Annotated in this window: 60 protein-coding genes, 1 tRNA gene, 4 pseudogenes and 1 CRISPR repeat array (2 of these 66 only partly in view); of the genes and pseudogenes, 35 read left to right on the forward strand and 30 right to left on the reverse strand. The window is 33.4% G+C overall.

The window, feature by feature from the left end; translation table 11 throughout:
* The 8 genes from METIN_RS04415 to METIN_RS04450 all read right to left on the reverse strand — a co-directional run.
* On the reverse strand, positions 1 to 962 hold the 5' portion of the coding sequence (locus tag METIN_RS04415; protein ID WP_013100295.1) for an FprA family A-type flavoprotein. The gene continues 199 nt to the left of window position 1, outside the view; only the first 962 of its 1,161 coding nucleotides appear in the window; the start codon lies at positions 960 to 962; its stop codon lies beyond the left edge, outside the window.
* 18 nt (positions 963 to 980) lie between these two features.
* Positions 981 to 1,331, reverse strand: coding sequence for a DsrE family protein (locus METIN_RS04420; protein WP_013100296.1), 351 nt, complete (start codon positions 1,329 to 1,331; stop codon positions 981 to 983).
* 9 nt (positions 1,332 to 1,340) lie between these two features.
* Positions 1,341 to 1,565: a rubredoxin gene (locus METIN_RS04425; RefSeq protein ID WP_013100297.1), complete on the reverse strand. Its 225-nt coding sequence runs from the start codon at positions 1,563 to 1,565 to the stop codon at positions 1,341 to 1,343.
* A 54-nt stretch (positions 1,566 to 1,619) separates the two neighbouring features.
* On the reverse strand, positions 1,620 to 2,297 hold the full coding sequence (locus tag METIN_RS04430; RefSeq protein ID WP_013100298.1) for a peroxiredoxin: 678 nt from the start codon (positions 2,295 to 2,297) through the stop codon (positions 1,620 to 1,622).
* A 1-nt stretch (position 2,298) separates the two neighbouring features.
* Positions 2,299 to 2,580, reverse strand: a complete 282-nt coding sequence (locus METIN_RS04435) for an MTH865 family protein (protein ID WP_013100299.1) — start codon at positions 2,578 to 2,580, stop codon at positions 2,299 to 2,301.
* 4 nt (positions 2,581 to 2,584) lie between these two features.
* Complete coding sequence (locus METIN_RS04440; RefSeq protein WP_013100300.1) at positions 2,585 to 2,746, reverse strand: rubredoxin; 162 nt, start codon at positions 2,744 to 2,746, stop codon at positions 2,585 to 2,587.
* 13 nt (positions 2,747 to 2,759) lie between these two features.
* Positions 2,760 to 3,074 carry a carboxymuconolactone decarboxylase family protein gene (locus tag METIN_RS04445; protein ID WP_013100301.1) on the reverse strand — a complete coding sequence of 105 codons (315 nt, stop codon included), beginning with the start codon at positions 3,072 to 3,074 and terminating at the stop codon, positions 2,760 to 2,762.
* 123 nt (positions 3,075 to 3,197) lie between these two features.
* The gene (locus METIN_RS04450) at positions 3,198 to 4,475 is read right to left on the reverse strand and encodes a cation:proton antiporter (RefSeq protein WP_013100302.1); all 1,278 of its coding nucleotides are present in this window, start codon (positions 4,473 to 4,475) and stop codon (positions 3,198 to 3,200) included.
* 84 nt (positions 4,476 to 4,559) lie between these two features.
* Between METIN_RS04450 and METIN_RS04455 the strand changes: the two genes are divergently transcribed.
* From METIN_RS04455 to cyaB, 5 genes are all read left to right on the forward strand, one after another.
* The gene (locus METIN_RS04455; RefSeq protein WP_013100303.1) at positions 4,560 to 4,850 is read left to right on the forward strand and encodes a chorismate mutase; all 291 of its coding nucleotides are present in this window, start codon (positions 4,560 to 4,562) and stop codon (positions 4,848 to 4,850) included.
* A 15-nt stretch (positions 4,851 to 4,865) separates the two neighbouring features.
* Entirely contained in the window at positions 4,866 to 5,060 is a 195-nt protein-coding gene (locus METIN_RS04460) for a 30S ribosomal protein S17e (protein ID WP_013100304.1), read from the forward strand.
* 12 nt (positions 5,061 to 5,072) lie between these two features.
* The gene (gene dapA / locus METIN_RS04465; protein ID WP_013100305.1) at positions 5,073 to 5,942 is read left to right on the forward strand and encodes a 4-hydroxy-tetrahydrodipicolinate synthase; all 870 of its coding nucleotides are present in this window, start codon (positions 5,073 to 5,075) and stop codon (positions 5,940 to 5,942) included.
* A gap of 5 nt (positions 5,943 to 5,947) precedes the next feature.
* Positions 5,948 to 6,175, forward strand: coding sequence for an Asp-tRNA(Asn) amidotransferase subunit GatC (gene gatC, locus METIN_RS04470; RefSeq protein ID WP_013100306.1), 228 nt, complete (start codon positions 5,948 to 5,950; stop codon positions 6,173 to 6,175).
* A 198-nt stretch (positions 6,176 to 6,373) separates the two neighbouring features.
* On the forward strand, positions 6,374 to 6,889 hold the full coding sequence (cyaB, locus tag METIN_RS04475; RefSeq protein ID WP_013100307.1) for a class IV adenylate cyclase: 516 nt from the start codon (positions 6,374 to 6,376) through the stop codon (positions 6,887 to 6,889).
* Positions 6,890 to 6,985: 96 nt separating this feature from the next.
* Here cyaB and METIN_RS04480 read toward each other — a convergent pair whose 3' ends face one another.
* Both METIN_RS04480 and METIN_RS04485 read right to left on the reverse strand, forming a co-directional pair.
* Entirely contained in the window at positions 6,986 to 8,095 is a 1,110-nt protein-coding gene (locus METIN_RS04480) for an AAA family ATPase (protein WP_013100309.1), read from the reverse strand.
* Positions 8,096 to 8,427: 332 nt separating this feature from the next.
* Positions 8,428 to 9,132, reverse strand: a complete 705-nt coding sequence (locus METIN_RS04485) for a tetratricopeptide repeat protein (RefSeq protein ID WP_013100311.1) — start codon at positions 9,130 to 9,132, stop codon at positions 8,428 to 8,430.
* 110 nt (positions 9,133 to 9,242) lie between these two features.
* On the opposite strand from METIN_RS04485, the gene galU reads away from it, so the two are divergent.
* Positions 9,243 to 10,088 (forward strand): UTP--glucose-1-phosphate uridylyltransferase GalU, encoded by an 846-nt coding sequence (gene galU / locus METIN_RS04490; protein WP_013100312.1) that lies wholly within the window; start codon positions 9,243 to 9,245, stop codon positions 10,086 to 10,088.
* Positions 10,089 to 10,099: 11 nt separating this feature from the next.
* Complete coding sequence (locus METIN_RS04495; RefSeq protein WP_013100313.1) at positions 10,100 to 10,510, forward strand: EamA family transporter; 411 nt, start codon at positions 10,100 to 10,102, stop codon at positions 10,508 to 10,510.
* On the opposite strand, the gene METIN_RS04500 is transcribed toward METIN_RS04495, so the two are convergent.
* Positions 10,500 to 10,709 carry a hypothetical protein gene (locus METIN_RS04500; protein ID WP_048203553.1) on the reverse strand — a complete coding sequence of 70 codons (210 nt, stop codon included), beginning with the start codon at positions 10,707 to 10,709 and terminating at the stop codon, positions 10,500 to 10,502. The two genes, METIN_RS04495 and METIN_RS04500, sit on opposite strands and share 11 nt — an antisense overlap.
* Positions 10,710 to 10,825: 116 nt before the next feature.
* On the opposite strand from METIN_RS04500, the gene metG reads away from it, so the two are divergent.
* Positions 10,826 to 12,745 (forward strand): methionine--tRNA ligase, encoded by a 1,920-nt coding sequence (gene metG, locus METIN_RS04505; protein ID WP_013100315.1) that lies wholly within the window; start codon positions 10,826 to 10,828, stop codon positions 12,743 to 12,745.
* 1 nt (position 12,746) lies between these two features.
* Here metG and leuC read toward each other — a convergent pair whose 3' ends face one another.
* Positions 12,747 to 14,021, reverse strand: coding sequence for an isopropylmalate/citramalate isomerase large subunit (gene leuC, locus METIN_RS04510; protein WP_013100316.1), 1,275 nt, complete (start codon positions 14,019 to 14,021; stop codon positions 12,747 to 12,749).
* A gap of 56 nt (positions 14,022 to 14,077) precedes the next feature.
* The gene (locus METIN_RS04515; RefSeq protein ID WP_013100317.1) at positions 14,078 to 15,838 is read right to left on the reverse strand and encodes a beta-propeller domain-containing protein; all 1,761 of its coding nucleotides are present in this window, start codon (positions 15,836 to 15,838) and stop codon (positions 14,078 to 14,080) included.
* Positions 15,839 to 15,925: 87 nt separating this feature from the next.
* Between METIN_RS04515 and mch the strand changes: the two genes are divergently transcribed.
* Positions 15,926 to 16,900 carry a methenyltetrahydromethanopterin cyclohydrolase gene (gene mch / locus METIN_RS04520; RefSeq protein WP_013100318.1) on the forward strand — a complete coding sequence of 325 codons (975 nt, stop codon included), beginning with the start codon at positions 15,926 to 15,928 and terminating at the stop codon, positions 16,898 to 16,900.
* Here mch and METIN_RS04525 read toward each other — a convergent pair.
* The 3 genes from METIN_RS04525 to METIN_RS04535 are packed head-to-tail and all read right to left on the reverse strand — an operon-like array spanning position 16,892 to position 20,482.
* Complete coding sequence (locus tag METIN_RS04525; protein ID WP_013100319.1) at positions 16,892 to 17,401, reverse strand: adenylate kinase family protein; 510 nt, start codon at positions 17,399 to 17,401, stop codon at positions 16,892 to 16,894. The two genes, mch and METIN_RS04525, sit on opposite strands and share 9 nt — an antisense overlap.
* A gap of 2 nt (positions 17,402 to 17,403) precedes the next feature.
* Positions 17,404 to 18,696 (reverse strand): glycoside hydrolase family 57 protein, encoded by a 1,293-nt coding sequence (locus tag METIN_RS04530; protein WP_013100320.1) that lies wholly within the window; start codon positions 18,694 to 18,696, stop codon positions 17,404 to 17,406.
* Positions 18,697 to 18,715: 19 nt separating this feature from the next.
* On the reverse strand, positions 18,716 to 20,482 hold the full coding sequence (locus METIN_RS04535) for a glycoside hydrolase family 15 protein (RefSeq protein WP_013100321.1): 1,767 nt from the start codon (positions 20,480 to 20,482) through the stop codon (positions 18,716 to 18,718).
* Positions 20,483 to 20,519: 37 nt separating this feature from the next.
* On the opposite strand from METIN_RS04535, the gene dcd reads away from it, so the two are divergent.
* The 4 genes and pseudogenes from dcd to METIN_RS04555 all read left to right on the forward strand — a co-directional run.
* On the forward strand, positions 20,520 to 21,116 hold the full coding sequence (gene dcd / locus METIN_RS04540; protein WP_013100322.1) for a dCTP deaminase: 597 nt from the start codon (positions 20,520 to 20,522) through the stop codon (positions 21,114 to 21,116).
* 6 nt (positions 21,117 to 21,122) lie between these two features.
* Positions 21,123 to 21,986, forward strand: coding sequence for a hydroxymethylbilane synthase (gene hemC, locus METIN_RS04545; RefSeq protein WP_013100323.1), 864 nt, complete (start codon positions 21,123 to 21,125; stop codon positions 21,984 to 21,986).
* Positions 21,968 to 22,885: a methanogenesis marker protein 11 gene (mmp11, locus tag METIN_RS04550; protein ID WP_013100324.1), complete on the forward strand. Its 918-nt coding sequence runs from the start codon at positions 21,968 to 21,970 to the stop codon at positions 22,883 to 22,885. The genes hemC and mmp11 overlap by 19 nt, the downstream gene beginning before the upstream one ends.
* Positions 22,886 to 22,896: 11 nt before the next feature.
* Positions 22,897 to 23,316 (forward strand): annotated as a pseudogene (locus tag METIN_RS04555) (ATP-binding protein); the annotation flags it as partial.
* A gap of 1 nt (position 23,317) precedes the next feature.
* On the opposite strand, the gene METIN_RS04560 reads toward METIN_RS04555, so the two are convergent.
* Together METIN_RS04560 and METIN_RS07835 are read right to left on the reverse strand one after the other, a co-directional pair.
* Positions 23,318 to 23,785, reverse strand: coding sequence for an IS1 family transposase (locus METIN_RS04560; protein WP_157198820.1), 468 nt, complete (start codon positions 23,783 to 23,785; stop codon positions 23,318 to 23,320).
* Positions 23,748 to 24,059, reverse strand: a complete 312-nt coding sequence (locus METIN_RS07835; protein WP_449288507.1) for an IS1/IS1595 family N-terminal zinc-binding domain-containing protein — start codon at positions 24,057 to 24,059, stop codon at positions 23,748 to 23,750. The genes METIN_RS04560 and METIN_RS07835 overlap by 38 nt, the downstream gene beginning before the upstream one ends.
* 32 nt (positions 24,060 to 24,091) lie before the next feature.
* Between METIN_RS07835 and METIN_RS04570 the strand changes: the two are divergent.
* Positions 24,092 to 24,682: pseudogene (locus METIN_RS04570) on the forward strand (ATP-binding protein); the annotation flags it as partial.
* Between the two features lie 5 nt (positions 24,683 to 24,687).
* On the opposite strand, the gene METIN_RS04575 reads toward METIN_RS04570, so the two are convergent.
* Complete coding sequence (locus tag METIN_RS04575) at positions 24,688 to 25,512, reverse strand: F420-dependent methylenetetrahydromethanopterin dehydrogenase (RefSeq protein WP_013100325.1); 825 nt, start codon at positions 25,510 to 25,512, stop codon at positions 24,688 to 24,690.
* 88 nt (positions 25,513 to 25,600) lie between these two features.
* On the opposite strand from METIN_RS04575, the gene METIN_RS04580 reads away from it, so the two are divergent.
* The 10 genes and pseudogenes from METIN_RS04580 to cas1b all read left to right on the forward strand — a co-directional run bounded on the left by METIN_RS04580 (position 25,601) and on the right by cas1b (position 36,539).
* Positions 25,601 to 26,464 carry a ribose-phosphate diphosphokinase gene (locus tag METIN_RS04580; protein WP_013100326.1) on the forward strand — a complete coding sequence of 288 codons (864 nt, stop codon included), beginning with the start codon at positions 25,601 to 25,603 and terminating at the stop codon, positions 26,462 to 26,464.
* 2 nt (positions 26,465 to 26,466) lie between these two features.
* Positions 26,467 to 26,838: a ribosome assembly RNA-binding protein YhbY gene (yhbY, locus tag METIN_RS04585; protein ID WP_013100327.1), complete on the forward strand. Its 372-nt coding sequence runs from the start codon at positions 26,467 to 26,469 to the stop codon at positions 26,836 to 26,838.
* 5 nt (positions 26,839 to 26,843) lie between these two features.
* The gene (sppA, locus tag METIN_RS04590; protein ID WP_013100328.1) at positions 26,844 to 27,746 is read left to right on the forward strand and encodes a signal peptide peptidase SppA; all 903 of its coding nucleotides are present in this window, start codon (positions 26,844 to 26,846) and stop codon (positions 27,744 to 27,746) included.
* 2 nt (positions 27,747 to 27,748) lie between these two features.
* The gene (locus tag METIN_RS04595) at positions 27,749 to 28,339 is read left to right on the forward strand and encodes a DJ-1/PfpI/YhbO family deglycase/protease (protein ID WP_013100329.1); all 591 of its coding nucleotides are present in this window, start codon (positions 27,749 to 27,751) and stop codon (positions 28,337 to 28,339) included.
* A gap of 202 nt (positions 28,340 to 28,541) precedes the next feature.
* Positions 28,542 to 29,327: direct repeats of the CRISPR family, unit length 30 nt; unit sequence GTTTCCATCCCCTTAGGGGCGTTATTTTAC.
* Between the two features lie 427 nt (positions 29,328 to 29,754).
* Positions 29,755 to 31,110, forward strand: coding sequence for a type I-B CRISPR-associated protein Cas8b1/Cst1 (gene cas8a1 / locus METIN_RS04600; RefSeq protein WP_013100330.1), 1,356 nt, complete (start codon positions 29,755 to 29,757; stop codon positions 31,108 to 31,110).
* Positions 31,107 to 32,204, forward strand: a complete 1,098-nt coding sequence (cas7i, locus tag METIN_RS04605; protein ID WP_013100331.1) for a type I-B CRISPR-associated protein Cas7/Cst2/DevR — start codon at positions 31,107 to 31,109, stop codon at positions 32,202 to 32,204. The genes cas8a1 and cas7i overlap by 4 nt, the downstream gene beginning before the upstream one ends.
* Complete coding sequence (gene cas5b / locus METIN_RS04610; RefSeq protein ID WP_013100332.1) at positions 32,191 to 32,838, forward strand: type I-B CRISPR-associated protein Cas5b; 648 nt, start codon at positions 32,191 to 32,193, stop codon at positions 32,836 to 32,838. Before cas7i ends, cas5b begins: the two co-directional genes overlap by 14 nt.
* Entirely contained in the window at positions 32,816 to 35,041 is a 2,226-nt protein-coding gene (locus tag METIN_RS04615; protein WP_013100333.1) for a CRISPR-associated helicase/endonuclease Cas3, read from the forward strand. The genes cas5b and METIN_RS04615 overlap by 23 nt, the downstream gene beginning before the upstream one ends.
* A 13-nt stretch (positions 35,042 to 35,054) precedes the next feature.
* A pseudogene (cas4, locus tag METIN_RS04620) lies at positions 35,055 to 35,558 on the forward strand (CRISPR-associated protein Cas4).
* Between the two features lie 12 nt (positions 35,559 to 35,570).
* Positions 35,571 to 36,539, forward strand: coding sequence for a type I-B CRISPR-associated endonuclease Cas1b (gene cas1b, locus METIN_RS04625; protein WP_013100334.1), 969 nt, complete (start codon positions 35,571 to 35,573; stop codon positions 36,537 to 36,539).
* Here cas1b and cas2 read toward each other — a convergent pair.
* Positions 36,536 to 36,793 (reverse strand): CRISPR-associated endonuclease Cas2, encoded by a 258-nt coding sequence (cas2, locus tag METIN_RS04630; protein WP_013100335.1) that lies wholly within the window; start codon positions 36,791 to 36,793, stop codon positions 36,536 to 36,538. The two genes, cas1b and cas2, sit on opposite strands and share 4 nt — an antisense overlap.
* 938 nt (positions 36,794 to 37,731) lie before the next feature.
* Between cas2 and METIN_RS04635 the strand changes: the two genes are divergently transcribed.
* Positions 37,732 to 38,820 carry a 3-dehydroquinate synthase II gene (locus tag METIN_RS04635; protein WP_013100336.1) on the forward strand — a complete coding sequence of 363 codons (1,089 nt, stop codon included), beginning with the start codon at positions 37,732 to 37,734 and terminating at the stop codon, positions 38,818 to 38,820.
* A 2-nt stretch (positions 38,821 to 38,822) separates the two neighbouring features.
* On the opposite strand, the gene METIN_RS04640 is transcribed toward METIN_RS04635, so the two are convergent.
* Positions 38,823 to 39,110: a UPF0058 family protein gene (locus tag METIN_RS04640; protein ID WP_013100337.1), complete on the reverse strand. Its 288-nt coding sequence runs from the start codon at positions 39,108 to 39,110 to the stop codon at positions 38,823 to 38,825.
* Between the two features lie 110 nt (positions 39,111 to 39,220).
* On the opposite strand from METIN_RS04640, the gene hypE reads away from it, so the two are divergent.
* Positions 39,221 to 40,177, forward strand: a complete 957-nt coding sequence (gene hypE / locus METIN_RS04645) for a hydrogenase expression/formation protein HypE (RefSeq protein ID WP_048203561.1) — start codon at positions 39,221 to 39,223, stop codon at positions 40,175 to 40,177.
* Here the strand turns inward: hypE and METIN_RS04650 are convergent.
* The 5 genes and pseudogenes from METIN_RS04650 to METIN_RS04670 all read right to left on the reverse strand — a co-directional run bounded on the left by METIN_RS04650 (position 40,158) and on the right by METIN_RS04670 (position 44,996).
* Entirely contained in the window at positions 40,158 to 41,021 is an 864-nt protein-coding gene (locus METIN_RS04650) for an MEMO1 family protein (protein ID WP_013100339.1), read from the reverse strand. The genes hypE and METIN_RS04650 overlap by 20 nt on opposite strands.
* Positions 41,022 to 41,034: 13 nt before the next feature.
* A complete protein-coding gene (locus tag METIN_RS04655; protein ID WP_013100340.1) occupies positions 41,035 to 42,201 on the reverse strand; it encodes a TraB family protein in 1,167 nt (388 codons plus the stop codon).
* On the reverse strand, positions 42,198 to 42,782 hold the full coding sequence (locus METIN_RS04660; protein WP_013100341.1) for a hypothetical protein: 585 nt from the start codon (positions 42,780 to 42,782) through the stop codon (positions 42,198 to 42,200). The genes METIN_RS04655 and METIN_RS04660 overlap by 4 nt, the downstream gene beginning before the upstream one ends.
* Positions 42,772 to 43,893 carry an AAA family ATPase gene (locus METIN_RS04665; protein WP_013100342.1) on the reverse strand — a complete coding sequence of 374 codons (1,122 nt, stop codon included), beginning with the start codon at positions 43,891 to 43,893 and terminating at the stop codon, positions 42,772 to 42,774. The genes METIN_RS04660 and METIN_RS04665 overlap by 11 nt, the downstream gene beginning before the upstream one ends.
* A gap of 15 nt (positions 43,894 to 43,908) precedes the next feature.
* Positions 43,909 to 44,996: pseudogene (locus METIN_RS04670) on the reverse strand (ATP-binding protein).
* Positions 44,997 to 45,084: 88 nt separating this feature from the next.
* On the opposite strand from METIN_RS04670, the gene METIN_RS04675 reads away from it, so the two are divergent.
* Both METIN_RS04675 and METIN_RS04680 read left to right on the forward strand, forming a co-directional pair.
* Positions 45,085 to 47,088 carry an acetate--CoA ligase family protein gene (locus tag METIN_RS04675; protein WP_013100343.1) on the forward strand — a complete coding sequence of 668 codons (2,004 nt, stop codon included), beginning with the start codon at positions 45,085 to 45,087 and terminating at the stop codon, positions 47,086 to 47,088.
* Positions 47,089 to 48,258 carry a hypothetical protein gene (locus METIN_RS04680; protein ID WP_013100344.1) on the forward strand — a complete coding sequence of 390 codons (1,170 nt, stop codon included), beginning with the start codon at positions 47,089 to 47,091 and terminating at the stop codon, positions 48,256 to 48,258.
* Here the strand turns inward: METIN_RS04680 and cbiB are convergent.
* From cbiB to METIN_RS04700, 4 genes are read right to left on the reverse strand one after another with little or no spacing between them, the layout of a single operon-like run.
* A complete protein-coding gene (cbiB, locus tag METIN_RS04685; protein WP_013100345.1) occupies positions 48,212 to 49,150 on the reverse strand; it encodes an adenosylcobinamide-phosphate synthase CbiB in 939 nt (312 codons plus the stop codon). The two genes, METIN_RS04680 and cbiB, sit on opposite strands and share 47 nt — an antisense overlap.
* Positions 49,150 to 50,130, reverse strand: coding sequence for a THUMP domain-containing protein (locus tag METIN_RS04690; protein ID WP_013100346.1), 981 nt, complete (start codon positions 50,128 to 50,130; stop codon positions 49,150 to 49,152). The genes cbiB and METIN_RS04690 overlap by 1 nt, the downstream gene beginning before the upstream one ends.
* Entirely contained in the window at positions 50,127 to 51,089 is a 963-nt protein-coding gene (locus tag METIN_RS04695; protein ID WP_013100347.1) for a transcription initiation factor IIB, read from the reverse strand. The genes METIN_RS04690 and METIN_RS04695 overlap by 4 nt, the downstream gene beginning before the upstream one ends.
* Complete coding sequence (locus tag METIN_RS04700; RefSeq protein ID WP_013100348.1) at positions 51,089 to 51,307, reverse strand: hypothetical protein; 219 nt, start codon at positions 51,305 to 51,307, stop codon at positions 51,089 to 51,091. The genes METIN_RS04695 and METIN_RS04700 overlap by 1 nt, the downstream gene beginning before the upstream one ends.
* A 133-nt stretch (positions 51,308 to 51,440) precedes the next feature.
* Here METIN_RS04700 and METIN_RS04705 point away from each other — a divergent pair.
* The 7 genes from METIN_RS04705 to METIN_RS04735 form a co-directional block, all read left to right on the forward strand.
* Positions 51,441 to 51,553: transfer RNA gene (locus METIN_RS04705), tRNA-Met, on the forward strand.
* 62 nt (positions 51,554 to 51,615) lie between these two features.
* Complete coding sequence (surE, locus tag METIN_RS04710; RefSeq protein WP_013100349.1) at positions 51,616 to 52,416, forward strand: 5'/3'-nucleotidase SurE; 801 nt, start codon at positions 51,616 to 51,618, stop codon at positions 52,414 to 52,416.
* 51 nt (positions 52,417 to 52,467) lie between these two features.
* Positions 52,468 to 53,466, forward strand: coding sequence for a TRC40/GET3/ArsA family transport-energizing ATPase (locus tag METIN_RS04715; RefSeq protein WP_013100350.1), 999 nt, complete (start codon positions 52,468 to 52,470; stop codon positions 53,464 to 53,466).
* The gene (gene npdG / locus METIN_RS04720; RefSeq protein ID WP_013100351.1) at positions 53,467 to 54,135 is read left to right on the forward strand and encodes an NADPH-dependent F420 reductase; all 669 of its coding nucleotides are present in this window, start codon (positions 53,467 to 53,469) and stop codon (positions 54,133 to 54,135) included.
* Between the two features lie 39 nt (positions 54,136 to 54,174).
* The gene (guaA, locus tag METIN_RS04725) at positions 54,175 to 55,107 is read left to right on the forward strand and encodes a glutamine-hydrolyzing GMP synthase (RefSeq protein WP_013100352.1); all 933 of its coding nucleotides are present in this window, start codon (positions 54,175 to 54,177) and stop codon (positions 55,105 to 55,107) included.
* A 4-nt stretch (positions 55,108 to 55,111) separates the two neighbouring features.
* Entirely contained in the window at positions 55,112 to 55,654 is a 543-nt protein-coding gene (locus METIN_RS04730) for a FumA C-terminus/TtdB family hydratase beta subunit (RefSeq protein ID WP_013100353.1), read from the forward strand.
* On the forward strand, positions 55,651 to 56,201 hold the 5' portion of the coding sequence (locus METIN_RS04735) for a carbohydrate kinase family protein (RefSeq protein ID WP_013100354.1). 349 nt of this gene lie beyond the right edge of the window; only the first 551 of its 900 coding nucleotides appear in the window; it begins with the start codon at positions 55,651 to 55,653; its stop codon lies beyond the right edge, outside the window. The genes METIN_RS04730 and METIN_RS04735 overlap by 4 nt, the downstream gene beginning before the upstream one ends.

Here is a 56,201-nt window from a genome sequence, read left to right on the forward strand (position 1 = left end):
AACCCTTTCATGTAGTTTAAAAACTTAGCTATGGTTGGTAGGCAACCTTGATTTAATGTAGATGAGCCAACTAAAACATACTTAGCATCTAAGATCTCTCTCATTATTACATTTATAGGAGTTTCTGAAACTTTATATATTAGAGTTTTAACTCCAGTATCTATTAAACCATCAGCAAGAGCATAGGCCATACTTTTGGTTGAGTTATACATGGTGTCATAAACAATAACTGCCTTATTCTCAACCTTATCATTGGCCCAATCAAGATACTTCTTTATAATCTCTTCTTTCTTTTCCTTCCAAATAACACCATGTGAAGGGCAAATAAGCTCTATCTCTAAGTCTTTTATATTCTCTATAGCACTTGGAATTAGCTTTCTATATGGCATAAGTATATTTGCAAAGTATTCCTTTGCATATTCAATAACTTCATCTATTTCATAATCATATCTCTCAGAGCTTGCTAAGTGCTGGCCAAAGGCATCATTTGAGAATAATATCTTTTCCTCTTTATAATAAACAATCATATTGTCAGGCCAGTGGAGCATTGGAGTTTTTATAAACTTTAAAGTACTTTCTCCAATTGAAAGCTCTTCTCCATTATCTACAATAAGGAAATCCCAATCCTTTACATTATAGTGTAAGGATAAATGCTCCTTTCCTTTATCATTGGTTATTATTGTAGCTCCACTAATCTCTATGAGCTTCTCTAAGCTTCCACTGTGATCTTTTTCAACATGATTTACTACTATGTAATCAATGTCTTTAGGATCAATAATTCTATTAATCCCATTTATTAGCTGAGCAAATAAATACTCTTTAGCAGTATCAATTAAGATATTTTCTTTCCCTTTAATTAAGTAGGAGTTATATGTTGATCCAGAGAGTGTAGTATAACCATGAAAATCTCTAATATCCCAATCTATAACTCCTACCCAATAAACATTATTTTTTATTTTCATGTTATTTCCCTAAAATTATTATAATTCAATAACTCTATAACCTTCATCTAAGTATTTCTTTAAACTTATATGGCCAAATAAGTCATTCTCTAACTCTAATTTTCCTTTTATTTCATCCTTTATCTTAAACATGTCAGAGCAAGCTTCACAAACTACAAAGTTCTCTTTTAGCTTCTCAAAATGATTTTTTAATGGATGGTTTTCACTTAATAAATCTTTTGCCCAATTTACAGCCTCACCTTCTAATAAGATTTTTACTTCATCTCCTTTCTCTTTCATCTCATTGGCAAAGAGTAAGGTGTGGAACATTATAGGCATATTTGGCTTACCTTCCTTCTGATAGCTAAATATTAAAAAAGCTACTTTCATCTTACCACCTTAAAACTCAACATATTCATCTAATGGCTCAAATGATTCTTTTCCAACTTTTCCTCTACATATTGGGCAAATCCAATCCTCTGGAAGCTCTTCAAATGGTGTCTTTGGAGGAATATTTTGGCTTGGATCACCCTTTAGAGGATCATAAACCCAGCCACAAACTCTACACTTATATTTTCTATATTTTTTCTTCCCCTCCTTACCAACTAATTTAATTTCTACCATATTCGCACCTATAACTATTTGGATATTAAAAAATATAAAAAAATATAATTAGGATTATTCTAACTTCTTGTAGCAGAGCCACCAATCTAAGCACTTGATCTCTCCTTTCTCACAGGCTTTCTTTCTCTCTTCAATCTCTTTTATTGAAGATGCTGGTGGGATGATAACAGCTCCTTCTTCTGGGAAGTCATTCTCAGGCCAATTTGCTGGAGTAGCCACTCCATACTTGTCAGAAGTTTGTAAAGCTTTAACTAACCTTACTATTTCATCTAAGTTTCTACCAACCTCTTGAGGATAGTAGATGATAGCTCTAATAATTCCCTTGTCATCAACAACAAATACAGCTCTAACTGTATTGCTTCCCTTGAATGGGCTAATCATTCCTAACATTTCAGCTAATTCTCCTCTGTCATCAGCAATAACTGGGAATTCTATCTTAACTCCTAATTTTTCCTCTATCCATTCAATCCACTTTAAGTGGCTAAATACTTGGTCAATACTTAAACCAATTAATTCACAGTTCATTTCTCTAAATTGATCGTATCTCTTTTGGAAGCCTATAAACTCAGTTGTACAAACTGGAGTAAAATCTGCCGGGTGGCTGAAGAGGACAAACCACTTCCCTTTATAATGGTCTGGTAACTTAATAACTCCATGGGTAGTTTTAACCTCTACCTCTGGAAACTTGTCCCCAATTACTGGTAATCCACAGTAGTTTTCTTCTCCACACATTTTACTCTCCTTCTTCTTTTTTTATTAAGCATTTATTAGCTAATTTTTTAATGAGGTCATCAACATCTTTTATAGGGAAGTCATTGTCAGTTAATAATTTAACCAACTCATTAGCCTCTATTTCTCCACAAGGTAGGGAAACTTGGCATGGTAAAGCATTGGCTAACTCAACCCTACTCTTTATTGGGAATACATCTTTATCTTTAAAGTACTCATAAAGTCTTAGCTTAAACTCTTGAATGTCTCTTAAAGCTTCATAGAGAGGATGGTTAGTTGTAATCATCTTCTCACTCACCTAATTTCCTAAATGCACTCTTGCCTAAGCCACACTGAGGGCATCTAAAGTCTTCAGGAAGCTCTTCCCATTTAGTTCCTGGCTCTATTCCTTGCTCAGGTAAGCCTTTCTCTTCATCATAGATCCAGCCACACATACATTGATACCTTGCCAACCTTCCACCAGAATTAAAGATTTTTTAATATTCTAACAGCCTTCATAAATGCAGGCATTCCACTGGTTAATAAAACCACCTTAAGAACATCCATAATTTCATCTTTAGTTATTCCAAGCTCTTTCATCCCACTTCTCATTTGCTTTTCAGTTGCCTTTTCATCACACTTTGCAGCAGTTATAGCTATAGCAACTAACTTTAGAGTTTTATAGTCAAGAGCCTTCCCAGTGTAAGCAACTTCATTTAATTGAACTATAGTATCATAGAGCTCTTTATAGTTCTCTTTGATGTATTTTATCCCTTCTCCATAGAAAACTTCATTCTTCATAAAAAATTCACCAAGATTTTCTCATAATTTATTTGTGAAATTCATAACTATAAATAGTTATTGGTTTGTTTTAAGGAAAATAGTTTTTAAATAGCTTAAAAAATAGAATAATAAGTTTATAAATTAATGTTCCAAATTAGTACTTTTCACTTCACCAAATAGTTTTTTAGCTAAAATTCCTGCCCAAGAGGCTTCTAAGATGACACTTAACAGTATTGTTAAAAATGTAGCTACTAATATTATCCCTGACAAGTCTGTAGGAGATATATACTTAGTAACAAACTCAGGCAATAGGTTAGCATGTTTCTTAATTAATATACTTACAGTAACTCCCAAAGCAGCTGGAACTACCCCCCTTGGTCCTTCTAAGGCAAAGTAGATAAGCTCTTTTAAGCTATGTTTAGACTTTATTAGTCCTAAGAAAACTCCAATAGGTCTGGCTAAGAAGATTGAGCCAAGGGCTATAATTAGCCCAGGAACAAAATATTTTAACAATAACTCTAAGTGTAAACAGGCTCCTAAGAAAACAAAGATTAACATCCTTGCCAACAGTGAGAGGTCATCACAGAAATTAACCACATATCTATAGTCTTCTTCATTCTCAACCCTTCTAAATAATGAGTCTCCCAAGTATAAAGCCATAATAGCAACAGCCATATATCCACTAATCCCATAACCTATTAAATTTGGTAGTAAATAATCTCCTATATAGACAAGTAGCATTCCTCCTCCAATAACCAGAGGGGCTACATATTCATGAAACTTAGCATGGGTTATAATTTCTTCATAAACCTTAGCTAATAAAATCCCTGCTATTATTGCTCCACCAGCAAGAACTATAAAGTCTATAACAGGGTTCTTAGCTGGGTAGAGATTCAAGATCCCTAACATCACTGAAGTGGCTACAATTCCTAAGGGATCATTGAAGATACTTTCAGCTTCTAAGATTATAGCTAATTTAGGATCAATCTTAACCTTGGAGAATACTGGAATTAGTGTAGCTGGGTCAGTGGCACAAGTGATAGCTCCAAAGAGATAGCCAGCAGGATTTTGTAGAGGAAGGCCAAGAACTAAGTTAAAGATGACACCAGAAACTATTAAAGTGACTATTAAAGTAATAAGATCTAACCTAATTACTGTAGGTAAAACCTTCCTTAAAAGTGAAATTCTCATTGTAAAAGAACCACCTAAGAGAATGAAAATTAAACCAATTGGCCCAGCATATTCAAAAATATTAGAGGCTTGTTCTGGAGTTATAATTTGAAAAATAGGCCCAATTAATAAACCTAAAAGTAAGAACAATGGAATATCTGGAATTTTGAAATTTTCAGCAGCTTTAGCTATAAATGCCCCTAAAACAAGGGCTAAGCCAATTAAGCCAATGGCTATTATACTTTCCATGCTCTCACACCAAAAAATAAAGTTTTAAATTGAAATGGGGTTATGATATATATAATTTTTCAAAATATATTTTTGGGTTCAAATATGGAACATAAAGAATTAAAAGATATTAGGAAGAGGATTGATGAGATAGATAAAAAAATCTTAGAACTTGTTGCTGAGAGGAATAGATTGGCTAAGAATGTTGCAGAAATTAAAGTTAAGAACAATATTCCAATAGATGACAAGGAGAGAGAAAAATATATATATGAAAGGATAAAAAATCTCTGTAATCATTATAATATAGACCCTAATTTTGGGCTAAAGCTATTTAAGTTGTTGATTGAACATAACAAAGAACTCCAAAGAAAATACATAGAAACACTTAAAAAATAAAAATTAGGTGAGAAGATGGGTAGGGTAAGACAGGCATTTATAAAGAGAGCAGCTTTAGAGCTAATAAAGAAGTATAAGGATTTATTCACAACTGACTTTGAGACAAACAAGAGGTTGGTTGAGGAAGTAGCTCAGATATCAACAAAGAGGCTAAGAAATAGAATAGCTGGTTATATAACCCACAAGATGAGGCAATTAAATAGACATTAAGAGGGAAAATCCATGTTTGAAGGAGTTTATCCAGCCATTATTACCCCATTTAAGGCTGGAGAAATTGACTATGATGGGTTGAGAGAGAATATTAATTTTTTAATAGAGAATGGGGTTGATGGCTTAGTTGTTGTTGGAACCACTGGAGAGAGCCCAACATTGAGCCATGAAGAGCATAAAAAGGTTATAGAGAAGGCTGTTGAATTTGTTGATGGTAGAGTTAAGGTTATAGCTGGAGCAGGATCAAATAGCACAAGAGAAGCTATAGAGCTTTCAGTTTTTGCTGAAGATGTTGGAGCTGATGCTGTTTTATCAATAACCCCTTACTATAACAAGCCAACACAGGAAGGGTTAAAGAGACACTATAGTGAGATAGCAAAATCTATAAATATTCCAATTGTTATATATAATCTTCCCTCAAGAACTGGAGTAAACATAGAGATAAAAACCCTAAAAGAGCTATCTGAGGAGTTTAGTAACATAGTGGCTATAAAAGAGGCTAATCCAGATTTATCAAGGGTTTCAGAAACCATATTAAATACTAACTTAACGGTTCTCTCTGGGAATGATGAGCTAACCCTTCCTATCTTAGCCCTTGGTGGGAAAGGGGTTATAAGTGTTGTAGCCAATATCATGCCAAAGGAAATGGTTGAGTTGGTTAGATCAGCTCTAAATGGAGATTTTGAAAGAGCAAGGGAGTTACATTATAAGCTTTACCCACTGATGAAAGTCTTGTTTATTGAAACTAACCCTATCCCTGTAAAGACTGCCTTAAACCTCTTAGGAAGGCCTGCTGGAGAGTTAAGGCTTCCATTATGTGAGATGAGTGAAGAGCATAGGAGAGAGTTAGAGAAGGTTTTAAAAGATTTAAATTTATTGTGAGAGATATGGAGGAGAAGATAAAAAAGGAAGCTATGGAGATCATTGAAAAGTTTAGCTCCATCTTGGAGAAGTATAATTTAGATGAGGAAGAAAGCTTATACATTATTGACAAAAGAAATGTTTTAAGGGAAGATGAAGCTAAGAATCCAGAGTTTAGAGAGAAATTTTTAAAATTGGCTCCTAAAACAAAAGATGGCTATGTGGTAGTTGAAAAAGGAAGTTGGGTTAAGTAGAAAAATTTTATATAGAGCTTAAATAATATCTTCCCTAAAAAAATTTGAAGAGGGTGAGAACATAAAGAGATCAAGTAGAAGATGGAAAAAGAAGGGAAGAATGAGATGGAAGTGGTACAAGAAGAGGTTAAGAAGGTTGAAGAGAGAAAGAAGAAGAGCAAGAAGCTAAATTCTTTTATTTAAATTTTTTGTGAGAGTATGGAGATAGAGGTTAAGGCTAAGATAGATGATAAAGAGAGAGTGGTTAAAGCTCTTTTATCCTTAGGCTTCACATTCTTAAGAAAGGAGTTTCATGAGGACATTTATTTTAATGGGATTGACAGAGATTTTAAAGAGACTGATGAAGCTTTAAGGGTTAGAGATAGTAATGGAAAATACTTCTTAACTTACAAAGGGCCAAAGTTAGATAAGATATCAAAGAGCAGGGAAGAGATTGAAGTTGAAGTTAAGGATAAGGAGAAGATGATAAAGATCTTAGAAAAATTAGGCTTTAAAAAGGTCAGAGTTATTAAAAAAGTTAGAGAGGTTTATAAGCTTAATGACATTACAGCCTGTATAGATGAGGTTGAAGGCTTAGGACTTTTCTTAGAGTTAGAGAAAGAGGGAAGCTTAGAAGATGTAGAGAAACTTTTAAATATTTTGGATAAGTTAAATTTAAGAAATAATATTATTAGAAAGTCTTACTTAGAGTTGTTAGAGGAAGGGATAAAATGAAGCTAACAAAAAAACAGATATTGGCTATTTTTGTGGCTATAGCCATGTTATTATCAGTTGTTCCAATCTTTCTTATAGGTTTACACTAAAAAAGATTTATAGATATAGGTGAGCAGGCACCTCCTTAAACTCCTTCTTAGCCTTCTTTAATGCCCATTCTAAGTCTTCTTTACTAACATATTCTCTATCTTCTAAAATAGCTCTATGTAAAGCTGGCTTTAAGAGCTTCTCTTTAATATCTCTTCCACTGAATCCTTTAGTTTTTTCAACAAACTCTTTTAAATTAGCTTTAACAGGAAGAGGCATTTTTTTCACATAAAGCTCCATAATCTTTAATCTTTCTTCATCATTTGGTAATTTAAACTCTATCTCTTCCTCAAATCTACTTCTTATAGCTGAGTCTAACATAGCTGGGTTGTTAGTAGCTGCTATGGTAACAACTCCCTTATTCTCCTTAATCCCATCTAACTCTGTTAATAGTGCATTAACAACCTCAGCCACATCTCCCCTTAAGGATTGATACTCCCTACTTAATCCAATAGCATCAAGCTCATCTATAAATATTATACAAGGAGCACTCTCTGAAGCTTTTTTATAGAGCTCTCTTATCATCTTTGCAGAGTCTCCTACATGCTCTCCTATTAGTTCAGGAGCCTTAACCATAATAAATGAAGAATCTGTTTCAGTAGCTAAAGCCCTTGCCATCATGGTTTTTCCAGTCCCTGGTGGGCCATAGAAGAGAACATTCTTAGGAGCCCACTCTCCAAATAATTCGGGATTCTGTAAATACTTCATAATAATTTTACATTTCTTTTTAGCATCCTCTTGTCCTATAATTTCATCAAATCTTGCCTTTTTAAATTTTGTTTTAATTACCTTTGTAGGCTTCTGTAATTTGAAGACAGTTTCATTAGTTATCATTCCTCCTTCCTTTGGGAAAACAGACACTACTTTAAAGGCATAGTCTGGTAAAATAGAGTTGTCAAATAAATAGTCCCCTTTCTTAACAATCTCTCCATGCCACTGGTCTCTTGCATAGATGGTGAAAAGAATAGGATCATCAGTTGTAACCTTAACAGGTTCAGAGCTAACCTTTATAGGAAAACCAACAGGCTCTAAAACAACATACTTAACTGATGGGATTGTATTGTCAATAATTGTAGCAGAAGAGAATAGCTTTTTAGTGGTAATTGGAAGCTTTGCCATGATAATCACCATGGAAAAATAATTTAGTTAGGAATATTCCATTTGTTAGAAGTAGTATATAAATTTTTATCATGATTGATCATGAAAAATAAAGGCAATCTTTAATGATTTTTCATGATAAAAATTTATCATGATTTTTCATGAGCAAAAAGTAATAAATATAACTTTTTTGAAAATAATAAGTAGATTCTGAGCTTACAAGGAGGTGAGATATATGAATGTTATAAAAGATATTGGAAGAAGCTTTACAGGAAATAGTATTTCTAAGATCTTAGGTTACTTCTTAGCCTTTCTCATTGTTCTTACTGTTCTCTCAATAATCTTCTCATAAACTATTCATATTTTTCATAGGTTTCAAATACTGAATTACAATATTCAACTGCTTTCTCATGATCTCCTAATTTTTCATAGCACAAAGCCAACCCTATTTTAGCCTCTATATGATTTTTATTAATTTCTAAAACTTTTTTGAAGTATTCTATAGCTTTTTCAAATCTTTTGAGTTTCATATAGAGGATTCCAGCTAAAAATAAAGCTGTAGTATCTTTTGGATTTATGGAGAGTATTTTTTTAATGGTTATGAGTGCTTCATCAACCCCTCCAGTTGCAACCAACCACCTAATTTTATGAAGGTTGGCAAAATAATCATTTGGTGAAAGTTTTAAAATCTTATTTAGGCATTCTAATGCCTCATCATATCTTCCTAAATTCATAAGAGCATAGTATTTGCCCATAAGAGCCTCAACAGATTCATAATAGTTTAGTGATTTATCAAAAGCTTCTATAGCTTCTCTAAACCTGCCTAACTTATTTAAAATCTTCCCCTTAAAGTTCCAAATTAAGGAAGATTCATGTCCATTTTCTATGATAGTGTTTAGATCAGAGAGACATTCCTCATATCTACCTAAGTTTTTTAAAATAAGTGCTCTAAATAAATAATAAATATAATTACCCTCATCTTTATCTATTAATTCATTTAGTTTTTTTAAACATTCTTCTAAATCACTACAAGAATTTAATAATTCACTAAAATCCATAATCCACCCCCATCACAAGAAAATTAAATAATATATTTTTTATAATATTGAATACCACATTTAGTTATTGCACAATATAAAATTTACCCATATTAGATTTGGTGAAATAGATGATTAACAAGGCTGTTATCCCTGTAGCTGGATTTGGGACAAGGCTGTTACCAATAACCAAAGCTCAGCCTAAAGAGATGTTGCCAGTTGTCAATAAGCCAATAGTTCAGTATGTGGTTGAGGATCTTGTAGAGGCTGGAGTTAAAAATATTTTATTTGTTACTGGGAAAGGGAAGCAAGCTATTGAGAATCATTTTGATGCCAATTATGAGTTAGAGTGTAAGTTAGAGAAAAGTGGAAAGTTGGATAAGCTTGAAGAGCTTAAAAGAATAAACAACTTAGGAAATATATTCTATGTTAGACAGAAGGAGCCAAGAGGTTTAGGAGACGCTATACTACATGGAGAAAGCTTTGTTGGGGATGAGTATTTTATAGCCATGGTTGGAGATACAATTTACTCAAAAAATATAGTTAAAGATCTAATAAAGGCTTATGAAAAATATAACTGCTCTATCATAGCCTTGGAGAGAGTTCCTAAGGAAGAGGTTTATAAGTATGGAGTTATAGATGGAGAGGAAATAGAGAAAGGAGTTTATAAGATAAATAACATGGTTGAAAAGCCAAAGGTTGAGGAGGCTCCATCAAATTTAATAATAACTGGAGCCTATCTTTTTTCTCCAAAGATATTTAAGAAAATTAAAGAAACTAAACCAGGAAGAGGAGGGGAGATACAGATAACTGATGCTATGAACCTACTATTAAAGGAAGAGGAGATAATAGGGATTGAAATTAACTGTAAAAGATATGACATTGGAGATCCATTAGGTTGGTTAAAAGCTAATATAGAGATAGGAATTGAGATGTTCCCAGAGTTAAAAGAATTTTTAAAAGAGCTAATAAAGTGAGGTTTCCATATATGGATATAGCCATTATATTAGGCCTATTAGTAGCTTTATTTTATGGCATTGGAACCTTCTTTGCAAAAATAGTTTGTGAAAAGGATCCTATATTCCAGTGGGTAGTTGTAAATATTATTGGAATAATTTTAACTCTTATTATTTTTTTAAAATTTAGAAATTTTTCAATAGATAGCCCAAAAATTATTATCTATTCTATAGTTGCTGCTCTCTTTGTAGTCTTAGGCTCTCTAATTTTATACTATGCCCTATACAAAGGAAAGGCCAGCATTGTAGTCCCTTTATCTTCAATTGGCCCAGCTATAACAGTTGTTCTCTCTTTAATATTCTTGAAGGAAACCCTATCTATAAATCAAGTTCTTGGCATCATATTAATATTGATAGGCATCTTCTTACTATCTATTCATTAGACAAGCCTAAGACATACTTTTTAGCTCCCTGTATTCCAAGTTGTAATTTTATAGCCTTTATTAACTCATAGACTTCCTCAACACTCTCAGCATTTTCTAAAGCTTCTTTAAACTTCTCTCTTTTACTTGGTTCCACTAAGCTTATCAAGTATTCAACTGTTGCAAATAATTCTATAAACTTTCTCTCTTTATTCATCATACTTTCAAGCTCAGATAAAAGCTCATTTACACTAACCACACTCTCACCTCAAAAATATAAGGAATTTAAATAATAATTCAATTATAACCCTATATAATCATTTTGAGGTGAGAGTTATGTATCTAATAACAACAGCCTTAGCCTATACAAATGGCCCCTTACACTTAGGGCATGTGAGATCAACCTATATACCAGCAGATATTTTATACAAATATTTAAAACTTAGAGGAGAAGAGGTTATCCATGTTGGAGGGACAGACAACCATGGAGTTCCTATTCTATTAAGGGCTGAAAAAGAGGGGAAGAAGCCAGAGGAAATAGTTGAATACTATCATAAAAGAATTAAAGAAGACCTTGACTCATTAGGGATAGAGTTTGATGTGTTTGGGAAAACACATAGTGAGATACACATAAAGACAGCTCAGGAATTCTATTTAAAGTTGGTTGAGAATGGCTACATTTATGAAAAAGAGATAGAACAATTTTACTGTGAAAATTGTAAAAAGTTTTTACCAGATAGATATGTTGAAGGCCTCTGTCCTTACTGTGGAGGAGAAGCAAGAGGAGACCATTGTGAAAGTTGTGGAAGACACTTAGAGCCTTTTGAGTTGAGAGAGCCTTACTGTGTCATCTGTGGAAGCAAAAATTTAAAGGTAAAGAAGAGTATTCATTACTTTTTTAAGCTGAGTGCTTTAAAGGAGGAGCTTGAAAATTATATTAAAAATGCTAAAGAGATGCCTGAGCATGTGAAAAACTTAGCCTTAAACTGGATTAAAGAGCTTCATGATTGGGATATTTCAAGAGATATCCCTTGGGGAGTTCCTATTCCAGGAACTGATAAGGTTATGTATGTCTGGTTGGAGGCTCCTATTGGTTATATATCCTTCACTAAAATGTTGGGAGAGGAGTATTATAAAAAATATTGGTTAAATAAAGACTCTAAAATTTACCACTTTATTGGGAAAGATATTACTGTCCATCATGCTGTATTCTGGCCAGGAATGTTAATAGCTCACTCCTCTTACAACCTACCAAGTGCTGTTATCAGTGGGGGTTACCTAACCTTAGAAGGAAAAAAGATGAGTACAAGTAAGGGATGGGTAATTTGGATTAAGGACTTTGTTGAAAAGTTTGACAGTGACTATTTAAGATACTACTTAGTGATGGCTGCTCCTCTTTTCAAGGATTGTGACTTCTCACTTGAAGAGTTTCAGAAGAAGGTAAATAATGAGCTAATTAATATCATTGGAAACTTCACCCATAGGGTCTTAACTTTCACATACAGGAAATGTAAAAAGGTTCCTTTGGTTGAGATAGAGGAGAGTGAAATTTTAAAGTTGATTGATGAAACTGTTGAAGAGTATGATAAATTAATTAGAGAGTTTAAGTTTAGGGATGCTTTAAATAAAGTTCTACACCTTGCTATAAAAGGAAATGAATACTTCCAGAAGGAGGAGCCATGGAATATTAAAGATGAGGAGAAGTTAAAAGAAGTTCTATACTTAAGTTGTAAGTTGGTTAAAGCTATCTCCTACCTATTATATCCTTACATGCCTAATAAATCAAGAGAGCTCTTAAATATTATGAATGAAGAGCTTGATTTAGAGCTTAGAGGTAGAGAGTTGAAAAAGCCTAAAATAGTATTTAAAAAGATAGAGGATAAAGATATTGAAGAATTTAGAAACAAATATTTAAAAGAAGGTGAGAAAGTGGAAGAGATTGATATAAGTTACTTGGAAAAGATAGACTTGAGGGTTGGGAAAATAGTTGAGGCTGAAGATATAAAGAAGTCTAAGAAGTTGTTAAAGTTAATTGTTGATTTAGGAGATGATAAGAGACAGATAGTTTCAGGAATTAAAGAGTTCTACAAGCCAGAAGATCTTATAGGAAAAAAGGTTATAGTTGTTTGTAATTTAAAGCCTGCTAAGCTCTGTGGAGTTCTCTCTGAAGGAATGATCTTAGCTGCTGAAGATGAGAGTGGAGTTAGCTTACTAACAGTAGATAGGGATATAAAAGAGGGAAGTAAGGTTAGATAACTTAAAGATCTCTTGGATCTACCAACTCTCCTTTAACAGCACAGGCTGCTGCTGTGATAGGAGAAGCTAAGTAAATCTCAGCTTCTAAAGAGCCTTGTCTACCTCTAAAGTTTCTGTTTGATGTTGAAACACAAACCTCTCCTGGACCTAAGACTCCATATAGAGAGCCCATACAGGCTGAGCATGATGGGTTAGTTACAACACAGCCATATTTTATAAACTTCTCAATGATTCCCTCTTTTAAAGCTTTTAAATACTCTTCCCTTGATGCTGGAGTTACTATAACCCTTACATCCTCAGCTATGCCTCCATGTTTTTCTATAACATTAATAGCCATTCTTAAGTCTTCAAGTCTTCCATTTGTACAGCTTCCTATAAAGACTTGATCAATTGGCTTCCCAGCAACTTCCCTACACTGTTTAACATTATCTACATTATGAGGACAGGCAAAGACAGGCTCTATTTTATCAGCCTCAATCTCATAAACCTCTGAGAATTCAGCATCTTCATCTCCTTTTATTGGCTTAAACTCTCTTAAAGTTCCATGCTTCTCCATAGCTTCCTTAACATAGTTTATAGTTTTCTCATCAGGCTCAATTATTCCAGTTTTTCCTCCCATCTCTATAGCCATGTTTGTCATTGTCATTCTAGAGGCTATACTCATATTTTTAACAGTTTCTCCTCCAAATTGGCAAGCCTTATATGTAGCCCCATCAACTCCTACCTCTCCTATGATTGAGAGGATAACATCTTTTGAAGTTACATAGGGCTTTAACTCTCCTGTTATGTTGAAATAGATGGTTTCAGGAACCTTAAACCAAAGCTCTCCAGTGGCAAAGACATGGGCCATATCTGTAGAGCCTATTCCAGTGGCAAAGGCTCCAAGGGCTCCATGTGTACAAGTGTGAGAATCTGCTCCAACTAAAACCTCTCCTGGAGCTACATGCCCCTTCTCTGGAAGAACTTGATGACAAACTCCTTCCCTAATGTCATAGAAATACTTTATATTTTGCTCTTTAACAAAGTTTCTCATTAATATGTGGTTTTCTGCAGCTTTTATACTGTCAGCAGGAACTTGATGGTCAAATAAAATAACTATCTTCTCATTGTCCCAAACTTTCTCTATGTTATATTTTTTTAGGGTGTTAACTGTTAAAGGCCCTGTAATGTCATGAACCATAGCTCTATCAATCTTAGCCATCACTATATCTCCAGGAGAAACCTCCTTCTTCCCTGAAGCTCTTGCTAAAATTTTTTCAACTATTGTCATTCCCATTTTTTCACCTCAAAGATTTTAGAAATAATTTAAAATTTGGAGAGGATATATAATTTTTATAGTGAGATTTTATTAACCAACTTAAAGTTATTTTCATCAACAACATGAAGCTCATTGTAGGAGATAATATAGAGATAGTCATCAATATATAAAGCTCTCAGAACCTCTGAGTTATGTACATCAACAAATTTTAAAGATATATTATTATTGTTTATTTTAAAAACATAAGCTTTTTTTCCTACTGGAATAACCAATATTCTTTTCTCCTCATCCCAGAAAAAGGCATGATGCTCATATAAAGCCCTTGACCAAAACTCATCAATTATAAACTTATCAAGCTCTTTAGGGCTACTAAAGTTAGAGACATCATAAAGAGAAATCTTTATCCTACCATTATCCTTTCCAATTCCTATAATCTTATCCTTCCCTATAGGATGTAAATAGGTTGAATAACCCTCAATTTTTAGCTCTCCCAAAATCCTTAAATTCTTCAAATCAACAACATATAAAGGATCTTTCTCTCTGTAAGTTATAATATAGGCTCTATCTTTAACAAATCTAACAGCATATATTCTCTTTCCTTTTGAGATATTCTCAATCTTCCCAACAACTTTTAAATCTTTATCTAAGATGTAAATACTATTTTTTGTCTTCTCCCTCAATCTCCAAATATCTCCTATGGTTGTAGCTATTCTAAAGTATCCTTCATACTCATCCATAGAGAATTGATTAAGAACCTTTCCAGGGATTTTAGTGCTTGCCATACTAAAGTTATTTAAATTAATCTTTAAAATTCCAGTCCCTTCCAACTTTTCTATATTCTCCTCTAAATACTTGTTGAACCCTTTCTCTATCTCTTCCATAAGCCTATTTCTCTCTTCCAAGGGAAGGGATGAGAGATAGCTATTTATTATTTTCCTTATTTGGATATATTTAGGATATGGATCAAAAAGTTTATCCTCATAAACCTCTTTTATCCTCTCAGCAACATCTTTAGGAAAATATTTATCCCTATACTTGTAAATGAAGTTAATATACAACCAATACTCCTTTGGAGCCAAGTAATAGGTGAAGTATAGGTTATTTTTTGACATATACATGTTAGTTTTATATCCAGCAGCTAAGGATATAAGGTTCTTAACCTTCCCAGTTCTTCCATTTATCTTAGAGATTATGTAAGTATAGCTATAATCTAAGTCATAATAGCTTGGGGCCAGTGGGACATAAAGCTTAGCTTTAACATTGTTCCAAACAATAGGATAGTTAAGATTGTGTTTTCTTACAACTAAATAGATATCTCCCTTGTAAAACCTTGAGCTTACATAACTTCCATTCAAGGTTAAGTTCCAGATAAGTTTAGGATCTTTAGGATTTGAGACATTGTAAGCATACATCTCTCTATTTCCAATGATAATTAAGCTCTTATTAAAATAGTATAATTTCCCTCCCTTGGAAATATTGGAGAGAACTGTTAAGTTATTTGGAGGATAGGCTTTTATAATGTAAGTTCTCTCCACTAATGGATATCCAATTTTAAAAATTCTGTAAATTAGTTCCTTTGAGTAATATATATGCTCTCCATCACACTTTACTATGTCAGCTTCATCAACTCCTGGAACTTGGACATTTGTTTTAGAATATCTTTCAGCCTTTACTGTAACACTTTTAACCTCATAAACCTCTTGAAAAGCTTTTATTTTCTTTATTATCTCTTCATTGGCTAAAACTACTTTAAAATCATCTACTTCTTCCTCTGAGTTAAAGCATCCTAATAATAACCCAAAAATTATTAAAATAGGGGCTATTAATTTATTCATAAGCCATCACCAAAAAAAGATTTAGAAAGTATTAAATAAATTTTGTTTGTTAAGTATCTATAAAATTAACCTTCAAAGAGTGAGAATATGATAAGTGTCAATAAAGAGGCTTACAAAGTAGTCCAGAAGATGATAGAAAATAAAGAGCTTTTAAATATAGAGGTTGTTAAGTTAGAAAATGGGGCCACTGTTTTAGACTGTGGAATAAATGCCTTAGGAAGCTGGGAAGCTGGGAAGTTATTTACAAAGGTTTGCTTAGGTGGATTGGCAAAGGTTTCCATCTCTCCATCTCCATGTGAATGTAAGGGGTTAAATTTACCTTATGTTAAGGTTTTAACATCACATCCAGCCATCTCAACCTTAGGCTCTCAAAAGGCTGGATGGGCTATAAAGGTTGATAAATTCTTTGCCATGGGTTCTGGACCAGCAAGAGCTTTAGCTAAGAAGCCAAAGAAAACCTATGAAGAGATAAACTATGAAGATCATGCTGATATAGCCATCTTATGTTTAGAAACTTCAAAGATGCCAGATGAGAAGGTTGCTGACTACATAGCTAAGGAGTGTAATGTAGAGACTGAAAACCTCTATTTATTAGTGGCTCCAACCTCTTCATTGGTTGGCTCTATACAGATAAGTGGTAGAGTTGTTGAAAATGGAACTTACAAGATGTTAGAAGTTTTAGAATTTGATGTTAATAAGGTTAAGTATGCCTCTGGATTGGCTCCAATTGCTCCTATAGTTGGAGATGACTTCACAATGATGGGAGTAACCAATGATATGGTTCTTTATGGAGGAATTACTCATTACTATATAAAAGCTGATGAAAATGATGACTTAGAAAGCTTATGTAAGGCTCTACCATCCTCATCATCAAAAGACTATGGAAAGCCTTTCTTAGAAGTGTTTAAAGCTGCTGACTATGACTTCTATAAAATAGATAAGGGAATGTTTGCTCCAGCTGTTGTTATGATCAATGACATGACAAATGGAAAGGTTTATAAAGCTGGACATGTGAATGTTGAAATCCTTAAGAAGTCTTTAGGCTATGTTGAGCTATATTAAATAGTCAAAGTATTTCTCTAACCAATTAACTACTCCCTTTCTCTCTTTTCCCTCTTTTATTGCTGAAATTATCTCTTCAACTATCTCCTCTGGCTTTTTATTTGTTGTGTCAATCTCATAAACTTTCCCTTTACTCTCACAAAGACAGACATCTAAGATCTCTGCCTGGACATTCTCTAAAATTTTCTTTTCACTGTAACCTCTCTCCTTTAACCTCTTTTCTATTATCTTAGGGTCACATCTCAACACTATGGTGTAATCAACATCCAGCAAATGAGAGATATGGCCATCAAAGATAACATTATCTTCCTTCTCCAAAGCCTTCTTTAACTTCTCAAAATCTATTAAAAAAGAGTCCATCTCTTCAACATATTCCTTATAAAGCTTATTCTTTTTGACAAAGTCAGTTATGTCTATAACCTTAAATCCTAATCTTTCTCCTAAAATCTTAGAAACTGTCGTCTTCCCAACCCCTGGAGTTCCAGTTATAGCTATTTTCATGGTTACTCAACTATAATATATTTAACATTACTCTCTCTTTTTTTCCTTATACTCTTCTCCTTCTTAACCCTCTCAACTTTAAAATCTTCACTCTCCAAGCTATCCTTTAGCTGTTCTTTAAGGTAGTATTCAAAGTCATACAAGATATTTAAGAAATAGGCATAGGCATCATAAGGAGTATCATAGTGGCTAAAGTAGTTATGAACCTCAAAGTCCCCTAACCCCTTAGTTGAGAGATAGTAGAGATGATCACTTATCTGTAAGGTTTTATAAATCTTATAGATCTTTTCAAAGTTTTTCCCAAACCTCTTTTTATTTTTCTTTATTAACTCTCCAATCTCCTTTAATTTTTCATAGCATATGATTTGCATCTTATTCCCAAGCCATGCACTAACATCTCTCTCAGTGTCAGCCCATGAGATTGTTGAGAATTCATGGACAAATATCTCTCCCTTAGGCTCTAACTTTAAGGTTTCACTAACATTAACAACTTCTAAATGCTCATACTTCCCTATCTCCTGAGGAAGATATCTTAAAAACTCAAAAATTCCAGAATCTTTCCAGTGATGCTCTCCAAAGGTTTCATAGTCCATATAGATGTTTATAAGGTCTCCAGGAGTAACTGAGAGCCAAGCAGCATATTTATCAGCTGTTAAGGGCCACTGATCCCAATCTCTTGCTGAGAATCTAAATCCAATGTCATCACTCAACCTATAGTTTCTTAGCAAGACCTTCATACCATCAGGAGAGCTATATAGATAGTTTGGACTTCTCCACTCTAAAACCTTCTCAGTCCCTTCAGTAAAAATAGCCTCAAAGCCCAAATCTTTAACTATCTTAGCTATCCTATTGTTGTAGATTAGCTCAGTATTTCTAAAAACTCTTGGCTTAAAGTTAAAAACTTCTTTATATAACTTTTTATGCTTCTCAATATCTTCAATAAACTCCTCTTCACTCTCATGTAGGCTTGATAAACTATGATAGTAAGTTTCTCCTATTAACTCAACATTTCCAGTTTTAACCAAATCTTTGAAGAGATCTAAGACATAGTCATTAAACTCCATAGCTTGCTCTATAAAAACTCCACTAATTGAAAAATTAACCTTAAAGTCATAGTCATCAATTAACTCCAATAAAAGGAGATTTGTAGGGATATAACAGTTATTGGCTACCTTATTGAACACTTCTTTATTTAATTTTGTATCAACATATCTTTCCCATAAATCCTCCTTCTCTTTTATTTTCTTATTTAGCCTATGTGGCTGATGAACTTCAAAATTAAAGGTTATTAGCATCTCTTATCACTTTGTTATTTTATGGAATAATTATATCTCTCCTCTTAGCTGTATATATAAGGAACATGGCATTACTCCAACCTAAGGGTAGAGCTGAGACTGGAACTCCAAGATCTTTATGAACCTGCTCTGGGAATAGACCTTCAAAGGAATACTTTAGACACCACTTAAACAACTGGTTAGATTTATCTTTATACTTACTAATATTTAAGATTTCATATAACTTCTTATAATATAGAGAGAGCCATAAGGTTGTTATAATCCAAGGATTCCCTCCAAAGTAGCAGTCCTCTGGATATCTTCCAATCCCTCCAACTCTGTAGTTAAAAGCTTTCTCTATAGCTTCAGCTGTTTTAATCATCCTTTCATCTTCAAACTTAACCAAGTTAAAGGGATAGCTTAAACCTAAGATACTTGTATCTATTTCTTCAAATATTGGATTTATAGACTTTAAAAATCTTCCCTTCTCTTCTGAGTAAAGTTTATTAACATCTCTCTTTAACCTCTCTAAACTTCTGTACCAACTCTCATCAATATCCTTATTTAAGCTAATCCCTATTTCAATAGCTGATTTAAGTCCAGCATAGATAGCTCCAGTTGTGTAAGAGAAAACAGCAAACTTTTCCTCCCAGAGATCAAAGCATGGCTTAAATATAGAGTTAGCTAAATAATTCCCAGCTTTCTCAACCATATCCCAGAGTCTCTCCAAGAATTCCTTATTTCCATATAGCCTATTATAGACATTCAAAGCCCAAATCACTGAGCCAGCTTGATCTATCTGCTCTCCTGTTAGTCTTGGCTTTCCATTGACAAAATAATTTTGTAGCCAAGAGCCATTAGGATTCTGAACCTTGGCCATAAATTTAAAGAACCTCTCAGCAGGAAATTTAATTCCATAGAGAAGGAGAGCTATAGCTATATAAGAGCCATCTCTTCCCCAGACATATCTGTAATCTGGATGAAGGGATGGAGAAGCTATAATCCCCCCACTTCTATCAGAGAGAAAGAGAAGGTTTATAAGAGCTTTCTCAATAATTTTTCTATAGCTTAGATATTCTTTATCTATATTTTTTAAGGCATTCTCCAAAACTCTGCTGTAGTAAGTCATGGTAATATTTTTAATATTACTAATCTGATGCTTTATAACCTTCATCTGCTCTAAGGCTATGTCTAAGTTAGACTTATATTGAGAGAGGATAAAAATTTTAAAGTTGTAACTTCTATCTATCTCAAACTCCCAGCATAGGGCACTGTCAGTTAAAACCCCTCTACTTTCATCATTTTCCTTCAAAATACCATTCTCTATATCAATATAGGCACTATCTTTATCATACCTATGCCCACATTGATAAGAGCTTGGCTTTTTACTTGATGAGATTAAGAAAATGTAATCATTGGCTATCTTTACAATATTTCCATCTATATACTTAACTACATTCTCCTTAGGTGGTTCTCCAACTCTTAAGTTTTCATAAAAAAAGAACTTTAGATTTCTCTTTTCTCCAAAATTTTTTATAAAGATATCTTTAATTAGAACATCATGGGAAATTGGAATATAGTCCTTAACAACTATCTCTAAATCTCTACCTTTATAAATACTTTTTAAGTAAAAGTCCTCTAAAACTTGAGAAACTTTAAAGTCCCAGCACCACTTTATATTTTTGTCATAGACAGCAAATAGGCCATCAAAGAAATGGGCTTCATAACCAACATTTGGGTAGAATAAGTATTCCATCTCTCCATAATCTCCAAACTTAATAAGTAATCCAGAATTTCCAAGAATCATTTTAGACTCACCAAAAATTTTGAGGTGTTGGATAACTATGATATTAAGTGACAAAGACATATTAAAAAATATTGAGTCCAAAAATTTAATTATCAAGCCTTTCAATAAGAAACACTTAGGTCCCTGTAGTTATGATGTAACCCTTGGAGATGAATTTATCATATATGAAAGTGAAGTTTATGACTTAACAAAACCCTTAGAATATAAAAAAGTTAAAGTAAAGAACTCTCTTTTAGTCTGTCCTTTAAATTATATTGGAGATGTAGAGAAATTAAAGGAGAAGTATGAAGTTGACTTAGCTGTCAAAGGTGGAATTTTAGGGACAACAAATGAATACATAGAATTACCAAATAACATCTGTGCCCAATATCAAGGAAGAAGTAGCTTAGGGAGAGTTTTTTTAACCTCACATCAAACAGCTGGCTGGATAGATGCTGGCTTTAAGGGAAAGATAACTCTTGAAATAGTGGCCTTTGACAAGCCAGTTATTCTCTATGTTGGGCAAAGAATAGGGCAACTGATCTTTAGCTATCTAAATACCCCAGCTGAGGTTGGCTACTGTGAGAGGAAGATGTCTAAGTATAAAAATCAGAGTTCTGTGCTTCCATCTTTAATACATAGGGACTTTGAGTGATTATAAATGATTATTGGGAGTAGGGGCAGTAAGCTTGCTTTATATCAAGCTAATCTTGTTCTAAAAAAGTTAAAAAGCCTTGGGATTGATGGAGAGGTAAAGATTATAAAAACAAGAGGAGATCAGATAAAAGATAGGGCTTTACATTCCATAGGGATAGGGGTTTTTACTAAAGAGCTTGATCTCTCTCTTTTAAACCATGAGATAGATATAGCTGTCCATAGCTTAAAGGATATTCCAACAGTTTGGAATTCAAGGTTAAGTTATGTTGTTTTAGAAAGAGATTATCCAAATGATTTACTGATTGCCAATAAGGAAGATATTAAAGTAATAGGAACCTCAAGTCTAAGAAGGAGAGCTTTTTTAAAAGAGCTCTATAGAGATGCTGAATTTAAACTCCTAAGGGGGAATGTTGATACAAGATTAAGGAAGTTAAAAGATAATGAGTATGATGCCATAGTTCTCTCTGAAGCAGGGGTTAGGAGGTTAAATATAGATCTCTCAGAGTTTTTAGTTTATAAACTTCCCATTCTCCCAGCCCCTGGGCAAGGGGTTATAGCTGTTGCCTATAGAAAGGAAGATGAGAAAATTAAAAATATCTTGGAGAAAATTAATGATAAAAAGACTTTCTTAGAAACAACTGCTGAGAGAAAGGCTTTAAATGAGCTTGGCTGTGGCTGTCATGTTCCATTTGGAGCCTTTGCTAAGTATGAGGGTAAGAGGTTAATGTTAAAGGTAGCTGTAGCTAATAAAGATAGAGTAATAAAAAAGGAAAGCTCTATATGTTGTGAAGTAGATGAGATAGAGAAAGCTGAAAAATTAGGAGAAAGCTTAGGAAGGGAGTTGAGAAGATGTATAAGAGAGTTGTAGCAATGGTTGATCAGAACTTAGATATGGTTGAAATTGTTGAAGAACATCCATGTCCAAATGGTAGTGAGTGGATCATCTATCAATATAAAAAAACTTCTCCCCTAATCCTCTCAGCTTGGAGAGAGGGAAATAAGCATCATTTTGTAACAAAGATTGGGAAGAGGGAGTTAAACTTAATCCCTTCCTATGCTGCTGCTGGAATTGAGGAGGTTAGTGTTAAAGAAGATAAGGTTTTTATAACCTACTCTGGCCTTGCTGGAGCTGGAGTTGGAGCCATGCTAAGGAAAGGAGCTGAGAATGTTATAGATGTTGAAATCTTAGAAGAGGGTGGAGGTAGTAGATTAGGGAGAAGTAGAGTGATAACTCCAAAAATGGAGAAGGTTATTATAGGGATAGATGACACTGACACAAAGGAGAAAGGAGCTACATGGGTTTTAGCCCATGAAATAGGGTTAGAGGTTGAGAAGGAAGGTTATGGTTATTACTTGGATCATACAATTGTCCAACTCTACCCAGGAAATCCTGACAAAACACAGAATTGTGTTTCCATAGCCTTAAGTTTTGCCATAAAGCCAGAGTATAAGTATAAGATAGAGAGGTTTGTAAAAAAACTCTTAGAGGAGAAGACTCTTTCAGACAATACTGCTATGGCTGTTTATTATGGCCTATTCCCATCAAAGAGTATGAGACTATTTAGCTTAAAGGCTAAGAAAGAGATGGTTAGCTTAGAAGAGGCTAAGAGAGTGGCACTAATAAATAATATTTCCTTACATAAAATAACTGGAGAAAAGGGAATTATTGGAGCTGTAGCAGCCTTAGGATTGGCTGAATATCACTGTATAGCCCCTAAGTTGTATGAGGATGTTGAAAAAATGATAAGAGAAAAAAGAATTATTTGAAGGTTTTAGTTATGAAATTCTACAATAGAGAGAAAGAAGTTAGATATCTAAAAACTTACTGTCAATTAGAGCCAAACTCTATTTTATTCGTTTATGGCCCTAAATCTTCTGGAAAATCTACAGTAATAAGGAGAGTTATTAAAGAGCTTGAAGATAGTGATATCGTATTTTTCTATTATAATTTAAGAGAGTACGCTACACCAACAAAGGAAGAGTTTTTAAGTATTTTCTTTGAAAAAGGGAAGAAGTATGTTAGGAATGAGTTAATGATAGATGTAAAAGTGTTTAAATTTGCTACAGAAAAAGAATGGGATGAAAATATAAAATTAAATGATGTCTTTAGAAAAATCAAAGAGAACATAAATACTGTCGTAAAAGAGGGAAAAAAACCGGTTTTAGTTATAGACGAGCTTCAAAAGTTAAAGAATATGGTCATGTACCAAATTTTGATATAATGTCTTTATTATAAAAATATACCAATAAATCGATAATAATATTATGCATTTCCATAGACTTAGAATATCGAATACCTCTTCTAACTAATCTTGCACATGAATTTCTAAATGTTAAGAAGGTTCTTTCTACCCGTCTTGTATATTCCTTACCAATTTTATGTCTTTCGTTAGGAAGTATGTTGTAAGCTTTCCATTTATCGGTATAGAATGTACATTTATCCAATACTTTCTTAGGAATTTCTTTAAGAAGTTTTTTAAGCGATTTGTCTGATCTATCGCCAGTTTTATGCGCTATGATTAGTCCAGTATTTTTATCGACTGCTATCCATATCCACACTTTATTATCCTTAGATCTAACGAAAGAATGCATTTCATCTATTTCTAAATGTATTTGGTTCATATTAAGTTTAATTTTCCTGTTCGCATTGTTTAGTTTTTTTAAAATCTTTAATCCACCTAAGTATTGTAGTTGTACTTAGTTTAAATACTCTACCGGCTTGTCTAATCCCTAAACCCTCAAAAACTACACTTCTAACAACTTTTTCTTTAAAACTATCGGAATATCTAGGAGCTTTAGATTCTTCAACAAATCGTCTCTTACATTTTTTACACAAATACATCTGCCTAACTCCGTATTTCTCTGACTTGTGCTTTCCTGCCTTAACGACTTTATCCGAATTACAATATTTACACCTGATCATAAGAAAAATATATATCATAAATGATATATATCAATTGCGCGTACATGACCAAGAATATTTACTTCAATGGAGAAAAATCTTTATTAAACGAGCTATTTAACTTATTCGTCTCTCTAACCAAGATGGAACATCTTTCCCATGTCATCTGCTTAACTTCTGACACTCTATTTATTGAAGAAATATACCAAAACTCTACATTAGAAAACGCTTCCGAATACTATTTAATTGATTGGTTAGAAAAAGAAGACATTAAAAAAATCTTAAAAGAAGAGAACTTCAGTGAAGAGGAGATAGATTACGCTATAAACTACCTCTCTTTACCATATGAAATAACCGAGTTAATAAATAATAAAAAGCTTGGCTTAACAGTTGAAGAAACTATAAAAAAGTGGATAAATATTGAAAGAGATAAATTAATTTACTTATTAAAGACAAACAGAGAGAGGAAAGAAAACCTATTAAGAGTTTTAAATAAATTTAAAAACAGTATTGAAGTGAATATTGACAACTTTGAAGATGAAATTTTTGAAGACACTAAATTTCTAATAAAAAATGAAATTCTCTTCTATGACATTATTAACGGCATAATAAAGCCAACATCAATAAAAAAATGGTATGCTATAAAGAAATTATTAAAATAAAATTCTTACTGAGGCTTCTCTAATAATTTTCTTTTACTTAATATTCTCCCATCCTTAGCATGTGGTTTTCTACTAACCATATCTGTAGCTTTCTCTAACTCTCTTGCCTCATCTGCTAACTTGGCAGCCTGTCTTAAGAGTTCATGGGCTGAAGCTGCTAATATAATATATCTCTCAGGCTCCTTAACCATAAAGCAGGCTTTAACATCTATATTAGCTACTTCTTCAGCCATATTGTAAGAGGCTATAGCCTTAGCTTTAGCATAAGGATTGGAATATTCCATTCTTTCAACAGCTTTCTCAGCATCAACAACTATCCTTGGAAGTTCAGGCTCTTTACCTTCTTTAATATATTCTATAACTCTATCAATTTCCTCCTGAACTAATCTAACAACTCCTGTAACAGCCAAAACTTTTAATATATCTGAATTAAATAAAGCTACTTCAGTAGGGTCTAAAAATTCTCTCCTTGCCCCTATCATTGGGTCTCCTTTTATTAAGATGTAACCCAATCCCTCTTTCTCCATCTCATCTTTAACCTTAATACCTGGAGCATCTCCTATAATGATAGATGGGATTTTACATTCACTTAATAACTCTCTTGCCTTCCTTGGCCCAGGAGCTGCAGGATTTGGCCCAATATAAATAATAAGATCAGGTTTCTCCTCAATCATCTTCTTAACAACATATTCAACAGATTCAGGATTCATCTTAGCTCCACTACCATAGACTAAAACATTTATATCTCTTTCAGCTCTTTCATCTAAGGCTAAATCTACAACTAAAGAGGTTCCAATATTTCCACACTTAACAATTCCAACTTTAACCATACTCTCACTTAAAAAAGTTTTATGACATAACTTATAATACTATTAGTTTAACTTAATAATATAAAAAGATTCTTTGAGGTGGTAATTAATGATTATAGTACCAGGAAGTAAAAGTCAAGAGTTAGCTTACAAAGTTTCTAAAGCCTTAGATGTTGAGATGGCAAGGGTTGAGTTTAAGAGATTTCCAGACAATGAGATATATGTTAGAATCTTGAGTGAAGTTAATGAAGATGAAGCTGTAATAGTAAGTACTCAAAGGGAGCAAAATGATGCTATAGTTGAAGCTATTCTATTAGCTGATGCCTTAAAAGAATGTGGTGTTAAAGAAATAACCTTAGTAGCTCCTTACTTAGCCTATGCAAGGCAGGATAAGCTGTTTAATCCTGGAGAAGCTATTAGTATAAGAGCCTTGGCTAAGATATACTCAAATATATTTGATAGAGTTATAACTATAAATCCACATGAAGAACATATAAAGGAGTTCTTCACAATTCCATTTATATCAGGAGATGCTGTTCCAAAGTTGGCTGAGTATGTTAAAGATAAATTAAATGATCCTATTGTCCTTGGCCCTGACCAAGGAGCTTTAAGATTTGCCAAGGTTGCTGCTGAAGTCTTAGGGACAGAGTATGACTACTTAGAGAAGACAAGAATAAGCCCAACAGAGATTAAAATAGCTCCTAAAAGCTTAGATGTTAAAGATAGAGACGTGTTAATTGTTGATGACATCATCTCAACAGGTGGAACTGTAGCAACAGCTGCCAAGATGTTGAAAGAGCAGGGAGCTAATGAAATAATAGCAGCCTGTGTTCATCCAGTGTTAATAGGAGATGCTCTCAACAAGCTTTACTTCTCAGGGATTAAGGAAGTTGTTGGAACTAATACATTCTCATCAGAGGTTAGTAGAGTAGATGTTTCAGAAGTTATTGCCAAGCTTATTAAAGAGGGATAAGTATGAGATTAACAGGAAAGATGAAGAGAATTTTAAGGGCTAAGGCTCATCACTTAGAGCCAGTAGTTTGGGTTGGAAAAGAAGGAAGTGATAAAGTCATTAAAGAAGTTGATAGGCAGTTAGAGGCAAGAGGGTTAATAAAGGTTAAGGTTAGAAAAGCAGCTTTATTATATGAAGATAAGGAAGAGATAGCTAACAAGTTAGCCAAGGAAACAGATTCAGAGGTTGTCAGTGTTATTGGTAATGTGATAACCCTATTTAGACCAAGAGAAGGATGGAAAAAATATTTAGCTAAGAAGCCAAAGAAGGTTAAGAAGAAAGAGGAAGAAGCTATAAGATTATTTGAAAAGTTCAAGAAAAAGGTTTTAAAGTGATGTAAATGAGAAAAATAGTTCTTCTCATTATTATTCTTTTTATTCTTTTAGTTGTGTCAATATCAGCTCTTATTTTAATGCCCTTTAACTTTGGAGGGAAGATAGCTAAAGTTTATTTGTGCAATGAAATTTATTATGACTATTCTCCCTCTGGCTTCTTTGAGAAAAAGAGAGATGCTAACTATTATATTAACCTATTAGATAAGTTAGAGAAAGATAAGAGTGTTAAAGGAGTACTTTTAATTATTAACTCTCCTGGTGGAGAGGTTGTAGCAAGTGAAGAGCTGGCTAAGAAGGTGAAGGAAGTTTCAGAAAAAAAGCCTGTTGTTGCTTACATACAAACCATAGGAGCCTCTGGAGCTTACATGGTAGCAAGCTCTTCTAACTACATAGTGGCTCAGAGACACTCAGTTGTTGGAAGCATAGGGGTTAGAATGGACATTATCCATTTTTATGGACTGATGAAGAAGTTGGGGATTAATGTAACAACCATAAAGGCTGGGAAATATAAGGATATAGGCTCCCCTTACAGGCCAATGACTCCTGAAGAGAAGAAAATTTTAGAGAAAATGATAAATGAAACATACAACTACTTTATTATGTGGGTAGCTAAAAATAGGAATTTATCAATTAATTATACAAAGAAGATAGCTGAGGGTAAGATATACTTAGGAGAGGATGCTAAAAAAGTTGGTTTGGTTGATGAGGTTGGAGATGAAGAAGTGGCTTTAAAAAAGCTGGAAGAGTTGGCAAATGTTACAAACCCAACAATTGAAGAATATGGCTTAAGTGAAACCTCTGGCTTCTTTGGCTTAGACTTAGAGAGATTAGCTTACTACTTTGGATATGGTGTTGGAAAAGGATTATCCTCAGTATTTAAAGAGTTAAATGTCAAAATTGAGGGTTAGCTATGAAAAAGTATTTATTTATTATTATTTTCTTTGTGCTATTAAGTATGTGCATAAATAATAAGGTTGAGAGTATGAAGGGAAAAATATTGATGGTTATAGCTCCTGAAAACTTTAGGGATGAAGAGCTATTTGAGCCTATGGCTGTCTTTGAAAATAATGGTTATGCTGTTGATATAGCATCCACAAAAAAAGGAGTTTGTAAGGGAATGCTTGGAGCTGAGGTTAAGGTAAATTTAACAATAGATGAGGTTGATCCTAAAAACTATGTGGCTATAGTAATTATTGGAGGTACAGGGTCTCCAAAGTACTTATGGCATAATGAAAAACTAATTAACCTTGTTAAAGAATTCTATGAGGAAAATAAGACTGTAGCAGCTATCTGCTTGTCTCCTGTTGTCTTAGCAGAGGCTGGGATTTTAAAGGGTAAGGAAGCTACAGTTTTTCCAGCTAAGGAAGCCTTGGAGGAGTTTAAAAAGTATGGAGTTAAGTATGTTGATAAGGGAGTAGTTAGAGTTGATAAAATAGTCACTGCAAAATCTCCCGACTATGCGAGGGTTTTTGGCTTAGAGGTTTTAAAAACTTTAGAATAAGCTTAAAAAAAGGGGATGATGATACATCGATGTTCTGATTTTGTGATGATCACGCCCTTCACTGACCCTTTTTTATGTTAAACTTTTAGTTGTTTCTGTTAAAAACTATTTTTTGTGATGTTTATTTTATTTCTACTTCTTCTTAAGGGGCGTTATTTTACGTCATTGTGATAAAATCCAAAAGATGTTTGATAGTAATAGAGCTTCCATCCCCTTAGGGGCGTTATTTTACTGATTTGATGGAGAAAGAAGCATTTAATTATTTCAGAGATGTTTCCATCCCCTAAGGGGCGTTATTTTACGGGAGCATTTTTGAAAAAGACGAAAGGCTAAGGTGGAAAGATGGTTTCCCTCCCCTTAGGGGCGTTATTTTACGAAAATTGAAAGTAATTTACCTTTACAAGTTATTTCGTTTCCATCCCCTTAGGGGCGTTATTTTACTTAAAGCAATTGACAGTAGATGACTTCAATGCCGTTGTTTCCATCCCCTTAGGGGCGTTATTTTACAAATAAGGAAGGGGTAAAAGTCATAGAAATAGGAAGGGAGATTGTTTCCATCCCCTTAGGGGCGTTATTTTACAGTTATTAGGAACAGGAGTTCAGAAAAGAGTCTCTGCTCCGTTTCCATCCCCTTAGGGGCGTTATTTTACACACAAAAGAAGAGGCTGAGGTTCTTCAGTCTTTGTTTCAGTTTCCATCCCCTTAGGGGCGTTATTTTACGAACCCGTCGTAATGAAAGTTGTGAAACACGATGTCTTGTTTCCATCCCCTTAGGGGCGTTATTTTACTCCAAACTCTCATTCGCTATGTGGAAGAGCACGTTGCACGTTTCCATCCCCTTAGGGGCGTTATTTTACAGGAACTCTCTCACCCTCTGATCTTCCATCATCCTGGTTTCCATCCCCTTAGGGGCGTTATTTTACTACTTGATACCCTAATGAACCTTTTAAACTCTGAAGTTTCCATCCCCTAAGGGGCGTTATTTTACAAGGCAAAATTTTGCTTGTTTATAACATTCGCTCTTATAGTATATAAGCTTTATCCCTAATCAACGGGATGAAGGTTAGGTTCTCCCATTTATTTAAAAAGATCCGAAGTTTGATAAAAACCTTTACTTTCTTTAATACTAAAATAAAACCAAACCTTGAAACCAAAAACAAAATTTCCAAAGGGAAAATAAAATTCTAAAAGCAAATAACCTAAAAAACTAAAAAATCACAATAATTCATAAAAACCGAATATTCAAATTAATAACATTAAGCTACCCTCCGAAGCCAACTAAAAACTCACAAAAATCAAAAAATCCCACCTAAAAACAACAAAAACCTAAAAACAAAAACGTTAAACAAGTAACCGAAAAATAAATAAATCCCAAAATCTACATATAAATTACCAATATTATACTTGGTGTAAATATGGGAAATAAAACATTCTATTGGACAGGGCATCCCTTTGCTGATGCTGGCTTGTCAGCTATACTATTACTAAATAACAAGCAAAATCCTGATGAAATTGATGAGAATGACATTAAAAAGGCTATAGAGTTTGCATCCAATTTATATGCTAAAAATGAATGGGTTAGATATTTAAGTGGGAAAATTTTTCCAAATAATGGATTTATAATGACTAATCCAAGTATGAGTAAGAAAAGAAGTCCTGAAAATATTGCTAAAAACCTATGGAAATTATATGAAAATATTCCAGAAATTTTAGAACCTTCATCAAAAGAGAGAAGATGTATTATCTGTGGTAGAAGAGTTCCTTATGGTAAGGGTGATAGATCTATATTCCCATTGTTGGGTACTGGTAAGATGCTAAATTTCTTTCATTCAGGAAATCCAAAGGGAGAAGATATTTGTGCACACTGTATATTTTTAGCTCAATTTATGCCTTTAGTAGCCTATAACTTATCAAGTGTTTTAGTAATTCACACATATCCATATAGTAAGATGTTAAGATTTTATGATGAAAGTTTAAGACAAGTAAGAATCTCAAGTTTAGTTCCAGATGCTAAAGGATTCAGAAAACCAGAGAATTTTTTCTTTAAATTGTTAATTGATATTACAAAAAATGTTGAAAGTAGTAAATATTGGAAGAATACTGTAGTCACCCTTTACTATTTTATAAATGATAATAGAAGTCAAAATATTGATATTATCTATATTCCAAATGATATACTAAGATTTGTAGCCTTTGCAGGAGAAGTGGATCCTGAAGGTTGGAGAAATATAGTAAATATGGGTTGGAGTAAAAAAGATAATTTAAATTTTGAAGAAATGGAAAAAACAAGAGTAAATGAAGTTTATAAAAAATTGTTAAATGATGAAAGCATACTAAGATATTTCTATGATGGTATAAATAAGAAGGTTAATGCTAGTTGGGAATTATTGGAATTTTATTGTCTGGAGGTGTTAAAATTGGATAAAGAAGCTTTAGATTTTATTAAAGATGTTGGAGATAGAATTATAGAAACCATAGAAAAATTAAATGACAATGATTTAAGGAAAATTGTTGGAGAGTTAGAGAGGTCAACAAAGCTTTATGAATTTGAAAATTTCTTTATAAGAGTTGAGAAAATAAGGCAAAAAAATGGAATTCCAAGATCCCTATTAACTTTTGATGAATTTGCAAGGTTGTTAATGGGTTATGGTGAGGACATAACAATGTCTTGGAAAGTTGTTAAAGATCTCTTATTATTTAGAATTTATGAAAAGCTTCATGATAGGCTAATTAAGACCTCAGAAGAAAACTATGAAGGTGATGAAAAATGAAATTTGTGAGTGGCTTAGTCTTAATTGATGCTCCACACTCTGCTTTAAATATGATGGGAACTGACACCAGTACACCTGATAGAAATAAGGTTGTTGTTAAAAAACTTAAGTGTGGAAGGGATAGCTATGCCTATGTTTCTGCCCAGGCATGGAGATATTGGTGGAGACTAACATTAAAAGAACACTTTAATTGGGAACTCTCTCCTGTGGAAAAGGTTGAAGGTAAGAATCAAGTCTATACTAAAGCCAATCCTATAAAATATCCAGATGATGATATCTTTGGATATATGAAGGCTATGGAAGATTTTACAGTGACAAGAATCTCTCCACTAAAAAACACTCCTCTAATTTCTATACTTCCTGTAAGAAACTCTTTAACTTCTGACTTTGCAAACACCTCAAGGCATGAGGGAGATCCTGTAATATATGAAATGGAGTTTTACTCAACAGTATTAAAAGGGGCATTCTCTTTAGATTTAGATGCAGTTGGTAGATTCTCACTCATTGACAAGGCAGGATTTAGGAATATAATAGACTTTGAGAAATATAAAGAAGATAAAAAGAAGAGTAAAAAATTAGAGAAGATTAGAAAGGAAATAAATTGGGATGAAGAATATTTAAAGGCTGCTAAAGAGATTGGAGTAATAATGAAAAAAAATGAATGGATTATGCCAAATGATATTAGGGCTAAGAGGGCTACTGAAACTATTAAAGCTCTAAAATATTTATATGGTGGTGCTAAGCAAACACTATTCTTAACTGATGTTACTCCTAAATTTATAGCCTTAGGAATGTTCAATGGTGGAATTAACCCATTTATCTCAGATATCTTCTATGAAGATAGGGGAGAAATAGTTTTTAATAAAGAAGCTTTGGTAAAAAGGTTAGAAGAATTTAAAGATGTGTTAGAGTCTAAAAAAATATTCTTTGGATTTGATGAAGGGTTTATCAAAAAATGGGGCTTGGAGGAAATAAAGGATATAAAAATTAATGGAATAGAGGTAATTTATGGGAGTGTTGGGGAAATCTTAGAAGAGATCTCTAAAGAAATTTCTAATTACTATAATTTGGTGTTAAAGGATGATCAGAGTTAAATTAAAGAGTTGGACAGCAACTTTTAGATATCCAACATTTCAATCTGGATATCAGCCAACTCTTCCCCTTCCTCCAATATCAACAATTTTAGGGTTACTTTCTGCTGCAAAGGGAGAAATTGTTAACTTAGAAGATGTTGAATTTTTTGGATACATATTTAAAAGTGAAGGAAAAGGGGTTGATTTAGAAAAGACTTACTACCTAAGTAATGAGAATGAGGTTAAAACAGATGTAATAAGAAGGGAATTTCTATTCAACAATACTTTATACTTATATTTACCAGATGGTTGGAAGACATATTTTAAAAGTCCAAGATATCAACTACTATTAGGAAGATCTTGTGACATTGCCACAGTAGAGGAAATTAAAAAAATTAATTTAGAGATGAAAAGAGAGGTTCCAATTGGTGGAACAATCCTACCATTAGAGGCTAATGTTCCTGGAATGATATTAGCTCTACCTGTGGAATTTGACTACTCTAAAATCCCAAGGTGTGTAAAGTTGGTAAAGCCTTTTGTTCTTTTACCTTATCCAAAAGATAGGAGGAAATTAAAAACATACAGTGGAGAGCTACCATATGATGATGAGCTAAATTTAGGTGTATGGATCTATGACAAATCTCTGTTTAGCTAAATTTAATCCTGATGAACTCTTGGAATGTCATGTTTATGCTACACTAAATGTTATGAGGAGTTTAAAAGATAACTTTTTTTGGGTTCCTGAGCTAACCAATGAAAATTTTTGGGAGCTATTATTTTATGCTATAGTATTACATGACATTGGGAAATGTGCTACAGGCTTTCAAAAGGATCCTAAGAATTGGGGATATAGGCATGAGGTTCTATCTACTCCTTTTGTAGAGTTTTTAGATTATGGTGAAGATGAAAAAAATATGATAGCCTTAGCTATTTTAACCCACCATAAATATATAGATGAGTTAAAGAATAGCCAAATGTTACCAAGGCTATACTATGGAGTATATAAAAATAAAATTAAAGAGCTGTTAGAAAATAAAGGTTATTTAATAAACTTTTACTTTCCAAGAATTGAAGATTGGGAGTTAAGAATATTTAGGAAAAAGTTAAAAAAATTTAACTTGCCAAAAAATTGGGAAGAAAAAATAGGAAATTATAACTTTAATGAGCTATTGGATTGGTATGATGAAAATGTAAGAGAAAAAAAGACAGAATTGATTTTTCTAAAAGGATTGTTAAATGCCTGTGATCACTTAGCCTCAGCTGGTGAGTATAGTATATTAACTCTCCCAAATCTAAAAGAAAGAATTTTTGAAAAAATTAGTAACTTAAGAGAATTACAAGAAAAGCTATTATTTATAAAGAGAAATGCTATTTTAAAAGCTCCTACAGGTTATGGAAAGACTGAAGCTGCCTTGCTATGGAGCTATACAAACTTAGACAGTGTTAGAAAGAGATATCCAAATAGGGTTTTTTACATCCTACCATATAAAGTTAGTATAAATGCTATGTATGAGCGTTTAAAGTCTTATCTTCCTGAGGGGGGAATGGTAGCTCTTTTACACAGCTCTTCCCAATATTACTTATATGTCTCTGGATATGAATATAGGAGATTAACTAACTTGTATAGGAAAATTTATTCTCCAATGAAGGTTTTAACACCCTTCCAAATTATGAAGGCATTCTTTGGAGTAGGATTCTATGAAATGGAGTTATCTGAATTAGCAAAGTCTCTTTTAATTTTTGATGAGATTCATGTTTATGAGCCAAATATCATAGGGATAATATTAGGAATGTTAGATATACTTGTAAATGGCTACAAAGCTAAAGCTCTAATAATGTCAGCCACACTTCCAACTTTTTTAGAAGAGCTGTTTAAAGAGACTCTAAAAGCTGAAGATGTGAAATTTGAAAAAGAAGATCCTGATGAATTTACAAGGCATAGAGTTAGAGTTGTAGATGGAAATGTCTTTGACATAATACAAAATTTAGAATTAAACAAAAATTTCTTTATTTTTGGTGAAATTAAGTTAGAAAAGCCAGTTCTTATAGTTTGTAATACTGTTGATAGAGCAATAGAAGTTTATAAATATTTAAAAAATAAGAAATTTAAAGTATTGCTAATACATGGAAGGTTTACATATGGAGACAGGGAGAGGTTAGAGAAAGAGGTTAGGAAGAATATAGAGCATTATGATTTTATTGTGTCAACACAAGTTATTGAAGTTTCATTGGACATAAGCTTTAATTCAATTCTATCAGAGCCTGCACCATTAGATGCTCTAATTCAAAGATTTGGTAGGGTAAATAGACATGGTTGGAAAGATGGAGTAATTAAAGATGTCTATGTCTTAACTGAAGGCTCTGAGAGGGATAAATATGTCTATAAGGAGTGGATGGTTAAAAATACTTTAAAGGTTCTCCAAGAAATTAATGAAGAATTATTAAGAGAGTCTAAAATACAAGATTACTTAGATGAAGTCTATAAGGATTCAAATAAAATTATTAAAAGTATTATGTCTGCAAAGGATACAACAATAGATATATTTAATAGTTTAAAACCATTATATAGCAGTGAAAATGAGGAAAGATTTTATGAGCTCTTCCAAGGACTTGAGGTTATCCCTATTAAGTATATTGGGAAAGTTAATGAACTTATTGACCAAAGAAGATATATAGAAATCTACAAGTATATGGTTCCACTGTCTATTAGTAAATACTTCTCCATTAAGGAAAAATTAGGAGATGTTTTTAGATATGAGCCAAAACTTAAATCAGTTATTGCCAGTTTAAAGTATGATTCAGAGCTTGGGCTATTGCTTGATAATATTGATATGGATGAGGATCAATGGATAATGTGATAGGTGAACTCTTTTGTATTTAAAAGATGAGCTATTAATTAGGGGAGTTGAAGTCAATTATTTTTTTGTATGTAAAACTAAGTTATGGTATTTTATGAAAAATATTAATATGGAACATGAAAGTGACTTAGTTAGTTTAGGAAAGCTACTACATAAAAGAAGTTATTTTAATGAAGAAAAGGAAGTTTTAATAAATTCAATTAAAATAGATTTTATCAAGAACAATCAATATTTAGAGATTCATGAAGTTAAAAAGAGTAAAACTATGGAAAAAGCTCATGAAATGTAGGCCTTGTACTATCTATATTATCTAAAAAATTTGGGAATTGAGGGAGTAGCAAAAATAAACTATCCAAAGCTTAAGGTGGTTAAAGAGGTTAGATTAGAAGGAAAGGAGAATTATATAGAAGAGGTTATAAATGAAATTGAAAAAATTAGAGCTTCTAAGAAACCACCTAAGCCAGATAAAAAGAAGATTTGTAAAAATTGTGCATACTATGAACTTTGCTATATATAAGTTTGTGATACTATGAGAAAAAAGAGCTTAACCTTACTTACAGATGGTACTTTATTTAGAAAGGAAAATACTATTTACTTTGAAAACAAGTATGGGAAAAAGCCTTTAGCTATTGAAGGAATCTATGATATTTATATCTATGGAAATGTAAATATAAGTTCTCAAGCTCTACACTACTTAGCTCAGAAGGGAATAGTGGTTCATTTCTTTAATCACTATGGCTACTATGATGGAACCTTTTATCCAAGAGAAAAGTTGATTTCAGGAGATCTAACTGTTAAACAAGTTGAGCATTATTTAAATAAGGAGAAAAGGTTAGAACTTGCAAAATTATTTGTTTTTGGTGCTATAAAGAATATAGAGCATAACTTAGTGAAGTTCAAGAATAAATATAAATTTAATAATGAACTAAAAAGGCTGGAAAGTGTAAAAAAGATAACTGAGGTTATGAATATTGAGGGAATTGTAAGAGCAAAGTACTATTCCCTTTGGGATGAAACTTTAAAAGATGAGTTTAAGATAGTTAAAAGAACCAGAAAACCTCCTAAAAATGAAATGAATGCCTTGATTAGCTTTTTAAATTCCAGATTGTATGCTACAATAATTTCAGAAATTTATAATACTCAACTAAATCCATCAGTTAGCTATTTACATGAAGTTGGAACAAGGAGATTCTCATTAGCCTTAGACTTAAGTGAGATATTCAAACCTATTTATGTTGATAGGTTAGCAAATAGGTTGGTTAAACAAAATATTATTAAGAAAAGTCATTTTAGAGATGATTTAAATGGGATGTTATTAACTGATGAGGGAATGAGATTGGTTATAAAATTCTTTAATGAGCTTTTAGAGTCTACTGTTAAGCATCCAAAGCTAAATAAAAATGTAAGTAAAAAGAGATTAATTAGATTAGAGTGTTACAAGCTAATTAAACATTTGTTAGAGGTTAATAAATATTCTCCACTCATTGCATGGTTTTAAATTATATCATCTATAGGGTTTTTCTCTATACCAATAATTTCTCTTTTTGGCTTACTTTTTAATTTATAAATTACAATGGCGTCTTCCTCTTTATTAATAATCATTGATAGTTTAGTTTTAATCCACTCTAATTCAGATTCTGTAACCTCTCCCTCAAATACGCTATTTTGTATCCAATTAAGATGCTTCCTTAAAAAACTTTTTACTTTATTAACTCTTTTTACATTTACATCATATACAATTATGATATACATTTAGAATCACTATAGTGGAGCTTATTTTGAGTTATTTTTGTAATTAGTTTTATTTATTTTTATTGGTTTTTAGGTTGTGTCTCGTTTAAAGTTTTTGTTTTTAGGTTTTTGTTGTTTTTGTATGAGTTTTTTGGTTTTTATTTGGTTTTTAGTTGGCTTCGGAGGGTAGCTTAATGTTATTAATTTGAATATTCGGTTTTTATGAATTATTGGGATTTTTTAGTTTTTTAATTTATTTATTTTTAGAATTTTGTTTTCCCTTTGGAAATTTCGTTTTTAGTTTAAAGGTTTGGTTTTATTTGAGTATTATGGAAAATAAGGATTTTTATTAAACTTCAGATCTTTTTAAATAAATAGAAGAACCTAACCTTCATCCCGTTGATTAGGGATAAAGCTTATATACTATAAGAGCGTACGATATAAACAAGCAAAATTTTGCCTGTAAAATAACGCCCCTAAGGGGATGGAAACTTCATCTCTGGTCTTCTCAACATGCAAAATGTGGAATTGCAAAATAACGCCCCTAAGGGGATGGAAACATGCTCCCCATCTCCACAATCATCTCTAACCTTTTCTAGTAAAATAACGCCCCTAAGGGGATGGAAACGACAAAATTTAACCTGTTTATAATATCTGTTGTTTTCCGTAAAATAACGCCCCTAAGGGGATGGAAACAACTGATGTGAAGTTAGTATCATTTACACTTATTGATGCGTAAAATAACGCCCCTAAGGGGATGGAAATTCAGAAATTTCAAATCTAAGTTCTACTGTCTTATTTTCATGTAAAATAACGCCTCTAAAGGGTTAAAAATAAACTAAATTTAGATACAGATATATTCATAAACCTAAATATTCAAATAAAGCAGAAACAAAGATATAAAAAGATTATTAAAAATATTATAACATTTAAAAAATCCTAAAAAGGTGAAACTTTCTATGAAATTTGGGTGGGTTTGTGCTGCTGATAGGGATAGTTGGGAAGATAGGAAAGAGATAGTAAAGATGGCTTTAGAAAGTTCTATCCCTGTTGTGGTTGTTAGGCCAGAGGATATAGAGAAGGTTAGAGAATTAGGAAATATAAAAGTGGCTTCACATAGCTTAGATGCTGACATAGTCTTAATTAGTAAGAATGATGACATAGAGTTCTTAAAGGAGGCTAAAGAAAAGGGAAAGGAAACAGCTATCTATATCCCAATAGAGTCTAAGGAAGATGAAGAGTTTGCCTCAGAGGTTGCAAGGTTTGGATTTGTTGATTATATAGTTATTGAGGGAAGGGATTGGACAATCATCCCACTTGAGAACTTAATAGCTGATCTCTTCAATAGAGATGTTAAAATTGTTGCCAGTGTTAAGGACCTGAAAGAGGCTAAAACTTCCTATGAGATCTTAGAGAAAGGGACTGATGGAGTTCTTCTAAACCCTGAGAAGTTGGAAGATGTAAAAGAGCTTTCAAAATTAATTGAAGAGCTTAACAAGGAGAAGGTTAAGTTAGACACTGCTGTAATAACCAAGGTTGAGCCTATTGGAAGTGGAGATAGGGTTTGTATAGATACTTGCTCCCTAATGAAGATTGGTGAAGGGATGTTAGTGGGCTCTTACTCAAGAGGTTTATTTTTAGTTCATTCTGAAACTGTTGAAAACCCATATGTTGATACAAGACCCTTCAGAGTAAATGCTGGTCCAGTTCATGCCTATATATTATGCCCAGGGAATAAGACAAAGTATTTAAGTGACTTAAAAGCTGGAGACAAGGTTTTAATAGTTGACAAGGATGGAAATGCAAGAGAAGCCATAGTTGGAAGAGTTAAGATTGAGAAGAGACCTTTAATATTAATAGAAGCTGAGTATAAAGGAGATAAGATAAGGACAATCTTACAAAATGCTGAAACCATAAGGTTAGTTGGAGAGGATGGAAAGCCTATATCTGTTGTTGAGCTGAAGCCAGGAGATAAGGTTTTAATAAAGTATGATGAATATGCCAGACACTTTGGAATGGCCATAAAGGAGAGTATTATAGAGAAATAACTTTATCTCTTAACTCCATTTAAATATTTTAGAGCATTCTCCTTTAATTTCTCAGATAAGTTTTTAGGAATGTCTATTTCTTCCTCTAAGCATTTTGAGATACAGGCTGACAACAGTAAAATAGCTGCCTTCTGCTCATTCTTTAACCTATGGATATGATGGGGCTTAATCTCTAATTTATTGTAAAGCTCTAAGAGTTCTTTACAGTCATTATTTTCACAATCTTTAATAATTTCCTTAGCAAGATAAACAAAAAATTGATGTAATCTCATCAACTGTTCTTTTTGCATCAGCATCCCATAAATCTATTTTACCTTTAACTAAGAAAGAATTTTTTATTAAAAATATTTTTTGGTGAGGTAAATTGATAACTAAGTTACATGGTGCTGGAGGAAAGGTGATGCAGGAGCTAATAAAAAATTTAATATTAAAGAATATTGAGCTTAAAAGAGCTGGCTCCTTAGGGTTGGAAGATTTAGATGATTCCTCAACCATCCTCTTAGGAGATAAAGAGATAGCTTTAACCACTGATGGTTACACTGTTAAACCCATCTTCTTCCCTGGTGGAGATATTGGAAAATTGTCAGTTTGTGGAACTGTTAATGATCTTTCCTGTGTTGGAGCCAAGCCCTTAGCTCTCTCCCTATCTTTAATAATCCCTGAAGGTTTTGAAGAGGAGAAGTTAGAAAGGGTTATAAAATCAATAAACTTAGCCTCTAAGGAGGCTGAGGTTCCAATAATTACAGGAGATACTAAGGTTTCTGATGGCATAGATGAGCTAATCATTGTAACCTCTGGAGTTGGGATTGTTAAAAAGTTAATAAAAGACTCAGGAGTTCAGGAAAATGACACTATTATAGTCTCAGGAACTGTTGGAGAGCATGGCCTCTCTATCTTACTGGCAAGGGAAGGCTTTGAGTTTGAGGGAAATATAGAGTCTGATGTTTCTCCACTGAATAAGATGTTAGAAGAGGTTATTGATAAGGTGGAGGTTCACGCTATAAAGGATTTAACCAGAGGAGGCTTAGCCAATGGGTTAAATGAGCTTTCAGAGAAAAGTAAAATTGGGATAGTTGTAGAGGAAGAGAGGATTCCAATAAAAGATGAAGTAAAAGCCCTATGTGACATCTTAGGCTTAGATCCTCTAACTATGGCAAATGAGGGAAAGGTTGTTATAGCTGTCCCTGAGGAAGAGGCTGAGAGGTGCTTAAAAATTTTAAAAAAGCATAAGTATGGAAAAGATGCTGAAATTATTGGATATGCAACTAAAGAGACAGATAAAGTTTTATTAGATACAGGGTTTGGTAGGAGAATTTTAGAGCCTCCTATTGGTGATCCTATTCCAAGAGTCTGTTAATGGCTATAGAGGAATAACCAACAACAGCCGAGTAATCTCCTGTTACATCTCCAGAGGTTGCATAGGCTAAGAGCTTAGCCCTCTCTCCTCCAAGCTCTTTTAAAGCCCTTATCATAGCCATTACTGGGCCATAACCACACATTGAAATATTATATTTTACAACATCCTCATACAACCTTTTCTCATCCATCTTTATAATGTCATTGATAACAATCCTATCTTTCTCTACAGCTATCTCTTGGGGTTCATAGTGAGAGAGGTCAGAGGAAGCTATAACTACAACTCTTCTATTAAGCTCTTTAGCTACCTTAGCTATAAAGTAACCAACCTCTATAGCAGTTTCATAGTCTTGAAACATCATACAGATAGGAACTATCTTAAACTTAGCTATCTCTAAGAGCTCTAAATGCTTTAAGAAGGGTAGCTGAACCTCTATAGAATGCTCTTGTAAGTGAGCTGTCTCATCTAAGTCAATGATTTCACACTCTCTCCATAGTAAGTCTATAAACTCCTTATCTGGCTCCATATCTCCTAAAGGGGTTCTCCATATATCTGCTGAAACACTAACTCCTGAACCTAAGCCTGTGTGGTTGGGCCCTAAGATAACAGCAGTTATTTCCTCAGAGGGATCAGCATGCTTGGAAAGGGCTAAGTAGGAATGGGCCTGAATAGGGCCAGAGTAGATATAGCCAGCATGAGGGCAAACTAAGCCTAAGATGCTATAAGAGCCAATAGATGGTAACTTTTTAGGACCAAGCTCATGTAAATAACAGCTCTCAATCATCTCTAACAATTCCTCAGGATTTGAAGGATAAAATAAGCCTGCAACTGCTGGATATCTCATTTAGCATCACCTACTATAATAATCCAACAAACTTACCCATGCAGTAAAAAACCCCAATAGAGGCTCCAAGGTTTGAGAGTGTCATCACCAATAATATTTTAAATAAATTGTTATTTAATAGCTCTCTTATTGAAGATGTCTTAAATAAAGAGTTTATATCTTCCTCAGAGATCTTTGTAAATTTTAACTCTACAAGAGCAGTTAAGGTTCCAACAGCCACAAAAGGGAGAGGGATTAGGGTAGTTATAGGAGCTGAAACAAAGGCTATTAAAGCTGTTAATAACCTTCCTCTTGCTAAAATAACTCCTAAGGCTGACAAACCACCAGTGAAGAGAATCCAGTTTAGGGTTAGCATTTTCAGAAGTTGAGGATTAGTTAGAGAGTAGTAAAGAGCATACAAGAAGATAATGATGATGGCTAAAGAAATTGTATATCCTAAAAATTTTGCTAAGCTAAATCTCTTCTTCTTAACCTTTAAGAGCTCATAGATATCTATCTCTTCCCCATTATCTAACTTACTTAAATAGTTAATGATTCCTTTAACATGCCCAGCTCCAACAATAGCTAATACTTTCTCCTTCCCTTTACTAACCTCATAGAGAGTTTTAGCCATAAACTTATCTCTTTCATCTACAAAAACATCATAAATTTTTGGAGACAACTCTTTAAGCATCTCAATAAACTTCTCAGGGTTCTCTTTCATCTCTTTTAAAAGTTCTTCATTAACTTCTCCAACATCTTCCTCAGTGAGGAGAGCCTTTAAGAGATTAATTTTATCCTTAAAGGTTAGCTTCTCTAACAATCTGGAGAAGGTTATTTCAATATCCCTATCTATTAAAGCTATTGGGATATTTTTGGAGTTAGCTACTTCAATAGCTTTTTTCATTTCACTTCCTGGCTTTATCCCTAACTTCTCTCCAATTTCCTTCTGAGATTGGGAAAGAATAAGATAGAGAAAAGTTTTTAGAAATTCCCCTCTCTTTATCACTTCCTTAAAATCTATTTTTTTCTCATCCCTACTAATGAGAGATAAAAATCTCCTCTGATCAAGCTCTACAGCTACAACATCAGGCTCTATCTCCTCTATAGCCTTTTCAACACTCTCAACACTATCCTTAGACACATGAGCAGTTCCTAACAAATAAATGGTAGAGTTGTGTTTTGTCCTATACTCCTTCAAAGTTTCACCTTATATTTAACCAATAGTGGAATAAATTCCTTAACTAACTCTTTATCATAGTTGTAAAGCTTCTTTATCAATTTTACATGACTAATGTTAAAATTTTCAAAGATTTTTAATAATATGGCTTCTTTATTCTTAGCTCTAACTATAATTTTAAATAGAGCCTCTGTAAATTTCTCACCATCTTCTTTAATTAACTTTGGATATGAATAGATGGTTAGAGAGGAAGGAATCTCTGAGAGAGCCTCAGCTGCCCATCTTTTAATATCTTCCACTTCACTATCCAATAGTTTAATGATATATGGGATGTAAAGATAAACTAAATCTTCCCTTTCCCTCCCCACCTTAGTAATAATTTTTAGGCAATATTTAATAATCTCCTTATTTTTGGATTCAACAACATTAGAATAAACTATCTGCTCAAAGTCCAACTCCTTAGTTCTTGTTAGTAAGTTGTAAATAGTGTCTAAGATATCAAGAGAGATTATTTCCTCAACATTCAAGTTGTAAATCTCTTTTAAGCATTCTATCTTTTTCCTCTCATCAAAATTTTCTGATAAAATCTTTTTATAATTCATTTAAAATCACTTCAATATACTTATTGAATTCATCACTCTCCTTAATAGCTTTGTCAATCAACTTAACACTTTTTCCAGTTAAAAGAGCCTCATTTCTTAATTTTTTCAGCTCCAACCTAATTTTAGCCATCTTTGATAATAGCTCTATAACCATATTGTAATCTTTCTTACACTCACTAATTTTCTCTACATTTATATATCTTAACTCTTTCTTTAGCTCTTTTATAACCTCTAATAATTCTAAGGCCCTCTCAGAGTATTTATTAATTAAGTTAAATATAATCTTAGAAACTATTGGAATATCATCAATGTCTTCCCAAAAGATATATCTCAAGATCTCTAAATCTTCTATCTCAGCCACTCTATTCCCTCTAATTAGAGAGTAGCACTTTATAGCCTTAACTCCCTTCTTAAACCTCCTATCAGAGATGTAAATATGGTTTTGCTCTAACTTCTTCCTAATGTCTATTAAATAACCTACAACCTCTGAGATATCAACATCTTTAGCCTTCTCCTGTAAATTTTTAATCTTCTTTATACTAACTTTTGTCTTAGCCTTATATTCTTCATCTAAGTTAATTAATTTAATTAAATTTTCATAACTCTTTATTCCCTCAACAACCTTCCTAAATAGAAATCTATCATAGAAGGCATATAAGCTATTGTCAGGCAATTCATTAGAGGCTCCAAAGATGGTTATTATCTTAGCCCTCTCAATAGTGTCAGCATTATGGAAGATTCTTTCATTCATAATAGTTAGGAGAGAGTTTAATATTGAACTGTTAGCCTTAAATATCTCATCTAAAAAAGCTATCTCACAGTCAGGCAAGAAATTTTTAGTTTTTCTATAAAGTCTATCATTTTCTTTCAGCTCTTTAATTGAGATTGGTCCAAAAATCTCTTCTTCTGTTGTAAATTTTGTTATCAACTTCTCAAAATACTTAGCTTTTATATGAGAAGCTATAGCCCTAACAAGCTGAGACTTTCCTGTCCCAGGAGGGCCTAAGAATAGAGTATGCTCCTTAGCTAAGATTGAAGTTAAAGCTATATCTATCTCCTCTTCTCTCTCTAAAAAATAAGAATTTAGCTCCTCCCTAATTTTTTGTAACATCTTAAACACCAAAAATTAGATAATTTTCTTTATAGCATTCCAAACTAAATAAGATTGGGGTCTTAAAGTGCTTTCAATAGGATCTAAGAATAAAATATTTTTTTAATTAAATATTCTTTTGTATCTTCATCTACAATATATTCATCAACTATATAATCCTCTTTAATTAAATAATTTTAATGCATTAATGATATTCTCAAATTAAATAATTTTAATGCATTAATGATATTCTCATACTCTACTCCTCCAATCTTCCTAATTTTTACCCTAGCTAATAATCTTTTTAGTTTAGAGCACTCATCTTTTAGCATAAAATCTAAAATTTCATTTAAATCTTTATATTTTAACTTATTAAAAACTTTTATTATTAGTACTGGTTTCCTTCCAACGTAGGAGTAAATTAATTCTTTCTCTTCAGTTGATAGTTCTTTACCTAATATTTCCTTAGCTAAAAAATCCATAAATCTTAAAGCAGTCTCTTTATCAAAATCGTCAACTAATAAATATTTAGCTCTACCGTTTAACATCGCCTCGTTATAAACCTTCTCAATAAATAAAGAATCGGAACTTAAGCAAAATACATAAGATAAATGAAGCTCTTTAGTTAAACTTATGAAGTAATTAAAAAGCTCATAAATCAAAAAGCTGTTAATTTTTAAATCCCCTATCTTTTGAAGCTCGTCTAAGATAATTATCGACTTCTTTCCCTCTTTCCTAAGCTCTAATAAAATATTAGTTATATACCTAAAAACATTCCTCTCTTCTTTTTTTGTTAATAACACTTCTAAAACATTTTTAGGAACGGGAATTCCAAAGAGAACGGAAGAATCTTTAATTAAACCTTTAACCAATTCTATAGGATCTTTATCCTCTTCATACTCCTCAAACAAAACCTCTATAAAATCTTCATACTTAGAAATAAAAATCTCTCTTAAGTCAAAATAAAACACCACATATTTATTATCAAGCTTATTAATAACTTCGTTAATTAAAGCCGTCTTTCCACTATTAATAGGGCCATAAATAAAATAGATAAAATTAGGCTCAAACTCCAAAATAGAAAGAATCTCTCTAATTTCTTTTTCTCGATTAAAGAATTTCATAGTTTCACCATAATATTATATAATTTGAATAATAACTATTTAATAAAAATCACTAAATTAAAAATTAAACTCTTTGGAGGTTTAAATAATGTTTAACCCAAAGGCTATAGCTATAATAGGAGCCACACCAAAGGAGGGAAAGGCTGGCTATTCTATATTAAAAAACTTATTAAAGTTTAAAGGTAAGCTCTATCCTATAAATCCTAAGTATAGTGAAATATTTGGAATTAAATGTTACAAGTCTATCTTAGATGTTGATGACAAAATTGACTTAGCTATAATTGTTGTCCCCAATGTTGTTGTTCCCCAAGTCTTGGAAGAATGTGGAAAAAAGGGGGTTAAGTATGTTGTCATCATCTCAGCTGGTTTCTCTGAGGTTGGAAATGTAGAGTTAGAAAATAAAGTTAGAGGTATTTTAAAGAAGTATAATATAAGAGCTATAGGACCTAACTGCTTTGGGCTAATAAATGCTCATATAAATTTAAATGCCACCTTCTCAAAGGTTTTTCCTGAGAAGGGGAATATCTCTTTAATCTCACAAAGTGGAGCTGTCATAGATGCAATCTTAGATATTCTTCCTCTCTTAAATATTGGAGTTTCTAAGGTTGTTAGCTTAGGGAATAAAATAGATATTCAAGAGAGTGACATCTTAGAAATACTAAAGGATGATGAAGAGACAAGGGTTATAGGGATTTACTTAGAAAGCTTAAAGGATAAAAACTTTTTGAAAGTGGCTAAGGAAGTGGCTAAGAAAAAGCCTATCATTGTTTTAAAAGCTGGGAAAAGTGAAGCTGGGAAGAGAGCAGCTAAGTCACACACTGGAGCATTGGCAGGAGAGAATGAGCTTTATGAAGCTATCTTTAAGCAGTGTGGCTTTATCATAACTGAAACCTTTGAGGAATTTGTTGATGCCTTACATGTCTTTTCAACACAGCCAGAGATGAGAGGAAATAAAGTAGGAATTATAACAAATGCTGGAGGATTTGGAGTTTTAGCAGCAGATGCCTCTGAGAGCTATAACTTAGAGTTACCAGAATTTAGTGTTAAGGAAGAGTTGAAGGAAGTGTTAAAGAATGCAAATATCTCTAATCCACTTGACATTATTGGAGATGCTACCCCTGAAAGATATGAGAAGGTTGTTAAGATTGTGATGAAGGATAAAAATATGGATGGCTACTTAATTATCTTAACCCCCCAAGAGATGACTAAGCCCTTAGAGGTTGCTGAAAAGTTAGTGAGAGTTGAAAAGGTCAAGCCTTTAGTAACCTCATTTATTGGTGGAGTTTCAGTTAAAGGGGCTAAGAGCTTTTTAAGGAAGCATGGAATTCCATCTTACATAACCCCAGAGAATGGAGTTAAAGCTTTATCTAATTTATATAAATTTTATAAGCTAAAGATGAGAGAGGAAAATGAGGAAGAGATTAAAGAGATTTTAGAAGAATTTTTAAATATTAAAGAAGAGAATAAGGAGGAAATTAGAGAGCTAATTAAGAAAGGAGATGAATATTCAATTAAAAAACTTCTCTCCCTTTACAACTTCCCTGTTCCAAGGGGTTATATAGTTGAGAGTGAAGAAGAAGCTGAAGAAGTGGCTAAAAAATTAGGAAGAGTGGTTTTAAAAGCTTTAAATGTTTATCATAAAACAGATGTTGGGGCTGTTATAATAGACCCTGAGGATGTGAGAGAGGCTTATAAAAACTTGGCTGAGAAATTTGGAAATAAAATTTTAATTGAGGAGTATATAGATGAAAGAGGAGTTGAGCTAATATTTGGAGGGAAGAGAAGCTTATATCCTCTATTTTTAGTTGGTTTAGGTGGAATCTTTACTGAAGTGCTAAAGGATGTTTCCCTTGCTATCCCTCCTGTTGATAGAAACTATATAAGAGAGATGTTGAATGAGCTTAAAGGAAGTAAGTTGTTAAAGGGCTATAGAGGAATAGAGGTAGATTTAGATTACTTAATAGACTTGCTCTTCAAACTTTCCATCTTCTTCTATATCCATGATGAGATAAGAGAGATAGACTTAAATCCTATCTTAGCCTATAAAGATGGAGCTAAAATATTAGATGCTAAAATTGTGAGAGGGGAGTAAATGATCTATGTCTCAATAGCACCATTTGGAATTTTTGGAAGCTCTAAAGAGGAAATTAAAAGCTTAGAAGATATTGAATATAAATTACTATTTAAAGAGGAGGAGATCCCTGAACTCCTCTATCTCCTTAGAGTTAACCCAAATAAGGTTTTGGAGAGAATAGAGGATTGGGGAGAGGTTAAGGTTGAGCTCTTCTCAACTGAACCTTTTGAGATTGGAAACTTCATTAGAGAAAATTTATTTGAGATAGGTAAAGAGCTTGGCTACTTTAAAGATTACAATGACTTTAGAGAAAAGATGAGCCTTTGGGGTCAGGAGTTAACTAAGAGGTTGATAAAGAGCTATTCTCACCAGAAGGATAAGGTTATTATTCAAGTCTCTGAAGCCATCTCTGACTTAGATAAGGTTATAAACTTACTCTCTGAAAGGTTGAGGGAATGGTATTCTCTATACTTCCCTGAGTTAGATAGCTATATAGAGAAACATGAGCTCTTTGCTGATCTCATTATAAAGTTTGGGAGAAGAGAGAACTTTACAAGATCAAAGCTTAAAAAAATTCTACCTTCAAAGTTGGCTGAAAAGATAGCTAAGGCTGCTAAGAACTCAATGGGTGGAGAGTTAGAGGATGAAGATTTAAAAGCTATAGTGAAGTTTGCTGAGGAAGTAAAAAGGCTCTATGAAAAAAGGAAAGAACTCTATAGTTACTTAGAAAGACTTATGAATGAAAATGCCCCTAACCTCTGTAAGTTAGCAGGGGTTACCTTAGGAGCTAAGCTCATCTGCTTAGCTGGAGGTTTAGATAGATTAGCTAAGTTACCAGCTTCAACCATCCAAGTTTTAGGTGCTGAGAAGGCTTTATTTGCCCACTTAAGGAAGAAAGTTCCTCCACCAAAGCATGGAGTTATCTATAACCATCCTCTCATTCAGGGCTCTCCAAAGTGGCAGAGGGGGAAGATAGCAAGAGCCTTAGCTTGTAAGTTAGCTATTGCAGCAAGGGCTGATGTAAATAATGACTATATAGCAGATTTTTTAATGGAAAAGTTGATGAAGAGAGTTGAAGAAATTAGAAGGAAGTATCCAAAGCCTCCTAAGAGGAAGAAGGAGAAAAAGAAGGAGAAGAAGTTTAAAAATAAGAAAAAGAAGAAGAAAAAGAAAAAGCCAAAAAAATAATTGTATAGAGTAAAAGGAAAGCTATAACAGTAAGGTCAACAGCTAAGAAAGCCTTTAAAGCTTTTTCCTTAGTTATCTTTCCAGAGCCTAACTTATAATAATTTATTTTCTCCAAGGTTATGTCTAAAGCATTAGCCACTATTGCCATTGTGTAGCCAGAGTTTGGAGACTCTAATTTATTAACCTCTCTCAAGCCAAGAAGAGCTTTCTTAAAGTTTCCATAGAGAGGAGAGGTTAAAATTAACAAAGAACAAGAGATCCTTGCAGGGATAAGGTTAAGGATATCATCTAACCTTGCTCCAAACTTTCCAAAGTAAAAATATCTCCTATTTTTATAGCCTATCATAGCATCTATTGTATTCACAGCTCTATAAATGAAAGCTCCTTTTAAACCAAAAAGAATAGCATAGAAAAGAGGAGCTATAATACTGTCAGTTATATTTTCTGTTAAGCTCTCAACAGCAGCTGATAACACATGATCCCTATCTAAGTTACTGACATCCCTACTTACTATTTTCCTCACTTCTTTTTTAGCCTCTTCCAAGTCATCAATTTTTAAAATTGGAGCCTTACAAAACTCTATTAAGGATTTGTAGCCTATGGTGGTTGATAAAATTAGTGAGTAGAGGGGAATAGATAAGTAAAAAGGGAGAGAGATTATTAAGCTCTCTATGAAGCTTATAATAATAAATATTATTAAAATAGTAACTATAACCAAGAGAGAGCCACTTATAAAATCTAAAATCTTATGTTTCCCTTCAGTGTTTGGTAAAACCCTCTCTAAGTATAAAATTAACTTACCAATTAAAACAGTTGGATGTATCTTTTCAGGAGGTTCTCCAAGAAGCCTATCAAATAAAATAGTTAGGTAGAGAATAATTGGATTTAGTATTATCCCACCTTTCTTAAAATTAGGGTTCTCTCCCACCTTGTATTACTCTTTAACTTAACAACTTTCTCTAACTTTATATTCTCCAACTTATCTATATAGCTTAAAACTTCCCTTAAATTATCTTTAACCTTTCCCCTCTCTCCCTTTAAAGTATAAATTATATAACCATTATTTTTTAGATTTTTTAAGAACCTCTCTATCAAGCTAAAAGATTCTAATGGGTAAAGGTTGGTGTCATTGGTTATTAAATCTAAGGTTTCCTCTATCTCTACTTCTTCAGCTCTCTTCTTTATATGAACTATATTCTCTCTTTTAACCTTTAGCTCTGCTGGATCAACAGCATAAACTTTCTTAGACACTTCACTCAAAACCTTAACCCAACCTCCAGGTGCTGAGCCTATGTCTAAGACAACATTCAAGTCTTTAAAAATATGAGGAAATTTATCTATTAATTCTCTAATCTTATTTTCAGCTCTTGATATTGGCCTCTCCTTATATTTATTTATTCTCTCCATTCTCCTTATATTCTCCTCAAAAACAATCTCTTTAAAATCTTTAGTAAATAAGCTTATGTAAGCCTTATCTTGCAAGATCTCAACATTCACTTTAAAATCAAAATTTTTTAAGCTAACTTTATAGCCAAGCTCTCTAATTTTCTCCCCTAATGCTCTCTCAAGTTCTTCACTTGTGAAGCTATGCCTTCCTCTTCTATTACATCTAACTACAAAGCTTCCTCTTGGCTTCTTCTCTTCAATTAAAGATAAAGTTAAGTTTTCAATATCTTCTAAGCTTCCTTCTCTCTCAATAGGAATTAGCTTAAAAATATATTTTGATTTCTTAATTTCCTCTAAAATCTCTTCTAAGCTCTCTCCCTTAACCTTTAATATCCCTCTAAAAGGAGTATATTTTATAAAGCTAAACTCCCTCTTTAACCTATCCTCAAATCCTGGCTTTGTTGTTATTAAGGCCAAGGTTTTCATAGTGTGACATCTATATCTAAGTGTTCAGTTAATTCCTTATATCTATTCCTTATTGTAACCTCTGTAACTCCAGCTACTTCAGCAACCTCTCTCTGTGTCCTTCTATGCCCTAAAAGGACACTTGCTATATATATAGCAGCTGCAGCCACTCCTGTTGGGCCTCTACCACTTGTTAATCCTTTCTCAGCAGCTTTCTTTAATATCTGTATAGCCTTTGACTCAACCTCTCCAGGTAGGCCAAGCTCAGAGGCAAATCTTGGAACATAGTCTATAGGATTTGTTGGAGCCAACTTTATCTTTAACTCTCTTGCTAAAAATCTGTAAGTTCTACCTATCTCCTTCTTATCAACCCTTGAAACCTCGGCTATCTCATCCAAGGTTCTTGGCACTCTATACTTTCTACAGGCTGCATAGATGGTTGCAGCTACCACACCTTCAATACTTCTTCCTCTTATTAACCCCTTACGTACAGCCTCTCTGTAAAGGAGGGAGGCATGTTCCTTAACATGCTTTGGCAAGCCTAACTTAGAGGCTATTCTATCCAACTCAGAGAGAGCAAAGGCTAAGTTCCTCTCAGAGGCATCTGAAACTCTAATTCTTCTCTGCCACTTCCTTAATCTATAAAGCTCAGCCCTCTTATTGGCTGAAATATCTTTCCCATAAGCATCTTTATTTCTCCAGTCAATAACTGTTGATAATCCCTTATCATGTATAGTATATGTCATTGGAGCCCCAACTCTACATCTCTTAACCTTCTGCTCATGATCAAATGCTCTCCACTCTGGCCCAGCATCAAATATTTGCTCCTTAATGACACAACCACACTTAGCACAGACAATTTCAGAAGAATCACTTACAATTTCCTTACTTCCACAGATTGGACAAACTAATTCCTCCTTTTCCTCATTTTTTTCCTCTTCTCTCTTCTTCTCCTCATATTTTAAAATAGCCATAGACATCACTTTTTATTTTTATATTTGGATTTATCAATAAAAACAACATCAGGGATAAAATTTTTTAAGGGCTTGATCTTAATATATGGCTTAGCTACTGGGCCAAAGATGTCTACAACAACACCATATAACTTTCTCTTATAATAGACCTTATCTCCTATCCTTGCCTGACCTCTTCCTATGATGAACCCTTTAGGTGTCTTATGAAGAACTTTTATTTTCATCCTCTCCCCAAAAAGTATATATATAACATCAACAGAAAAATATAAAAAGCTTTCTATTTTGTTATTTTCTATATATAGTTTAGCTAATATAAGTAAATTTTATATATCTCTTTGGTTTTAATTTATATCCCGTGCCGAGGTGGCTTAGCTGGTTATAGCGCCCGGCTCATACGGACCTTCCCCAGCATTCCGCTGGGGTCCTGGGAAACCGGGAGGTCGGGGGTTCGAATCCCCCCCTCGGCACCATTTATTTTTTATAAACCCTATTTTCATTTATTTGAATATACTATTTCTTTTGTGGTGGGATAATGGATATATTAATAGTTAATGATGATGGAATCTACTCCCCTTCTTTAGTCTCACTTTACAGAGCCATAAAAAATAGATTTGAAGATGCCAATGTTGTAATTGTTGCTCCAACAAATCAACAGAGTGGGATAGGAAGGGCTATAAGTTTATTTGAACCCCTGAGGATGAGCAAGGTTAAGTTAGACAAAGATATTTATGGCTATGCTGTCTCTGGAACACCTACTGACTGTGTAATCTTGGGGATATATAAGATTTTAAATAAGGTTCCTGATTTGGTTATCTCTGGAATTAATATAGGGGAAAACTTAGGAACTGAAATTATGACCTCTGGAACCTTAGGGGCTGCCTTTGAAGCTGCTCATCATGGAGCTAAGGCAATAGCTTCATCTTTACAGATAACCTCTGATCACCTAAAATTTAGAGAGCTTGACATTCCTATAGACTTCAGTGTTCCAGCAGAGATAACTGTTAGGATAGCTGAGAAATATTTAGAGCATAATTTTCCCTGTGATGTCATAAATTTAAATATTCCTGAAAATGCTACTCTTGAAACTCCAATAGAGATAACAAGGCTGGCAAGGAAGATGTATACAACACATGTTGAGGAAAGGGTGGATCCAAGGGGAAGAAGTTACTATTGGATAGATGGTTATCCTGTCTATGAGGAGGAAGAGGATACAGATGTCTATGTTTTAAGGAAGAAAGGGCATATTTCTCTAACTCCTCTAACCTTAGACACAACAATAAAAAATCTTGATGAATTTAAGAAAAAGTATGAAGAGATTATCAAAAAAATATAAAACTAAGTTCAATTATTAAAAACCTATAAAAGTTTTTGAGGGTGAAGTCTATTGTTATCAGCAATTAAAAATAAATTAAAAAGTATAACAGAAAAGAAGTTAGAGAAGGAGGGAACAAAGTATATTATGTTTGGAGGTAAGGGAGGAGTTGGAAAAACAACCATGAGTGCAGCAACAGGGGTTTATTTAGCTAACAAGGGGGTTAAGACTGTTATAGTCTCAACTGATCCAGCTCATTCATTGAGAGATATCTTTGAGCAGGAGTTTGGTCATGAGCCAACAAAGGTTAAGGGCTTTGACAACCTATATGTTGTTGAAATAGATCCTCAGAAGGCTATGGAGGAATATAAGGAGAAGTTGAAGGCTCAGATTGAAGAAAATCCATTCTTAGGGGAGATGTTGGAAGAGCAGTTAGAAATAGCTTCTCTCTCCCCAGGAACTGATGAGAGTGCTGCTTTTGACACCTTTTTAAAGTATATGGAGAATAATGAGTTTGATGTTGTCATCTTTGACACAGCTCCAACTGGACATACATTGAGATTCTTAGGAATGCCAGAGATTATGGATAAATACTTAACCAAGATGATAAAAATTAGAAAGCAGATGAGTGGCTTTATGAAGATGTTTAAGAAGTTTTTACCATTTGGAGGAAAGGATGAGGATATTGACTATGATAAGATGTTAGAAGAGCTTGAAGAGATGAAGAAGAGGATAGAGAAGGCAAGGGCAATTCTCTCAGATCCTGAGAGAACCTCTTTTAGATTAGTGGTTATTCCTGAGGAGATGAGTATCTTAGAGAGTGAAAGAGCTATGAAGGCTCTTCAGAAGTATGGAATTAATATAGATGCTGTTATTGTCAACCAATTAATCCCTGAAAATGTTCAGTGTGAATTCTGTAGAGCAAGGAGAGAGCTACAATTAAGAAGATTGGAAGAGATTAAGGAGAAGTTTGGAGATAAGGTTATAGCCTATGTCCCTCTCTTAAAGACAGAGGCAAGGGGTGTAGAAACCCTAAGAGAGATAGCTAAAATACTATATGGTGAAGAGTAAATGAAAATCTCCATCATTGGAGGGACTGGAGAGCAAGGCTTTGCCTTAGCTTTAAGACTTCTCATTAAAGGTTTTCATGTAATCATTGGGTCAAGGAGTGAGGAAAAGGCATTAATGACAGTAGAGGAGATTAAAAAAATTTTAGGGGAGAGATTAAAGGGGAAGGTTGAAGGGAAGAACAATATAGAGGCTGCTAAGGAAGGAGATGTTGTAGTCTTATCAATTCCCTATGAATACACTATTCCAACAATTAAGGCTTTAAAGGATGAGTTGAAGGGAAAGATAGTTATCTCTATGGGAGTTCCCTTAGCTACAGCTATTGGAGACAAACCTACAAGGCTCTTATATCCTCCAGATGGCTCTGTGGCTGAGATGGTTCAGAATATTTTAAAAGAGAGTAAGGTTGTTGGAGCCTTACAGAATGTTAGTAATAAAGTTCTTAGAGACATTGAGAAAGAGGTTGATTGTGACATCTTAATAACTGGAGATGATGAAGAGGCTAAGAGAGTTGTTAAAGAGATCTTGGAAAAGATAGATGGAGTTAGGGTTATAGACTGTGGAGACTTGGAAAAGTCAAGAATTGTTGAGAGTATAACAGCTCTATTAATAGCCCTAAATATCAAGTATAAAGCTGAGACAGGCATTAGAATAACCAACTTAAAAATTTAATCTCTTTTTTTATTTTAAAAATTTTTGGAGGTTTAAACAATGTTTAGCCCAGAGAAATTTATTGAAGATGCTATAAAGGAAATTAAGGAGAAGATAGGGGATAGAAAGGCTATAATTGCCTTAAGTGGAGGAGTTGACAGCTCTGTGGCTGCAGTATTAACCCATAAAGCTATTGGAGATAAGTTAGTGGCTGTTTTTGTAGATACTGGGTTAATGAGAAAAGGGGAGAGGGAAGAGGTTGAGAGGGTTTTTAGAGATCAGTTAGGCCTAAATTTAATTGTTGTTGATGCCAAAGAAAGATTTTTAGAGGCTTTAAAAGGGGTTAAAGACCCTGAGGAGAAGAGGAAGATCATAGGAAAGTTATTCATTGATATATTTGAAGAAATTGCTGAGAAGGTTAAGGCTGAAGTGCTTGTCCAAGGAACAATAGCCCCAGATTGGATAGAAACTGAAGGAAAGATAAAGAGCCATCATAATGTTGCTCTCCCCCATGGGATGGTTTTAGAGGTTGTAGAGCCATTAAGAGAGCTTTATAAAGATGAGGTTAGAGAAGTTGCCAAAGCCTTAGGGTTGCCAGAGAGCATAGTTTATAGGCAACCCTTCCCTGGTCCTGGGTTAGCTGTCAGAGTTTTAGGAGAAGTAACTGAGGAGAAGTTAGAGATCTGTAGAGAGGCTAATGCAATAGTTGAAGAAGAAGTGAAAAAAGAAGGCTTAGATAGAGAGCTCTGGCAATACTTTGCAGCTGTTCTTGACTGTAAGGCAACAGGGGTTAAGGGAGATGAGAGAGAGTATAACTGGATTGTAGCCATAAGATTGGTTAGCTCAATAGATGCCATGACTGCCCATGTTCCAGAGGTTCCTTTTAGCTTGCTGAAGAGGATAAGTAAGAGGATAACTTCAGAAATTCCAAATGTGGCAAGGGTTGTTTTTGATATAACTGACAAGCCACCAGCAACTATAGAATTTGAGTGAAACTATGAAAGTTGGTGACATCATCTATTACTCTGGAACTATCTACACTGCAAGAGATAAGGCTCATATGAAAATTATAGAGTTGTTAAAGAGAGGGGAAGAGTTACCTTTTAACTTAGAAAACTCTATTATCTACCATGCTGGTCCTATCATGAAAAAAACTGAGAATGGTTGGAAATGCATCTCTATAGGCCCAACAACTTCAGCAAGGATGAACTCTTTAGAGGAGGAGTTTATTAAATTAACTAAGATCTCAGCCATTGTTGGTAAGGGAGGGATGAAAGAAGAGCTTTTAAAGACTTTCCATGAGTATAAGGTTTCATACTTATCAGCCCCTGGAGGTTGTGCAGCCTTATTGGCAAAGAGTATTAAGAGGGTTAAGAATGTCTATTTTTTAGAGTTAGGGATGCCAGAGGCTGTTTGGGAGTTAGAGGTTGAAAACTTTGGTCCTTTGGTTGTAACTATGGATTCAAACTTTAACAGCATATATAAAGAGGTTAATGAGAGAGCAAGAGAGAAATTAAAGAGTTTGGTGGATCAGATATGATAACATGTATTGGCCATACAGCTTTAGACTATATTTTTAATGTTGAGAAATTTCCAGAGCCAAATACATCAGTTCAGATCCCATCAGCTAAGCTTTACTTTGGTGGAGCAGCAGCTAACACAGCTGTGGGGATAAAGAAGCTTGGAGTAGATTCAGAGCTCTTCTCCTGTGTAGGCTATGATTTTAGAAATAGTAAGTATGAAAAATATTTAGAAAACTTGGGAGTTAAGTTAAATCTCTACTACTCTGAAGAGGAAGAAACTCCAAAGGCTTGGATCTTCACAGATAAAGAAAATAACCAAATAACCTTTTTTCTCTGGGGGGCTGCTAAGCACTATAGAGAGATAGAGGCTCCAACATTTAATTCAAAGATTGTCCATTTGGCCACTGGTGATCCTAAGTTTAACCTGCAGTGTGCAAAGAAGAATTATAAAAAGAGTTTAATCTCCTTTGATCCAGGACAAGATCTTCCCCTATACAGTAGAGAGGATTTAAAAGACATTTTGAATTATGCCAATTTCTTATTTATGAATAGGCATGAGTTTGA

This window comes from Methanocaldococcus infernus ME, from assembly GCF_000092305.1.
In the GTDB taxonomy this organism is placed as follows: domain Archaea; phylum AGJL01; class Methanococci; order Methanococcales; family Methanocaldococcaceae; genus Methanocaldococcus; species Methanocaldococcus infernus.

Excerpts from the sequence above, each read along its gene's own strand:
- METIN_RS04420 (WP_013100296.1), bottom strand. The coding sequence starts at position 1,331 with ATGAAAGTAGCTTTTTTAATATTTAGCTATCAGAAGGAAGGTAAGCCA.
- METIN_RS04425 (WP_013100297.1), bottom strand. The coding sequence starts at position 1,565 with ATGGTAGAAATTAAATTAGTTGGTAAGGAGGGGAAGAAAAAATATAGA.
- METIN_RS04430 (WP_013100298.1), bottom strand. The coding sequence starts at position 2,297 with ATGTGTGGAGAAGAAAACTACTGTGGATTACCAGTAATTGGGGACAAG.
- METIN_RS04435 (WP_013100299.1), bottom strand. The coding sequence starts at position 2,580 with ATGATTACAACTAACCATCCTCTCTATGAAGCTTTAAGAGACATTCAA.
- METIN_RS04445 (WP_013100301.1), bottom strand. The coding sequence starts at position 3,074 with ATGAAGAATGAAGTTTTCTATGGAGAAGGGATAAAATACATCAAAGAG.
- METIN_RS04450 (WP_013100302.1), bottom strand. The coding sequence starts at position 4,475 with ATGGAAAGTATAATAGCCATTGGCTTAATTGGCTTAGCCCTTGTTTTA.
- METIN_RS04455 (WP_013100303.1), top strand. The coding sequence starts at position 4,560 with ATGGAACATAAAGAATTAAAAGATATTAGGAAGAGGATTGATGAGATA.
- METIN_RS04460 (WP_013100304.1), top strand. The coding sequence starts at position 4,866 with ATGGGTAGGGTAAGACAGGCATTTATAAAGAGAGCAGCTTTAGAGCTA.
- dapA (WP_013100305.1), top strand. The coding sequence starts at position 5,073 with ATGTTTGAAGGAGTTTATCCAGCCATTATTACCCCATTTAAGGCTGGA.
- gatC (WP_013100306.1), top strand. The coding sequence starts at position 5,948 with ATGGAGGAGAAGATAAAAAAGGAAGCTATGGAGATCATTGAAAAGTTT.
- cyaB (WP_013100307.1), top strand. The coding sequence starts at position 6,374 with ATGGAGATAGAGGTTAAGGCTAAGATAGATGATAAAGAGAGAGTGGTT.
- METIN_RS04480 (WP_013100309.1), bottom strand. The coding sequence starts at position 8,095 with ATGGCAAAGCTTCCAATTACCACTAAAAAGCTATTCTCTTCTGCTACA.
- METIN_RS04485 (WP_013100311.1), bottom strand. The coding sequence starts at position 9,132 with ATGGATTTTAGTGAATTATTAAATTCTTGTAGTGATTTAGAAGAATGT.
- galU (WP_013100312.1), top strand. The coding sequence starts at position 9,243 with ATGATTAACAAGGCTGTTATCCCTGTAGCTGGATTTGGGACAAGGCTG.
- METIN_RS04495 (WP_013100313.1), top strand. The coding sequence starts at position 10,100 with ATGGATATAGCCATTATATTAGGCCTATTAGTAGCTTTATTTTATGGC.
- METIN_RS04500 (WP_048203553.1), bottom strand. The coding sequence starts at position 10,709 with ATGATGAATAAAGAGAGAAAGTTTATAGAATTATTTGCAACAGTTGAA.
- metG (WP_013100315.1), top strand. The coding sequence starts at position 10,826 with ATGTATCTAATAACAACAGCCTTAGCCTATACAAATGGCCCCTTACAC.
- leuC (WP_013100316.1), bottom strand. The coding sequence starts at position 14,021 with ATGGGAATGACAATAGTTGAAAAAATTTTAGCAAGAGCTTCAGGGAAG.
- METIN_RS04515 (WP_013100317.1), bottom strand. The coding sequence starts at position 15,838 with ATGAATAAATTAATAGCCCCTATTTTAATAATTTTTGGGTTATTATTA.
- mch (WP_013100318.1), top strand. The coding sequence starts at position 15,926 with ATGATAAGTGTCAATAAAGAGGCTTACAAAGTAGTCCAGAAGATGATA.
- METIN_RS04525 (WP_013100319.1), bottom strand. The coding sequence starts at position 17,401 with ATGAAAATAGCTATAACTGGAACTCCAGGGGTTGGGAAGACGACAGTT.
- METIN_RS04530 (WP_013100320.1), bottom strand. The coding sequence starts at position 18,696 with ATGCTAATAACCTTTAATTTTGAAGTTCATCAGCCACATAGGCTAAAT.
- METIN_RS04535 (WP_013100321.1), bottom strand. The coding sequence starts at position 20,482 with ATGATTCTTGGAAATTCTGGATTACTTATTAAGTTTGGAGATTATGGA.
- dcd (WP_013100322.1), top strand. The coding sequence starts at position 20,520 with ATGATATTAAGTGACAAAGACATATTAAAAAATATTGAGTCCAAAAAT.
- hemC (WP_013100323.1), top strand. The coding sequence starts at position 21,123 with ATGATTATTGGGAGTAGGGGCAGTAAGCTTGCTTTATATCAAGCTAAT.
- mmp11 (WP_013100324.1), top strand. The coding sequence starts at position 21,968 with ATGTATAAGAGAGTTGTAGCAATGGTTGATCAGAACTTAGATATGGTT.
- METIN_RS07835 (WP_449288507.1), bottom strand. The coding sequence starts at position 24,059 with ATGATATATATTTTTCTTATGATCAGGTGTAAATATTGTAATTCGGAT.
- METIN_RS04575 (WP_013100325.1), bottom strand. The coding sequence starts at position 25,512 with ATGGTTAAAGTTGGAATTGTTAAGTGTGGAAATATTGGAACCTCTTTA.
- METIN_RS04580 (WP_013100326.1), top strand. The coding sequence starts at position 25,601 with ATGATTATAGTACCAGGAAGTAAAAGTCAAGAGTTAGCTTACAAAGTT.
- yhbY (WP_013100327.1), top strand. The coding sequence starts at position 26,467 with ATGAGATTAACAGGAAAGATGAAGAGAATTTTAAGGGCTAAGGCTCAT.
- sppA (WP_013100328.1), top strand. The coding sequence starts at position 26,844 with ATGAGAAAAATAGTTCTTCTCATTATTATTCTTTTTATTCTTTTAGTT.
- METIN_RS04595 (WP_013100329.1), top strand. The coding sequence starts at position 27,749 with ATGAAAAAGTATTTATTTATTATTATTTTCTTTGTGCTATTAAGTATG.
- cas8a1 (WP_013100330.1), top strand. The coding sequence starts at position 29,755 with ATGGGAAATAAAACATTCTATTGGACAGGGCATCCCTTTGCTGATGCT.
- cas7i (WP_013100331.1), top strand. The coding sequence starts at position 31,107 with ATGAAATTTGTGAGTGGCTTAGTCTTAATTGATGCTCCACACTCTGCT.
- cas5b (WP_013100332.1), top strand. The coding sequence starts at position 32,191 with ATGATCAGAGTTAAATTAAAGAGTTGGACAGCAACTTTTAGATATCCA.
- METIN_RS04615 (WP_013100333.1), top strand. The coding sequence starts at position 32,816 with ATGACAAATCTCTGTTTAGCTAAATTTAATCCTGATGAACTCTTGGAA.
- cas1b (WP_013100334.1), top strand. The coding sequence starts at position 35,571 with ATGAGAAAAAAGAGCTTAACCTTACTTACAGATGGTACTTTATTTAGA.
- cas2 (WP_013100335.1), bottom strand. The coding sequence starts at position 36,793 with ATGTATATCATAATTGTATATGATGTAAATGTAAAAAGAGTTAATAAA.
- METIN_RS04635 (WP_013100336.1), top strand. The coding sequence starts at position 37,732 with ATGAAATTTGGGTGGGTTTGTGCTGCTGATAGGGATAGTTGGGAAGAT.
- METIN_RS04640 (WP_013100337.1), bottom strand. The coding sequence starts at position 39,110 with ATGCAAAAAGAACAGTTGATGAGATTACATCAATTTTTTGTTTATCTT.
- hypE (WP_048203561.1), top strand. The coding sequence starts at position 39,221 with ATGCAGGAGCTAATAAAAAATTTAATATTAAAGAATATTGAGCTTAAA.
- METIN_RS04650 (WP_013100339.1), bottom strand. The coding sequence starts at position 41,021 with ATGAGATATCCAGCAGTTGCAGGCTTATTTTATCCTTCAAATCCTGAG.
- METIN_RS04660 (WP_013100341.1), bottom strand. The coding sequence starts at position 42,782 with ATGAATTATAAAAAGATTTTATCAGAAAATTTTGATGAGAGGAAAAAG.
- METIN_RS04665 (WP_013100342.1), bottom strand. The coding sequence starts at position 43,893 with ATGTTACAAAAAATTAGGGAGGAGCTAAATTCTTATTTTTTAGAGAGA.
- METIN_RS04675 (WP_013100343.1), top strand. The coding sequence starts at position 45,085 with ATGTTTAACCCAAAGGCTATAGCTATAATAGGAGCCACACCAAAGGAG.
- METIN_RS04680 (WP_013100344.1), top strand. The coding sequence starts at position 47,089 with ATGATCTATGTCTCAATAGCACCATTTGGAATTTTTGGAAGCTCTAAA.
- METIN_RS04690 (WP_013100346.1), bottom strand. The coding sequence starts at position 50,130 with ATGAAAACCTTGGCCTTAATAACAACAAAGCCAGGATTTGAGGATAGG.
- METIN_RS04695 (WP_013100347.1), bottom strand. The coding sequence starts at position 51,089 with ATGTCTATGGCTATTTTAAAATATGAGGAGAAGAAGAGAGAAGAGGAA.
- METIN_RS04700 (WP_013100348.1), bottom strand. The coding sequence starts at position 51,307 with ATGAAAATAAAAGTTCTTCATAAGACACCTAAAGGGTTCATCATAGGA.
- surE (WP_013100349.1), top strand. The coding sequence starts at position 51,616 with ATGGATATATTAATAGTTAATGATGATGGAATCTACTCCCCTTCTTTA.
- npdG (WP_013100351.1), top strand. The coding sequence starts at position 53,467 with ATGAAAATCTCCATCATTGGAGGGACTGGAGAGCAAGGCTTTGCCTTA.
- guaA (WP_013100352.1), top strand. The coding sequence starts at position 54,175 with ATGTTTAGCCCAGAGAAATTTATTGAAGATGCTATAAAGGAAATTAAG.
- METIN_RS04730 (WP_013100353.1), top strand. The coding sequence starts at position 55,112 with ATGAAAGTTGGTGACATCATCTATTACTCTGGAACTATCTACACTGCA.